Raw genomic sequence first — 57,671 nt, forward strand, 5'->3', positions numbered from 1 at the left:
AACCCATCCTCCCCTGCCAACCCCTTCTGCCCACAGATACTGCGAGCCTACGCAGCAACGGCTAGGGCGCCGTCGCCAGCTCGGGTGGCAGGGTACGCAGGATCTGCCGCTCTGCCAGGGTCGAGAGGATAAACATCACCATATAGCCAAGCCCCAGCGCCACGATAATCGCCACCACGTTGGCGGTGAACTCGGCCACCAGATAGTAGGCGGCGACCAGCGCCACTATGCCCGCCAGCCGGATCAGCAGGCTCTGGGTAAAGTAACCGTGGGCCTTGATGTAGGCGAGCTGATAGCCATTGAGCATCATAAAGATGAAGAAGATGGAGAAGTGGAACAGTACCGGCACAGCCCCCACGTAGTCGGCGGGGAAGAACAGCAGCACCAGCGGCTTGCCCGCCAACAGCATCAGGCCAAAGAAGGCCAGACTGACGATGGTGGAGAGACGGAAGATCCAGCTGCGGATCATCCTGATCTGGCGGTGATCGCCGTTGCGCAGATTGACCGCCAGCTCAGGCAGCACAAAGCGGTAGATAGGGAAGACAAACAGGGTGGTCATATAGGTGAAGATGGGGCGCACCACCACCTGAAAATCCCCCAGCTCGTCGAGGCTGAAGTGGCGGATGGTGAGCAGCACTGTGATGTAAATCATCAGGATGCTGGCCCCCGCCTCCAGGGATGCGGTAAAGCTCTTCTTCACATAGCTCACCATCTCGGGGCCGAGCGCCACCTTGGCGAGCGGCCTGGTGGCGATGGCCCGGCGCCGCGAAACATACATATAACCGGCGATGGCGAGCGACGAGAAGGTCAGCCCGTAGAAGAGCGAAGGGAGCGCATCCATCCCCAGCCCGAAATAACAGGCCATAAACAGCAGACCGTTGGCCAGCGGCTCCAGCCAGGTGACCCGGTTGGAGAGCTCATACATCCGGTACATGGCCACCAGATTGGTGAAGTAGACCTTGAGCCCCAGCCCGAAGATGACCCCCACCAGTTGCAGATACTCCACCCGGATATGGAGCCCGTGCTTGATATAGGGGATCACCGCCCCCCAGGTGAGCAGCACGATGCCAATCAGGAAGTAGCGAAAGATATTGATGATGTCCCGATCGTTTTTGGTCTGGGAGTAACTCACCACCATGGAGGAGCGAAAACCTGTCATCAGGATAAAAGAGAGGGAGATCAAATCCACCACGCTGTTGAACAGCGCCAGCTCCCCCTTGGCGACCCACTGCGCCAGCCACACCTTGAAGGCGAAGCCGATAACGATGCTGACCAACGAGGCCCACATCCCGGTGATAAAGGCCTGCTTGAGGCGCGCGAGAGAGGCGTATTGCATAACGAAAATGGATAACTTTCAGGGAAAAGAGAGAGGGCCATCTTATGAAAGCCCACCCCCCTTGAACAGCCTTAATCTCGGCGCACTCACAGCCACCAAAAAAAAACGCAAACGCAAAAGGCCCGCTTATTTCCTGCAAGCGGGCGTTTTGTGGTGTGCCGTTATGGCTGCTGATTGCAGCGATGGCACGGCTTGCTGCCAGTCTGTCGCGCAACCCTTATGACTGCGGCACTGCCTTGATCAGCTCTTCATAGTGATCAATCAACTCGGGGCCGTGCAGCGGCGAATCGTGGCCGCCAATCACCGTCTTGATCGGCAGCTTCATCGCCTTGAGCCGCTCGATGGTCTGCGGATAGGCCTTCACATTGGCAAAGCTCAGGTTGCCCAGCTTCTCCTTGAGGATGCAGTTGCCATAGAGCACCTGCTCGTCGGGGAAGTAGACAAAGATGCCGTCCGGCGTGTGGGCCGGGCCCGCATAGAAGGCGCGCAGCTTGCCCTCTTGCAGGGTGAAGTCGCCATCGTGCACCACGTTGGGCAGCACCAGCGGCAGATCCGGATACTCCGGCAGCCCCTTGCGGGTAAAGGCAACAATCTCGGCCCAGTCGCTCTTCATCAGATCCCGGGTCTGGCGGGTCGCCACCACCTTGGCCCCGATGGACTTCCAGTAGGCGTTACCGCCCGCACGGTCGGTGTGGTAGTTGGTGTTGATCACCTCCAGCACCGGCTTGCTGCTGACCCGTTTAATGAGCTTGTGCAGCTCGCGGGCGGTATCCGGCGTCCAGGTCGCCCCCACTACCGTCACCCCCTTGGCCCCGAAATAGACCATGGAGTTCTCTTTGACGTAGTAGTTATCCTCCACCACATAGACAGGGCCGCTCACCTGCTTGAGCTCGATCCCCGCCGCCCGCACGCTGCCCCCCCAGAAACTCGCCATCAGCACCACGGCCCCGGCCAACCCGCATTTCATCCAACCTTTCATCATCTTGCTCCCTCGAACCAACCGCCCCCTCGCCACCCCTGTGGCAAGCCGGGCCTTTTAAGCAGTGGGCAGAAGATACGGGGGATTTGTGAGGGGAAAATGCGGTTGTGTGAAGAGAAGGTGAAGTCAGGTGGAATTCAGAAAAAAATCAGGGGGAGATCGACTGCGAACCACGACAAAGATGGCGATTGGCGGTGCGCAGAGTGGAGAGTGGAGAGAGGTACAGGCTCAAAACGAACCGACAACACTGATAGCAGCCCCTCACCCTCACCCTCTCCCGATGGAGAGGGGATGGCCCGAGTCAATTCCAAACCCCCACCCGAACCTCGTACGTAAAGCACAATCAGCGGAGCCTATTTTCCCCCTTCTCCCCTTGCGGGAGAAGGGCTGGGGATGAGGGGGAGGTAACAATATGCCACATCATGTAGGGTCGATTAGCGCAGCGTAATCGTCCGTTTACCGCGAATAGCCTGATAGCAAGAGAAGCAGGAAACCCTGAACATCAGCGTCACCTCAACCCCCTTACTTTCGCGATCGTCAAAATATGCCTCGCTATTCTAACCTACAGCGCTTATAAATCATCATCAACTTCTTTTTCTGTTTTTAGCCTATGTAATCGCTCAACAAATTTAATGTTATTTACCATCACGGACAACATCGCTTTTATTTGATTTATACACAGAAATACTAACAACCAAACATTTAAAAATTTAATCTCAGGTATATAGTCAACAAAAAACGGATGATTTGAATAGAGCGCATATAAAAGACTATAAAATAAAGAACAAACAAGAACTGATGCCGAAGTAAAAATTATAATAACTAATGACTCAATTCTTCTGGTACTTTCCGTACCTTTTAATAAGGAAACCTTTGAAGGATTAGTAAATGATGTGATTGCCTCTGGGTAAATATAAGCGATCCATATACCTGCAATAGTAAATATTGCAGCAGATATATTCTGAAGAACCGACATAACTGATGATATACCTGAATATGACACATACTCAAAACAGCTGTATGCGACTAGTATACCCGCAATTAAATAGATAATTTGTGTCCTGAAAACTCTCAACATATCAGGCCACCACTGTTACCTTGTATTCATCTACTACATTTTCATTGTTTTTTTCAGTAAAACTAATTAATGACTTACGCTCTTTTAATAGTGAACCAAGAATTACTTTAGCTGGAAAGTAACTTTCATTAATTTTTTCATTTTTCTTGATCAGAATTTTCTTCCTTTCAACATATCGATCAAACCACTTTGTCGGCGCATCTCTACCATCCGTTTTAAACCCTACATTGTCCCACTTACTCCGAGGATCATGTTCCTCAGCATAGGTTTCCAGAATACCCTTTAATTCAGAAACAGTAAGAGACTCTTCTGATATAATCTCAACCTGCTTACTTCTGGATACCCTTTCATTATTTCCAGTTACTTTATCCCACATTTCAAACACCACATTTCTTTCTACTTTTTTAGTAGTTGAAATGGTTTCCCTAACAACAAGGTGTGATATATTTTTAGCAAGCTCAGCCAATGTTGCATCTCCAATTGATAATTCCTTCATATCAGCCTTTAATTTAAAGACCAAAGAAAAAGAACCATCATGTGATGTATACGATACATGTTTAGTAATTATTTCACGGCCTGCCTTAATATTTGGAATTGCGCTTTCTGTAGTCTTTTTCCTAGGGTGACTAACTCGTAAATCAATGCAGTTTTTTATAAATTTAACGACATCATCCGTATCAGATAATGAATGAGGGAATTTAATTGATGCGAGCAAATTAAGCGAAGGCATGAACCAATAATACATTGGCTGACCCAATATTAATTTTTTACCGCCAACACTAGCTTTTACAATATGTGAATCAGTGACTCCATCGCCGACCTTTGAATCTCCAATAACCCCATTAATGTTCCCATCATCTTTGCCAAACTTTTTCCAAAAAATAAATAGATAATCCCCCGTTACAGGATCATATTCCATAGATTTACAATATACTTTGGTACGATATGGATGAGTTTCTACATCCCACGGGATTGTTTGCTCTACCTCCCGTCCTTCTAACCACTTTGTCACCAGTGACAACGTATCAGCAAGAGATCCTTCTATTAATTCTTGAGCTTTCTCTTTCCTCTGTCGATAAAAGCCACATTGAGACACATCGAAAAATGTGATTAATCCTTGCTCCATGATTACCTCTATATAGAACTTTAATTTTCTAAGGCTAACACAACCCATATCGTTCTCATACAGATACCAATTAAAATTATCAATAAGTATGAATTTCAACCAGAGCTGTCACGCCCATTTTGTAACGTAGATGTAAGTATTAGTTTGAAAAATAAATAATCAGCTAAGCCGTTCACTAGATAGCAATAAGAAAACCACCCGCATCGTGCTGGTGGTTATTCATTATCTGAGAATGAACCCGAGATATTTAACTCATAACAGCATTCACCCCAACGGCGGCGTCCGCGGTGGCACCCTTCGCGTGCTGCCGGTGAACTCAACGCCGAGGCAACACAGCAAACTGTTCCCCTCTCACCCACGACCAGTACAGACACGCCCCAAACTAAAATAGTGCAACCATGGCTAATAAACGGCGTTTTCACTGACGGGTATGATGCAGGCCAGATGTATCGCTTGTTAGTGAGATAAGGAACCAAGGTCATGGCTATTCATGGAGCTACCCCGGTGATGCTGAAGGCTATCGACAGCCTGCAGCTCGCCAACGTCAATCCCGGCAGCAATCAGAAGCTTGCCCTTCATCTGGGTGAAGGCAAGGAGTACACCATTCATATCGGCAAGAGTGGGGATGTCTCCGTACAACGGGACCTGGCCCATTTAAGCACGCTGGGCCGAATCAAAAATGCGGTGGTCGATTTCTTTAGCCGCGCCGCCACCAAGGGGGAGAGTGCGCTCACCACCCGGGCCACTCAAATTCAGTCCGAGGTGCAGCGGCAGCTGACCGAACTTGGCCAGATCAAGAAGCTTGTACAGCAAGCCTTTAACCAGCCCGTCAACGAGTTCAAGAACGAGGCCCAATATCTGAAGCCGGGTAGCGATCCCAAAACGGCGACCATGGCCGACATCACAGATGCCAACAAGAAGCGCCTCGGTCTGGAGACGCTGGATAAGGACTCCCTGAGCTTTGTGCAGCAGCACTTCTCCAGCTTTATCAACGGTAAAGATGCCATCTTCAGCATGCTGAGCAGTCGGGTGATCGAGCGGACGATCGCCCTGCACGAGTCACTCTCGGGTGAGGCACTCAGTTCGGCGTTGAATACGCTGGGCCATGAATCGGAGGCGTTCAACGCCAAGGTCAATGCAGAGTTCAATCGCAGCTTCGTCCAGCTGTTTGAGCAAAGAGCCAACGCCGAGCTGGACGCCCTGACCGAGGCAAACACCCGCGCCAACAAGACCTCACCGCTGGTCGAAGAGCGCACTGGCTCATCGGACGGGGAGAACGTCGCCGCCAAGATGAAGAAAAGCGTGCGCTTTAACGACAATCCGGTGAGCGATGTCCGGGTGTTCGAGCTGGAAGAGGGCCGAGCACTCAATATCAAGGTGTAACCCTTGCCATGAATATGGATGACGGCCCGCTCGGTGGCGGGCCGTCTCTTTGTGATCGTGCCCTGCCCCTTCGAAGACGACCGGGCAACCGGACTGGAGTGTTGTGTTGGATATCTATCAGAAAATCGTGGCCGAGCTGTCGGTCGAACCGCTGGCCTTCGATGAAAACGGCGTCTGCACGTTCGAGATCCAGCGAACAGCAGAGGAATCGAGCGCCCCCTTTGTGGTCAATATCGTGGCTCAGCCCGACGAAATGGCGCTGGTGCTCTCGGTGACCACGGCGAGCGATCTTCCCGCGCGCCTGTCTCGCGAATTGTTCCTGCGTTTTGGCGAGCATGCCCTCGCCCCCTTGCGCCATGGCTACGGAGTCGGCATCTATCCCGGCACCGAGCGGGTATCGTTTTTCTCCCGGATAGCGCTGGGGAGCTATCGTCCGCAGCAGATCAGGGAAAGCCTCGCCGATCTGCTGGAGAAGGCCCACGAGTGGGAGGCCAGCTTGTTACAAGATGAGCAGACCCCGCCTGTGACAAAAAGCGAAATGGGTGCGGGCCAGAACATCCGGGTGTGATGGCCAAAGCCAGAAAATGGACGAAAAAAGAGGGAGGCATGATGCCTCCCTCTCTCTTTGTGCCTGACCTAACAACAATCAGGCCAGCTGTAGCGATCAAGCCAACGGCGGCGTCCGTGGCGGCACCATCCGCTTGCTGCCGGTGGACTCGAAGGCCGAGGCGAAGCGCAGCAGGTTGTTGTCGTCATAGGCGCGACCGGCGAAGGTCAGCCCCACCGGCATACCGATATCGGCCATCACCCCCATGGGGACGGTAACGGTCGGCACGCCGAGGTGGCGAATGGCGAGGTTGCCGTTGGCAACCCAGATGCCGTTACTCCAGGCGATATCGGCGGAGGCCGGATTCACATCAGCATCAGCCGGGGCGACGTCGGCGACGGTCGGGAACAGCACGGCGTCGAGCTTGAGCCCGTCCATCCAGTCTTCCAGATCCAGCTTGCGGGTCTTCTCCAGCCCACGCAGGCCATCCGGCACTGTGACGATCTCGTCCCAGGATTTCAGGCCGCGCTTGGCCATATTGACGTACTCGTCCATGCCCGCCGCCAGATCGCCCTCGCGGTTCGGCAGGGTGCCCGGATCGTGGGGGAAGATCTTCGGCCCATCGACATCCTCAAGCTTGTTCAACTTGGGATCGCCGTTGGCGCGCAGGAAGTCGTCGAACGCCCAGCCGGAGAGCTCCCACAGCTCGTCGTTGAGGAACTCCGGGCTCACGATGCCGCGGTTGAACACGGTCGGCGCGCCGGGTCTGTCCCCTTCGCAGTTGGAGACCAGCGGGAAGTCCACTTCGATAACTTCGGCGCCAGCGGTTTCCAGCGCCTGACGAGCCTGCTCCCACAGCGCGATCACGGTCTCGCGGGTATGGATGCGCTGACCGGTCGGGCCGCCGATACCGGGGTTTTCGCTGGTGCCGGCCAGTTCATCCTTGTTGATAAACATGCGCGGCACGCCGAGGCGCTTGCCCTTGAGGGCATCGGCCTTGGCTGCCAGCTCCAGATAGGAAGCCGGACGCACTTCGGAGGCCTTGGGCAGCTTCACCCAGGGCTGCAGGCGCCACAGATCGCCACGGGTGTCGGCATCGTCGGCCACTACCACGTCGAGCACTTCCAGAAGATCATTCATGGTGCGGGCATAGGGCACCACCACATCCATGGTCGGAGTCAGCGGCCAGTTGCCGCGCACCGAGATGACGCCACGGGACGGGGTGTAGGCACACAGACCGTTGTTGGAGGCAGGGCCTCGGCCGCTCGACCAGGTCTCTTCGGCGAGACCAAAGGCGGAGAAGCTGGCGGCGGTGGCGGTACCGGCACCGTTGGAGGAGCCGGAAGCAAACGGCGCGGTCAGGTAGTCGGCGTTGTAGGGGCTCTCGGCACGGCCATAGACGCCGCGCTGCATGCCGCCATTGGCCATCGGTGGCATATTGGTTTTGCCAAGGCAGATGGCACCGGCGGCGCGCAGCCGCTCAACGGTAAAGGCATCGCGCTGGGCCACCAAATCCTTGAAGGCCGGGCTGCCGGAGGCGGCAGTCAGCCCCTTGACCAGATAGCTGTCTTTGGCGGTGTAGGGGATGCCGTCGAGCGGCCCCAGGGTTTCGCCACGGGCGCGGCGGGCATCGGAAGCTTCGGCTTCTTTCAGCGCATCGGGATTGGCGACCACCACGGCATTGAGTTTGGTGGCAGTCTCTGGGCCGTTGTAGGCCTCGATACGGGCCAGATAGGCCTTGACCAGTTCGACCGCTGTGGTGCGGCCTGATTCGAGCGCGGCACGCAGCTCGGCAATGGAAACCTCGGTCACTTCGATCATTTAGGATCTCCTGTAAAAGGGTGACTGTTTGTCATGATGATCGCCGCATCTGCGCCTGCGACCATCACACCATCAAGAGATAAAACCCCACGGCGTGGGGTTTTGAATACCAACCTCAGCTGGCTTGGAACAGGTTCTTACTTGCCAGAAGGAATTTGCTGAGTAATGCAGTGAATATTGCCACCGCCCAGCAGGATCTCGCGGGCCGGTACGCCGATCACGGTGTGGTCGGGGAAGATCTCTTCCAGAATGCGCTGGGCTTCGCCATCGGTGGCAGCATCCAGCAGCGGGTAGACGATGCGATCGTTGGTGATAAGGAAGTTCACATAGGAACCGGCCAGACGGCCTTCTGCCTCGCGCGGTACACCGCTGCCGCTCTCGACACCGGCAGACTCCTCTTCAGTGCAGAACAGCGGGCCCGGCTGGGGCAGCTTCCACACTTTCAGCTTGCGACCTTTGGCATCGACCGCCGCTTCCAGCACCTTGAGGGCGGCCACGGAGCGGGCGTACTGGGGATCGTTCTGGTCGTCAGTCCAGTGCAGGGCCACTTCACCCGGACGCACGAAGCAGCACATGTTGTCGATGTGGCCGTCGGTTTCGTCCATATAGACGCCTTCGTCCAGCCAGATAAAGCTGGTGACGCCCAGATAGTCGCGCAGGTGAGCTTCGATCTGCTCTTTGGTCAGGTGCGGGTTGCGGTTTTCGTTGAGCAGGCACTCGGCGGTGGTCAGGCAGGTGCCTTCGCCATCGACATGGATGGAGCCCCCTTCCAGGATCAGCGGCGCGTCGTAGCGAGCCATGCCGTGCTGGGCCAGCATCTGGGCAGCGACCTCTTCATCCTGATTCCACGGGTAGTAGAGACCACCCTTGTGGCCGCCCCAAGCGTTGAAGCCCCAATCCACCCCACGGCACTCGCCGGCCGCGTTGGTAACGATGGTGGGGCCGGTATCGCGGGCCCAGCAGTCATCGCTGTTCATTTCGACCAGGGTCACATGGGCGGGCATGGTGGCGCGGGCCTGCTCCATAAACTGGGCCGGTACCCCCATAAAGACCGGAGTCGCACCACCGATGGCATCGGCCACCTTGGCGAAGGTCTCTTGCGCGAAGCGACCGGCTACGCGCCAGTTGTCCGGGCGAAACGGCCAGATCATCCAGACGGCCTGCTGGTGCGCCCACTCGGCGGGCATGGTGAAGCCGTCGGCGGCCGGCGTGGAGTTAATGGTCTTGATGCTCATCGCAAGGCTCCTTGCATGGATTGAGGCCCCCGTTTACGCCCGATGCGGCGCGGGAACCCGGAAAAATAAGAGTGGGTCGCAGATTAAGACGTTGCGCCCCCATCCATCAAATGAATAGGATGGATTGTCCCATAAACACGGCGAATAATCCCCCCATGAAACTGCACCAGCTCGACCTCAATCTGCTGCTCGCGTTTGACGCCCTGATGACGCAAGGGAGCGTCACCCGCGCCGCCGAGGCGCTCTTTATCAGCCAGCCCGCCATGAGCCACTCCCTAAACCGGCTGCGCACCTTTCTCGGCGACCCGCTTTTGGTACGCACCCCGCAGGGGATGCTGCCGACCCCGCGCGCCCAGCGGCTGCATCTCGGGGTGCAACAGGCGCTGCGGCTGCTGGAGCAGCAGCTCACCGAGGAAGAGGAGTTCGAGCCGAGCCAGTCGAAGCGGCGCTTCGTGCTCTGCACCACAGATTACGTGGAGTGCGTGCTGATCCCGCCGCTTATTCAGCGGCTCAGACGGCTAGCGCCGGGTGTCACCATCGAGATCCGCATCCTGCGCGACACCCTGCCGGAGGTGGAGCTGGCAAGTGGCGAGATCGATCTGGTGCTGGGCTTTGACGAGTACATGCAGGTGCCGGGGTATCTCGGCAAGGAGACCTGGCTCACCGAGCCGCTGGCCGGACTGGTACGCGCCGATCTGCCGATTGCCAAATCGGCCCCCGCCAGCACCGAGGATGACCCTTCCCAATGGATGGAGCGCATCACCCTGCAGCAGCTTATCGCCATGCCCCATGTGTTCCACTCGCCCCTTGGCACCTCGGAGGCGAGCATCGACCGCTATCTGAAGAGTCAGGGCTTTAGCCGCACCATCTCGGTCAACAGCCAGAGCTATATGTCCGCCGCCGCCATCGTCAGCCAGAGCGATCACCTCTTGGTGCTGCCCAGCATGGTGGCCGAGCTGCTCGCCACCCACTGGCCGCTGAAAAGTCTGCCGCTGCCCGAAGATGTGCCGGATTATCACCTCAACTGCGTCTGGCATCCCGTGCACGCGCAGCAACCGGCGCTGGTATGGCTGAAAGATTTGATGAAGGAGCTGGTGGGGCCGAGGTGAGGCCGCAGCGTCTGGCATCAAAGGTTGATGGAAAAGCCGAGGAAGGGCTGAGACCAGAAACAACAGTGGCTCCCAAGGGAGCCACTGTTGTTGCTGCGGTATCGCGTTACGCCCGCAGGGCCCGCATCAGCTGGGCAACCACGTCGTCGAGCAGGGGGCGATCGGGGCGGCACTGGGCGAAAGTGACCAGCCCTTGCAGGTTGATCAGCAGCAGTGCAGTGAGGGTGTGGATATTGCTATCCGGGGCCAGTTCACCCTTGGCCTGCGCCTGTGTCAGCAACTCGGCCAGATCCTGCTCCAGCTCGCCATAGATCCCCTTGACCCGCTGGGTCAGCTCCTCATCCTGCTCGCTCAGCTCCATCATGGTGCGGGTCACCAGACAGGAGCCGCAGAGCGCCTCCCCCACAATCCGGTCGAGATAGGCCGCAAGGCCCGCCAGCGGGCTCGGGTTGTCGAGCAGGGAGCGGCGCAGGGTGCGTTTACCCTCGACATAGTGATCCACCGCCGCCAGCAGCAGGCCGCGCTTGTTGCCAAAGGCGCCGTAGATGCTGCCCGGGTGCAGGCCGGTGGCGGCCACCAGCTCCTGCATGGTGGTCTTGGCATATCCCTTGGCGCGAAACGCTTCCATGGCATTTCGCAGTACCTCTTCCCGATCAAACTCGGCTATGCGCATGGTTCCTCCCGTGGGAAATGGTTCACCGGCAAGGGGCAACAGGGCCCGCCGATAAAGAGTGGCTGGAAAGGGCGGCAAGTTTACCCCAGCCGCCCGCTCGGGCCAACCTTCTTGAATGCGCATTCAAAAAAAGCTTGCGCCCGACGCAAAAAACGTCTTGAATGCACGTTCAAGAATAACCCGTTCAGGACAACCTATCATGAATACCCTGTTTCAGCCGTATCGACTCAATGACACTCTGACCCTGGCCAACCGTTTCATGATGGCCCCGCTCACCCGCTGCATGGCAGGCCCAGGTCTGGTGCCGACCGAGCAGATGGCTGCCTATTACGGCCGCCGCGCCGACATCGGCCTGATTGTTTCCGAGGCCGTCATCATCCGCCCCGATGCGCAGGGCTACCCCAATACCCCGGGCCTCTTCACCCAGGCGCAGATCGATGGCTGGAAGAAAGTGACCAGCGCCGTGCATGCCAAAGGCGGCAAGATCTTCGCCCAGCTGTGGCACGTCGGCCGCCTCTCCCACCCCTTCTTCCATCAGGCTGAAGTGTTGGCCCCCTCTGCCGTGGCGCACGAGGGCACTGTGCCCCGCATGCGCGAGCTGACCTATCAGGTGCCGCGCGCCCTGACCGAGGCGGAAATCGCCCAGCTGGTGCTGGATTACGCCCAGGCCGCTGCCAACGCCATCGAGGCGGGCTTTGACGGGGTGGAGATCCACGGTGCCAACGGCTACCTGATCGACCAGTTCCTGCACCACTCCACCAACCTGCGCACCGACAACTACGGTGGCAGCCCGGAAAAGATGAGCCGCTTCGCGCTGGAAGTGGTTGATGCCATCAGCGCCCGCATCGGCGGTGATCGGGTTGGCATTCGTCTCTCCCCGGGTGCCTATGTCCATCTGGCTGGCAGCCCGGAAGATCGCGCCGTGTTTGACTACCTGCTGGGCAAGCTCAACGATCGCCCGCTGGCCTATATCCACCTCGGCATCTTCGATGACAACCTCACCTTCGATTATCTGGGTGGCCGCGCCTCCGACTATCTGCGCGTCCACTACAAGGGCAATCTGGTCGGGGTGGGCAACTACGACGCCGAGCGCGCCGCTGCGGCCATCGAGGCCAACCGCTTCGATCTGGTGGCCATCGGTCGTCCGCTTATCGCCAACCCGGACTATCTGGCCAAGGTGAAAAATGGCGAAGCGCTGGTGCCCTACGCCGACACCATGCTGGCCGAGCTGGTATAACCGCGAAGCCATCGCCAGACGACAGGCAATAAAAAACGAGGGGAGCTGTTGCTCCCCTCGTGCTATCTGGCTGATGCCGCATTCCGTTGGTGCGGGCTTAATTGGTGCGGATGCTTAATTGGTACGAAATAGCGCCTCGATGGAGAGCCCCTGGCTCAGCAGGATCTCCCGCAGACGGCGCAGCCCCTCCACCTGGATCTGGCGTACCCGCTCGCGGGTCAGGCCAATCTCGGCTCCCACATCCTCGAGGGTGGCCGGCTCATAACCCAGCAGACCGAAACGACGGGCCAGCACTTCCCGCTGCTTGGGATTGAGCTCCTCCAGCCAGTGGACAATGCTGCTGCGCATATCATCTTCCTGAGACTCCAGCTCAGGCCCCATGCCGCGTTCATCTGAAAGCACATCCAGCAATGCCTTGTCGCGATCGCCACCGATGGGGGTGTCCACTGAGGTGATCTTCTCGTTGAGCTTGAGCATGCGGTTCACGTCATCCACCGAACGATCCAGCGCGAAGGCGATATCCTCGGCGGTCGGTTCATGATCTAGACGGTGAGAGAGTTCGCGCGCGGTGCGCAGGTAAACGTTTAACTCTTTGACCACATGAATGGGCAGACGGATGGTGCGGGTCTGGTTCATGATGGCCCGCTCTATGGTCTGGCGGATCCACCAGGTAGCATAGGTAGAGAAACGGAAGCCGCGCTCGGGGTCAAACTTCTCGACCGCACGGATAAGACCGAGGTTGCCCTCTTCGATAAGATCCAGCAGCACCAGGCCGCGGTTGTTGTAACGACGGGCGATTTTCACCACCAGTCGCAGGTTGGACTCGATCATGCGCTTGCGGGCGGCTTTGTCCCCCCGCAAGGCACGACGGGCGTAGTAGACTTCCTCTTCGGCAGTGAGCAGCGGGGAGAAACCTATCTCCCCCAGATAGAGTTGCGTGGCATCCATCACCTTGTTCAGTTCCGGTGCCAGCAACTCATCGGAGATAGTCTCGTCCGCCTCGGCGGCTACCTCCTGCAACTCTTCTACCTCGTGAGATTCGGGTTCAGCGTCAAACTCTAACTCTGCATCCTGCATTACCAGTTGTTCTTGGCTCATGGTGTGTCTCCCTGACGTTACCAGAGTAAGACGGTCTCTCTGGGGTTAACGCTTTGGCAAATAGCTCATCGGATTGATCGACTTGCCTCTGTACCGGATCTCGAAATGCAATCGCACATCCGGCGCGTCCGTGCTACCCATGTTGGCAATGACCGAGCCCCCCTTGACGCTGTCCCCTTCCTTCACCCGCAACTCGTCGTTGTGTGCGTAAGCGGAGAGATAGTCATCATCATGCTTGAGGATAATCAGCTTGCCGTACCCCCTTAAAGCACTGCCAGCGTATACCACTTTACCGCTGCTGGCGGCGTAGACGGGTTGCCCCTTCTGGCCGGCTATGTCGATCCCCTTGTTACCCTGTTCTGCAACAGAGAACCCCTCGACAATCCGGCCTTTTGCGGGCCAGTGCCAAGCAAGTCTCGACTGGGAGTTGTTTGTTTTTTGTTCTTTTACCTGAGCGTATTCCTTCGGTGCTGCCGGAGCAACGGATTTCTGAGAGATGAACGGCGTGGTCTGACCAGATCCACTCGGCTCGGCCAACGGACGCGGACCGCTGCTCGGACGGCTCACGGCCACCGGCGTTACGGTTGCCGGACGAGTCGCAGCCACCATCTGGGTCGAACTACCGCCTGCGGTCTGGACATTGAGCACCTGACCCGGTTGCAGCGCATAGGGGGCGCTCAGGTTATTGCTCTGGGCCAGCGCCTGCGGTGTCATGCCGAACTGGCGGCCGATGCTGCTCAGGGTATCGCCGCGACGCACCTCATAGGTACCGGCACTGCGGCTGCTGCTCATGCTGGCGCTGGAACCATCGAGTCGCAGTCGCTGCCCCGGATAGATGTTGTAGGGCGGACTGATGTTGTTGAGGCTGGCCAGCGACGGCACGTCGTTGCCGGAGTTGAAGGCGATAGAGTAGAGGGTATCGCCCCGCTTCACCACATAGCTGCCGCCCTGAATGGGGGCGCTGACCTGGGCACCGCTTTGGCGAGCCGGAATGGTCGAGACAAACTGCCCCTCATCAACACCATCTACCGGAGCTGCATTTTTACTGGAGGAGCAGGCAAGCAGCAGCCATGACAACACCACGACACTGCTTCCTTGCCAAATACGCGAACGCATAATGGATCCTTAACGACTAAACCAGAAATAGGCCACCACGGCCAGACCAATACAGAGCCAACCGAGCACATCTACGTAGTGCATCAGTTTGCGTTCCATCTTCTCGCCACCCCAGCGCATCAGGCCCGCAACCAGGAAAAAGCGCATGCCACGACCGATGAGGGAGGTGATGATGAAGGGCAGCAGAGCCATTTGCAACAACCCTGCCGTCACGGTAAACACCTTGTAGGGGATAGGGGTGAAGCTGGCAATGAAAATGACCCAGATCCCCCACTGCTCAAACCAGTTGCGAGCGATCTCGATCTTGTCCTGATAGCCCACAGACTCCACCAGTGGCAGCACGACCGGATCCCACAGGGCATAGCCAAGGGCATAGCCAAACAGGGCGCCCAGCACAGAGAAGAGGGTAGCCAGCGTAGCGTAGTGCCACGCCTTATGGGGCTTGGCGAGCGCCATCGGTGCCAGCATCACGTCCACCGGGATCGGCCAGAATACCGACTCGATGAAAGCGGTGATGGAGAGATACCAGGGGGCATGCTTGTGGCGAGCCCACTGCATCACCAGTACGTACAAACGGGAAAACAACTTCACTCAACATCTCCGTCAATCAGGGGAACAAAACGTACCGGCTCCAGAATACGGCTGGTCAGCTGGGATCCGGATCGTTCGATCAGTTGCAGGGTCTGCTGGCTGTCACCCACGGGCAACACCAGTCGGCCCCCTTCGGCCAGCTGATCGGTGAGCGCCGTCGGGATCTCGCTCGCCGCGGCCGTCACCAGAATGGCGTCATAAGGCCCCTTGTTGGGCCACCCCAGCCAGCCGTTGCCGTGCTTGGCCGAGACATTGTGCAGATCGAGCTGGCGCAGTCGGCGTCTGGCCTGGAACTGCAGCGACTTGATCCGCTCCACGGTATACACATGCTCCACCAGATGGGCGAGGATCGCCGTCTGGTAACCGGAGCCAGTGCCAATCTCCAGCACATGGGCCGGATTGTTTTGCATCAGCAACTCGGTCATTCGCGCCACCATATAGGGCTGCGAAATGGTCTGGCCGTGGCCAATGGGCAGGGCTGTGTTATCCCACGCCTTGTGCGCCATGGCCTCGTCCACAAACAGCTGGCGCGGCACTTTCGCGATGGTCGCCAACACGCGAAAATCGCGAATATCCTGCGCGATGAGCTGATTTAACAGGCGCTGTACTATCACACCACCCTCATCCCTGCAGATCTAACCAGGCCCCCAGACCGGCGAGACTGTCATAGGCAGTCATGTCGATGGTCAGAGGGGTAATCGAGACATAGCCCTGCTCGATGGCAGCAAAATCGGTGCCTTCACCGGCATCCTGCTGGCTACCGGGGGGGCCGATCCAGTAGATGGGCTGGCCACGGGGATCCTCGGTGCAGATCACCGACTCCGCCCGGTGGCGGTTGCCAAGGCGGGTGGTCTTGATCCCCTTGATCTGCTCGAGGGGCAAGTCCGGCACGTTGACGTTGAGGATCTGATCGGCAGGCAGGGGGTGTTTCATCAGCCCCTTCACCAGCAGGGCCGCATAGTGGGCCGCCGTGGCGAAGTGGGTCTTGCCTACCAGCGAGATGGCGATGGAGGGGTAGCCAAGATGGCGCCCCTCGGTGGCCGCGGCGACCGTGCCCGAGTAGATGACATCATCCCCCAGGTTGGCGCCGTGGTTGATGCCGGCCACCACCATGTCGGGTTCAGGACGCACCAGCTCGTTGACCGCCAGATGCACGCAGTCGGTCGGCGTCCCCTTCACCGCATAGCTCTCGCACCCATTAAAGCCGTTTTCTGCAATGCGGGTAACCCGCAGCGGTACTTCCAGCGTCAGGGAGTGACTCGCGCCGCTGCGGTTGCGATCCGGCGCCACCACAATGACCTCGCCGCAGGCGCGCAGCGCCTCGCTGAGGGCACGAATCCCCTCGGCATGCACACCATCATCATTACTGACCAGAATTCGCATCGGTCTGATTCCTGAAACCGTGATCGGCCTCTTCGGCCTGCATTAACTCGCGCACCACGCTGGTGGCAAACGCGCCCGCCGGCAGGAAGAAGGAGAGGGTCAGCGCCTCACCGTCCAACTGCCAGCTCATCAGCTCCGGCTTGAGCAGCAGGGGGCGCCTGTCCTGATCCAGCCCGGCTTTCTCCAGCCCGTCACACCAATCGCTGTAAGGGGCCAGCACGCCCTGCTCGAACTCGGCAGCGGCACCCTGACTGGCCAAACGGCCACGGCCCCACTGGGGCGCGGTAAGCTGCACGTCGCCGGAGGCAAGACGCGCTTCCAGCTCGGGGGTCACGTTCTCTTCGCTGAAGATGGAGTGGCTGCCCTTGAGCATCACGCAATCACCGGCCAGCAGCTGATGGGCCAGCCCCTGTTCGATACGGGCGCTGACGATGGCGTTGAACAGCATGCTGCGGGCCGCAGAGAGGTAGAGTGAGCGCTTGTTGCGATCCTTGATCCGCTTGCCGGCAAACATCGCCTTGGCCGCTTCCAGGTTGTTGCCATCGCGGCCAAAACGCTGCTCACCATAGTAATTGGGCACGCCCTGAGTGGCGATGGCCTGCAGGCGGGCTTCCAGCCCGTCGGCCTGTTCCAGACCGGTGAGACGCAGGGTGAAGTGGTTGCCCTTGAGGTAGCCAACCCGCAATTTGCGGTTGTGACGCCTGGCTTGCAGGATCTGGATGCTGTCGCTCTCGATAACCGACAAGTCCGGCTCGGCCTTGCCCGGCAGATGAATGCCAAACCACTGCTCGGTCACCGCGTGGCGATCTTTCAGGCCCGCCCAGGTCACCGCATTGCGGTTGACCCCGGCCGCATCGGCCAGCAGACCCGCCACCCAGGCGGTGTTCTCGCCGGTTTTGCGCACCCGGACGAAGATGTGCTCCCCTTCACCGCAAGGCTCAAACCCGAGATCTTCATTGACCACGAAGTCGGCGGCCTCGGCCTTGAGGATACCGCGGGCAGTGGGCGCCCCGTGCAGATAGGCAAGTTGTTCCAGCATTATTGTTTCACCAGTAGGACGACGGCTTCGGTGGCGATCCCTTCCTTGCGCCCCGTAAACCCAAGCTGTTCGGTGGTGGTCGCCTTGACGTTCACCCGGTTCAAATCACATTGCAGATCGGCGGCCAGCACGGCGCACATGGCGTCGATATGGGGGGCCATTTTGGGGGCCTGGGCGATGATGGTCACATCCAGGTTGCCGATGGCATACCCCGCCTGCTGTACCCGGGCAAAGACATCACGCAGCAGAATGCGACTGTCGATCCCCTTGAACTCGGCAGCGGTATCGGGGAAGTGGCGACCGATGTCACCGGCACCAATAGCCCCCAGCAGGGCATCGCTCACCGCGTGCAGCACCACATCGCCGTCAGAGTGGGCAACCAGCCCCTGCTCGTAGGGAACCGGCACGCCACCCAGCATGCAGGGGCCAACACCACCAAATTTATGAACATCAAAACCATGACCAATGCGCATCATCAGCGGCAACCTCCCAACATGCTGAAACCAACCCCATCAATTTTGTGTACGTCCACACCATGTCCAATCCGGATCATGCTAACTCCTTGTTCGGGCCTGTTTGTTCGAGACACTCTGCTCTGAACGGTCTGTTCTGACTGAGGGGCTTATGCCTGCTTGCTTAAAAACAGCCCCGCCAGCGACAAGTCTTCCGGCCGGGTCACTTTGATATTGTCGGCGCGCCCCTCCACCATCCGCACCGTGAATCCGGCCCGCTCCATGGCGGAGGCCTCGTCGGTGATGGTGGCGCCCAGCAGCAGCCCCTCTTCCAGCGCCCGCTTCAGGGTACGGGTCGGGAACATCTGCGGCGTCAGGGCATGCCAGAGCTGCTCGCGCTCGACGGTGGCGATGATATTGCCCTCCCCATCGGAGCGTTTCATGGTATCGCGCACCCGACTGCCGAGAATGGCACCGCCACAGTTCATGGCCGCGGCAATCAGCGCATCGAGATCGCCGTGAGTCAGGCAGGGGCGGGCCGCATCGTGCACCAGCACCCACTCCCCTTGCGCCACATGGAGACCATTGAGGACGGAAAAGGCGCGCTCGGCGCCTCCCTCTACCCGCACAATCCGCGGGTCGGCCGCCACGGACAGGGCCTCGAACCAGCGATCATGGGGCGCCAGCGCCACGATCACCTGGGCGATGGCCGGGTGGGAGAGCAGCCGCTCCAGGGTATGTTCGAGAATGGTTTTACCCGCCAGTTGCAGGTACTGCTTGGGGCAATCGGCCCCCATCCGGCTGCCGATACCGGCGGCAGGGACGATCGCCGTCAGGCCGGATACCCGGCAGGCATCAGTCATCGTAGGGCTCATCGTCCGGCGCTGTCTCTTTGTCTTTCTCTTTGGGGATGATCCGGTAGAAGGTCTCCCCCTGCTTGATGTAACCCAGATCGTTGCGCGACAACTCCTCGATGGCCTCGAGGCCAGAGGTGAGATCATCTATCTCGCGGTAAATGAGGTCGTTACGATCCTTGAGAGTCTGGTTGTCCCGCTGTTGCTGCGAGATGGCCTCCGACAGGTTCTGATAATCGGATAGCCCGTTCTTCCCCAGCCAGAGGTCATATTGCAGTCCCCCCAGCAGGAGGATCAGGATCAGGGTGAATAGCCGCATGCACTAGGTCTCCTTCAGGCGGCCTAGTGTCCCATATTCGGTGCCAAGACAAAAGAAAGCGAGCACCCGGGAGCCACCGGCCGAACATAAAAAAGTGCCCAAGAGTGAATCAGATAGCACAAAGCCCCGCCAAACCGGCGCAAGGATGGCCAACCAGGGCGCTCCTTGTCCGGGGGCGGGGCTCTCAATCAGAAAGCGGTAAGGGGGATCAGTTCACCGCGACCGGCTCTCCCGCGCTCTCGGCCGGAGTGTTGTACTCCTCCTCGGCATCGCGGAAACGCTCCAGCATCGCTTTTGAGGGCGCTTCGCCAAGCAGACTGCCCACCACGATGGCCAGCAGTGCGAACAGGAAGCCCGGAATGATCTCATACAGTCCCAGCCAGCCGAACTGCTTCCAGACGATGACGGTGATGGCACCGACCAGCATGCCCGCCAGCGCGCCGTTGCGGGTCATTCGCGGCCACAGCACCGAGAGCAGCACCACGGGGCCAAAGGCGGCACCGAAACCGGCCCAGGCGTAGCTCACCAGCCCCAGCACCCGATTTTCCGGATTCATGGCGACGGCGATGGCAATCACCGCGATCAGCAGCACCATCAGGCGACCCACCCACACCAGCTCACGCTGGGAGGCGTTCTTGCGCAGGAACGGCTTGTAGAGATCCTCGGTGATGGCGCTGGAGCAGACCAGTAATTGACAACTTAGAGTGCTCATCACCGCCGCCAGAATGGCGGAGAGCAGCACACCGGCGATCCAGGGGTTGAACAGGATTTTGGAGAGCTCGATAAAGACCCGCTCCGGGTTGCCGGTCACTCCAGCCGCTACTTCCGGGAAGCGGGCAAAGTAGGCCAGACCGAAGAAACCGATGGCCACCGCACCAGCGAGGCAGAACACCATCCAAGTCATGCTGATGCGACGGGCATTGGCCATGGAGTGGTGGGAATCCGCCGCCATGAAACGGGCCAGAATGTGGGGCTGACCGAAGTAACCAAGGCCCCAGGCCATCAGCGAGACAATGGCGATCACATCCAGATTCTTGAACATGTCGAGGTTGGTGGCGCTCTTGGCGGCCACCTCGATCATGGCGCTGTCCACCCCGCCGACTGCGATGATGACGAAGACCGGGGTCAGGATCAGGGCGAAGATCATCAGGGTCGCCTGCACCGTGTCGGTCCAGCTCACCGCGAGGAAGCCGCCGAAGAAGGTGTAGGTGATAGTGGCGGCGGCACCGACCCAGAGGGCGGTGTTGTAATCCATGCCGAAGGTGCTCTCGAACAGACGGGCACCGGCCACCACGCCGGAGGCGCAATAGATGGTGAAGAAGAGCAGGATCACCAGCGCCGAGAGAATGCGCAGCACCTTGCTGTGATCTTCAAAGCGGTAGGTGAAGTAGTCCGGCAGGGTCAGGGCGTTGCGGTTCTTCTCGGTATGTACCCGCAGGCGGCCCGCTACCCAGCGCCAGTTGAGGTAGGCGCCGATCACCAGACCGATGGCGATCCAGCTCTCGGAGATGCCGCTGACGAAGACGGCGCCGGGCAGGCCCATCAGCAGCCAGCCGCTCATGTCGGAGGCGCCGGCAGAGAGAGCGGTAACCCAGCTCCCCATCCGGCGACCGCCCAGAATGTAGTCATCAAAGTTGCGGGTGGCGCGATAGGCGACGAAGCCGATCAACACCATTCCGAGGATATACACCAGGAAGGTGATTAACATGGGTGTGCTAGCTGTCATGCAAAACTCCGTTTTGTGTCATTTTCTGCCCGCTCTGGTGACGGGCTCATCCCTAAAAAACCGGCCTAGCTTAATCAGCCGCTCGCGCCAGCTCAACCACTTTTAACAAATACAAAACACAATAAAAACCTTTGCGCATCAAATCATCTGCCGCATCAAGAGGATGGCGCCAGATTTCCTGCCGTGGCCGTGGTGGTCATCTCGCAGCGCCAGCCGCTACTGAGCGTTATGTTTTCACATTTTGTTACTATCCATTTTTTACAAGCCAGCGCCCCGCTCCTACACTCCCCGCCCTGTCTCATCACACCAGCCAGAGGTCGGCACCATGTCATCTCATCTGTCACACCTGCGAACCCTCGCCCGCCGCCTTCACCCGGTGGAGGAGTCGGGTCATCTCATCCGACGGGCCAAGTATGTGGGGCGTCTCTGGCTCAATCCCGGCGCCCGCGCCCTCTATCGTCAGCAGCAGGAGCAACCGCTGCTGGCGCAGGCGATCAGCCGCTTCCCCGATATTCTGGAAAAGCCGATCCACCCCTATCGCCACAAGGGGCTCCGCAAGCGCCTGCGAGCCGGGCTTATCAGCGGCCACTACCAGCAGTTGGCACGTCAGCTGCCCAAGGCGCAACAACTGGCGATCTACAGCGGGCGCGGCCTGCTGCTGGCCCAGTGGCAGAGCGACAAGCTGACGGCCCCCCTCACCCTGCAACTGGATTACCAAACCCACATGGGCAAAGAGGGGGAGATGAGCCTGACCCTCAAGCTGGGTGACGCGGCGCTCTATTACATGGCCCTCAATCTGCGCCCCGCACCGAACCCGACCCTCGAGATCTGCTCGCTGCAGGGAGGCAAGGGCCAGAGCGAGGAGATCAAGCAGGTCACCAAGGCGTGCGGCGGGCTGCGCCCCATGTCGCTGCTGGTCTATATGGCTGCCGAGCTGGCCCGGGGGCTGGCGTGCAAGAGCTTGCTCGGGATCCGCACCCAAAGCCACGTCTATCAGAGCAGCAAGCGCACTGCCGATCGGGTCAAGTTCGATCTCGACGGCTTGTGGCAGGAGCATCAGGGCTGCGTGCAAGATGAACTCTGGATGAGCCTGCCGCTGGAGGTGCCCCGCAAGACGCTGGAGGAGATCCCCTCCCGCAAGCGGGCCAGCTACAAGGCGCGCTATCAGCTGCTCGATCAGCTCGGCAGCGAGCTGCAGACAAATCTGCTGCGAAGCTGAGTCAACCTAGCAGAAACAAAAAGGGCGAACAGCATGCTGTTCGCCCTTTGTCGTGACGGGGATTTGCCGTTAGCGGTTGATCGCCATCGGCATGCCGTTGCGCTGCTCCAGCGCCTGCTTCACCAGTTGGGAGTCGCTGTCGGCGTGGGCAATGAAGCGGGTCACCGCCGGGGTCATCGGCAGCGGTGCCGGCAGCTTGGAGTTGAACTCCTCTTCGCTGCGCGACAGCGGCTGATGCACTTCCAGATAGCGGACACCGTTGGGCTCGAGAGAGGCCTTGATCGGCTGGTTGACGAACTGGACGCGAGTACCGACCGGTACCTGCTTGAACAGGTAGGCGATGTCGTCGTTGCGCAGACGCACGCAACCGTGGCTCACCCGCAGGCCGATGCCGAAGTTGGCGTTGGTGCCGTGGATGGCGTACATCTTGCCGATGTAGAGGGCAAACAGACCCATGGGGTTGTCCGGGCCAGCTGGCCATACCGCAGGCAGGCTCTCGCCACGGGCGGCATATTCGGCATGCATCTTGGCGGTCGGGGTCCAGGTCGGGCCCGCTTTCTTGCGCTGCACGCTGGTCACCCAGTTTTCCGGAGTATCGGTACCGAGCTGGCCGATGCCAATGGGCAGCACTTCCACCACTTTTTTACCCTTGGGGTAGTAGTAGAGGCGCATCTCGGCCACGTTCAGCACGATCCCTTCACGGGGTGCATCCGGCAGGATCAGTTGCTGGGGGATCACCAGCTTCTCGCCGGTCTGTACCAGCAGGGGATCCGCATCGGGGTTGGCTTCGGTCATGTTGGTGAGCCCCAGCTGGAATTTGGCCGCAATGGCCTCCAGCGGCTGGCCGTTCTCTTCGGCCGGAACCACATATTCCAGATTTTCCCCTACCAGACGGCTGTTGGCCGCAGGCAGAGCATATTCAACAGCGAAAACCGGCGCAGCGGTCAGCAGCAGGCTGTAGCAGAGTGTTGCCACACTATTGCGAAGGAGCTTCATAACTTTCCCATGATGATGACTTGAAGTGACGTCTCTGGGCTGGCAGCTGATCAAGAGGGGATCAGGGGCGCGAAGAGAAGGCCGCCATTTTTCTCCTCTGCACGGCAAATTTCAACTGACAAGTGGCGACGGGTCGATGATTAATATACGGTTTTTTCCGCGTCCCCGACCCGCCCCATTTCCCTGTTTATCCCCGTTGCCAGGCACGCATGTCGTAACCTGTGGGAGATTGATGCAACCGCAGATGAAATTGCTCAATGATGGCGAATATATGGTCGAAAATATCGGCCTGGATCCCTTCGTAGTCGGCCCATGCGGTAGTCGCGGTAAAGCAGTAAATTTCCAGCGGCAGACCGTCTGACGTGGGTGCCAGCTGGCGCACCATCAGGGTCATGTCCTTGCGAATGCCGGGGTGGGCGCGCAGGTAGGCATCCAGATAGGCGCGCAGGGTGCCGAGGTTGGTGAGGTGACGACCGTTGATGGGGCAGCTCAGGGCATCGCTCAGCTGCTGATTGTAGGCACTCAGCTCCTGCTCCTTGCGGCTCAGATAGGGTGCCAACAGTTGGGCCTGCTTGAGCTGCAACTGCTCCTCGGCCGTCAGAAAACGCACGCTGGTCATGTCGATATTGACGCTGCGCTTGATGCGGCGGCCCCCCGACTCAGTCATCCCCTGCCAGTTTTTGAAAGAGTCGGAGATCAGGGCATAGGTGGGAATGGTGGTAATGGTCTTGTCCCAGTTTGATACCTTGACCGTAGTAAGGCCGATGTCGGTCACCTCACCATCGGCGCCGTACTTGTCCATCTGCAGCCAGTCACCGACGCTCAGCATCCGGTTGGCGGAGAGCTGGATCCCCGCCACCAGCCCGAGGATGGGGTCCTTGAACACCAGCATCAGCACTGCGGTCATGGCACCCAGACCGCTGAACAGGAACAGCGGCGACTTGCCGAGCAGCAGGGCGATCATCAGGATCCCCACCAGAATGCTGCCTACCAGCTTGGCCCCCTGGAAGATGCCGCGCAGGGGTAAATCCCGACCAAGACGGGTGTAACGGCTCACCGACAAAACGCAGTCGAGCAGGGCGAAGAAGGCCAGCAGCAGGAACAGCAAAATCCAGAGCTGGGCCACCATCTCGATAAGCTTGAGGCTATCCGATTGACGGGGCAGCCAGATCTCCGCCTGACCGAGCAGCACGGCCCCCTGCAGCACGAAGGCGAGCCGGTTGAAGAGGCGCTGTTGCAGCTGGGGCGGCAGCCATACCTGCTTGGCCTTGCCGAGGATCCCCACCAGCCGGACCAGCAGCACCCGGTGCAGCGCCATGTGCAGCAGCAACGAGGTGATGACGATAAAGCCCAGCGCGATCACCAGCGCCATCATGCTGGTCACTTCCACCCCAAGGCCCGACAACCAGTTAAAAAACGCCTCTTTCATTGCTCTCTCCCGAACCGGGCAGCCCGCTGGCTGCAAAAACAGTGGTGGTCAGGGTAGCGCTCCCCTCCCCCATGTCAAATCGGCGTACGCCAGAAATGACAACGCCCGGCACAGGCCGGGCGTTGTTTCAAAGCGAGGTTGACTTAGCAGACCAGGCTCAGGGCATCGCGGGCGATGACCAGCTCTTCGTTGGTCGGGATCACCATGGCGCAACGGCTGTCGGCGGTGGTGATGCGACCTTCGCCACCCAGTACTGCGGCGTTGTTGGCCTCTTTGTCCACCTTGAAGCCGAACAGAGCCAGACGGTTCAGCACCATCTCGCGCACCATGGCGGCGTTCTCACCGATACCGCCGGTGAAGACCACGGCGTCCAGACGACCGTCCATCGCAGCGGCGTAGGCACCGACATACTTGGCCACACGGTAGGTGAAGACATCCAGCGCGCGCTTGGCACCGGCGTCGGTGGCGTAGTTGGTGGTGACGTAGCGGCAGTCGCTGCTCGCTTCGGTCATCCCCAGCAGACCGGACTCACGGGTCAGGGTGTGGTTGATCTGCTCAACGCTGTAACCGAGCTGGTCGTGCATGAAGAAGACCACGGCCGGATCGATATCACCGGAGCGGGTACCCATCGCCAGACCTTCCAGCGGAGTCAGACCCATGGAGGTGTCTACGGATTCGCCGTTCTTGATGGCACAGACAGAGGCACCGTTACCCAGGTGGCAGTTGATGATGTTCAGCTCATTCAACGGCTTGCCCAGCTCTTTCGCGGCTTCTTCCGCGATGTAGCGGTGAGAAGTACCGTGAGCACCGTAACGACGGATGCCGTGTTCGCGGTAGAGCTTGTGCGGCAGCGCATAGAGGTAGGCCTCTTGCGGCAGGGTCTGGTGGAAGGCGGTGTCGAAGACGGCCACGTTCTTCTCGGACAGCTGCGGGAACACTTTCAGCGCGGCGCGAATACCGATGAGGTGCGCCGGGTTGTGCAGCGGGGCGAACGGAATGGCGGCTTCGATACCGGCGATCACGCCGTCATCAATGCGCACGGAGCGGGAGAACTGCTCGCCACCGTGTACGATTCGGTGACCGATGGCCACCAGTTGCTCGGCAAGAGTCGGATCCTGCGGCAGGATGTGACCCACGATATGGTCGAGGGCCTCCTGGTGAGCGGCACCCGCTCCCAGCATGGCTTCGCCCTTGACCCCGTGGAGTTTCCATTTGATACGTGCATCATCCAGATTGAAGCATTCGGCCAGGCCGGACAGCATGTCCTCACCTGTTTCGGCGTCCATTACGGCAAATTTCAGGGAAGAGCTACCGCAGTTAAGGATCAATACCAACTTGCTCATTTTCTACATCTTCCTGTGCTTCGGCTTTATGCCGACAGTGTCGTGTCATCCAAAAGAGGATGGGATTCCCCTGCCGGGGGCTTATGGTCGCAGGAGGGTGCGTCCAATTTTTCAATTCTTGCTCTTGAAAGAGTCATCGCAACTTGTGGTGCATATCACTGGTTTCAATGCTTGCGAGCCTCAACGCATCAGCTGCGCAGGGCTCGCCTCAATGGGAATGCTCAGGCGATAGCCAGCAGATCCTTGTGTACCTTGACCACCAGCTTCTTCACCCTGGCGGGCTGGTTGAAGGTACAGAGCGGGCGGTGCAGTTCGCCCGGCCAGAAGATGGCAAAATCACCCGGTTGCAGCGCCAGATAGCTGGTCTGCTCGTCATCGACAAACCAGAGGTCAGGATGGGGATGGTCGGCGCCGTCGCTCACGTAGTCGTGGGGGCCCACACCTATCCACTCTTCACCGCGCAGCAGCAACTGGATATCAAGATACTGCTGATGGAATTCGCCACGGCGATCCGCGGCTGGCTCGGTCAGATCTTCGCTCACCAGACAGAACAGATTGAGGCCATCGATCTCGGTCTTGCCGAGCGGAGCGTCACCCCAGTGCGCCACGCTCTTCACCACCTCGGCCATGATGCGGGCCAGCGGGGCGGGCAGCGGCGTCCGCTGCAGGGTGTTCAGGCTACCGGTGATCATGGCGTCTGTTTCCTGTTAGGTATATCTGGGCGGCATCTTTGCCAGCCAATGAAAAAGGACCTGTGACAGGTCCTTCAATAATGCCGTCTGCAATCCGTGCAAACCGGTTTAGAGCTTTTGCTCATGTTCAGCTATATGGGCACTGTTACACACTCGTCAGCACCTTGCCAAGAGACATAATCCCATTTTCATAGTGATCGTACCAGCTGAAACCATATTATTCACCACCCTTTCCCCCTCGACTTTGACCAGACGCAAAAACGGGCGCATCAGCGCCCGTTTTTTTCGCAAAACCGTTTAGCTACCGGTTTCATTCAAGCCTTTTTGGCGTTTTCCACCGGTTTGGCGTACATGGCACGCCAGATCGCCTTGTGCTCTTCCGGCACCTCTGACTGACGAGTCAGGAAGGCCGCCTGTTCGATGGTATTGGCCTTGCCGGAGACATCGGCCGCCAGATAGTTGCTGGGGAAGAGGTGGTAACTGCTCCAGATCGCCTTGTCGATCAGCGCGGCCAGTTCGTCCGGATCGCTGAAGCCCTCGGTGATCGGCGCGCCGAAGGAGACGTGTACCCGCCCCTTCATGCCGACGATACCGGCGACGATACTCTCGATATCCTCGAACTCGCCCTTCTCATAGCTGCCGTTGACCGACTTCTCGTAGAGCTCGCGCGCCTTCGCCTTGTCGGTCGGATCCAGCTCGTAGCTGATGCTGACCGGCACGATATTGAGGCTGCGCATGTAGTCGACGAAGTCGATCTTCTGCTTCTTGCCGTCGACGTAGAACATCTTGAGGATGGCCGGATCTGTCTTGTCATCGCCGTTCTTGGCGCGCCCCTCTTTCTGAGCAATCCAGATGGAGTGCCCCTCGTGAACCGAATTGCCGATATAGGCAGACAGCTCGCCGAGCGCCTTCATCATCTCCCGCGGCCCCTTGGCGGAGCGTTTGACGATAAAGCTCTTGTTGAGCTTCATCAGCTCGGTGGCACAGGGTTTGCGCAGCAGGTTGTCACCGATGGCGATGCGCACGGTATCGAAACCGTGGGTGTGCAGCCCCCAGTTGACGAACGCCGGATCCATGGCGATGTCTCTGTGGTTGGAGACAAACAGATAGCCCTGCTCTTTCTTCAGATGCTCGATCCCGGAGAAGGTCACCCCCTTGGTGGAGGTGGCGATCATGCGGGACATGTACCGGGTGACCCCCATCTGGACCTGATGCACAGTGGTCACTTTTGACCATTTGCGGCGCAGGAACAGGCGGATCATCGGGCGGATGGCCCAACCCAGCCAGCTCATCAGGGAACCGAAACGATACTTGGCGATGGCGCCGATAAATTCATCATCCTGGATCAGCCGTTCGATGGCTGCCGGCACTTCTTCATCGCGGTAGGGGCGAATATCCGCGAATCTATCTACTTCAGTCACAATGTCAGCCTTGCATGCTAGGAAACCGCAGCCAACCCGCGTTGGCCGGGGAAAATTCAGGGCGCAATTTTACACGCTTTTATGGCAAGGGGTATGAGACAAGCATGAATAGTGAGATCTGACCAGTTTATTAATCAGCTGCCAGTGCCAGCGCGACCGCCGCTTCGGCATGGATGGCAGTGGTGTCGTAGAGCGGCACCGCCGCCCGGGCATCCCCCACCAGCAGGGCAATCTCGGTGCAGCCGAGGATCACCGCCTCGGCACCCGCGGCCGCCAGCGCCTCGATAATGGCCAGATACTCGGCCCGCGACGATGCACGGATCTCCCCCAGACAGAGCTCGTCATAGATGATCCTGTGTACCCGCTCCCGCCCGGCCTCATCGGGTACCAGCACCGCCAACCCGAAGCGCTCCTGCAAGCGCCCCTTGTAAAAATCCTGCTCCATGGTGAAGCGGGTGCCGAGCAGGCCGACCCGGGTTATCCCGTCAGCCCGCAATTTGGCCGCGGTGGCATCGGCGATATGGAGCAGCGGGATATCGATAGCCGCCTCAATCTCGGGCGCCACCTTGTGCATGGTGTTGGTGCCGATCAGCAAGAAATCGGCGCCGCCATCCTGCAACTTGCGCGCCTCCGCCGCCAGCAGGCGGGCGGTAGCGGGCCAGTCACCGGCATGCTGCAACCGCTCGATACCGGCAAAGTCGACGCTATTGAGCAGCACCCGCGCCGAGTGCAAACCGCCGAGCTGTGCGCGCACCCCGCGGTTGAGCGCCTGATAGTAACTGACGGTGGACTCCCAGCTCATGCCACCTAACAGACCGATACATTTCATAGGAACTCCTTTCATCCCAAGGGAGGGCAGAACCACGCTACCTTGCAGGCAAGGTCACGCGGGCGAGATAAAAAAGGCCCCGCAGGGCCAACAAGACAGCCGGTAAAGGCCCGGGCCAACCCCGGGCTAAATCCAGATCATCCCGACACAGGCGGCCGTCGCCAGCCCCATGCCGAGGTTGAAACGCCGCCAGCCCCGGGCAGTGCGAATGATTTGCCGCACCTGGGCACCAAAAAGCACCCAGAACGCCCCGGTGTAGAGGCCGGTAATAAAGAAGATCACCAACACCCAGAGCGCAGAGGGCCAGTAAGCCTCCCCCGCCAGAGTGAAACCGCTGATGGCGGAGAGCGCCATCATCCATGCCTTGGGATTGAGCAGTTGCAGCATGGCCCCCTGATGAGCGGGAATGAGCGGCCGGTTGCCCTCGGCCGGGCCGCTGGCAGTCGCCACCTTCCACGCCAGCCAGAGCAGATAGGCCGAACCGATAATCTTGAGGCCGTCGTGCAGCAGCGGCACCTTCTCGAACACCACGCCAAGCCCCAGCGCGGTAGCGAGGATCATCAGATTGATCCCCCCTACCACCCCCACCAGCAGGGGAATCGTGCGGCGAAAACCCTGCGCCGCCCCGGCGCTGGTGAGCAACATATTGTTGGGCCCTGGCGTGCCGCAGGTAACCAGAGCAAACCCCGCCAGGGGCAGTAACCAGTTCAGATCCATCTCAACCTCTTGTCGATGCAACGCCCCCGTTATGGGGAAAGCCTTCTAATATGCAGAGCCAACCCCGTGGCGACAAGTCAGAAATGCCTCTTTCTCGGCCACCTCCCCTATCAGCGCAACACGACTCAATACCAGAGCATCACCACGCAGAGCGCCGTCAGCAGACCGAGGGAGCCGTTGAGTCGCCGCCAGCCCCGATCCGAGCTGATCCAGTTGCTCAGCTGATGGCCGAACAGTACCCAGACAAAGCAGACCGGCAGGGCCACCAGCACAAACATGACCATCACCGCCAGCTGACTCGACCAGTAACTGGCGCCGGGCAGGCTGAACAGACTGATGGCGGAGATCCCCATCATCCACGCCTTGGGATTGAGGAACTGAAAGCCCAGCCCCTCCAGCATGGTTAGCGGACGGGCGCGCCGGGCCGGATCCCCCGGCGCACCAGCCACCGCGATACGCCACGCCAGCCAGAGCAGATAGAGGCTGCCGAAGATCTGCAAACCGAGGCGTAATAAAGGCCAGCGCTCGAACAGCGGATAGAGCCCCAGCGCCAGCACCAGTTGCAACACCGGCTGCCCCAGCCCCACCCCAAGCAGATGTGGCAGGGTGCGACGCACCCCGAAGTTGGCACCGGAAGCCGTCAGCATCAGGTTGTTGGGCCCCGGCGTACCGCAGGTGAGTACGGCAAAACCGAACAGGGTGACATACCACTCCATCGTCATATTGTGACTCCTTGCCTGCCACATTGTATCGATACAATGTGTACTATCTGGTTGTTATCAGGTTGAAATTCACGCTATATTGACAAAAAATTTTGATCAATGGATTTATTGTCACCATGACAATCTGGACGCCCGACCTTGCGGCCTTCGATGGCCCCCTCTACCTCAAGCTGGTCAAAGCGATCGAACAGGGGATCGTGAATGGCGAGCTGCCACCGCAGACCCGGTTGCCTACCCACAGATCCCTGGCGGATCGTCTGGGTGTCACCGTCGGCACCGTCACCCGCGCCTACAGCGAGGCGGAGCGGCGCGGCCTGCTGGCCGCCCGGGTGGGCCACGGCACCTGGGTCAAGGGAGCGAACACAGATCCCGCCAATGAGTGGGTTATCCGCCAGGAGGAGGGGCACCGCATCGAGCTGTGGCAGAACCTGCCGGTACAGCTGGATCGAGCGGCCATCATTCGCCCTATGTTGGAGGAAGTGGCGGACGGGGATCTCAACGCCCTGCTCGGCTACGACAAGGAGGCGGGACGGCCGGATCAGCGCCAGCAGTTTGTCGACTGGCTGGCTGAACAAGGGGTGGCCTGCAGTGAGGATCGCCTGATGTTCAGCCACGGCGCCCAGCACGGCATCATGCTGGCGCTGCTGGCTACCAATTGCGTGGGGGAGACCATCCTGTGCGAGGGGCTGAGCTACCCCGGTATGCTGGGCAATGCCCGCCAGCTGAAGAATCAGGTGGTAGGACTCGCGATGGATGAGGAGGGGCTGCTGCCCGAGGCGCTGGACGCCGCCTGCCGCACCCGCCGGGCCAAGCTGCTCTACCTCACCCCGACCCTGCAAAACCCCACCACCGCCATCATGAGTCTGGCGCGGCGGGAGGCCATCGTCGCCATCGCCCGTCGCCACGATCTGCTGATCATCGAGGATGACGTCAACGGTCTGCTGCCCCAGCAACCTGTGATCCCTCTGGTCAATCTGGCGCCGGAGCGGGTCATCTATCTGGGCAGTCTGGCCAAGATCGCTTGCGGCGGCCTGCGGGTGGGCTTCGTGCTGACGCCCCCTGCCCTGCGCAGCGCCTTCGCCCAGACCATGCGGCTGTCGAGCTGGATGGTGAGCCCGCTGCTGATCGAGCTCGCCTGCAAAATGGTCAGTCAGCGCCAGATCATGCCGCTGGTCGAGCAGCAGCGGGAGATCCTCAAGCGCCGTGGCGAACTGCTGCGCCACCTGCTGCCTGCCGCCCGCTGGCAGCCGGGCAGCATGCACGCCTGGCTGCCGCTGCCGGAGCCCTGGCGCAGCCAGCAGTTTGCTGCCGCCGCCGACGCCCTTGACGTTGGCGTGGCAAGCGGGGAACACTTCGCCGCCGGTCAGTTTGCCGCTCCGCAGGGGGTGCGCCTGAGCCTGAGCCAGCCCGCCACCGACGCCCGGGTCGGCGAAGGACTGGCCCGTCTGGCCCAACTGCTGCAGGGGACGCCCCCCAGCAATCCCCTGCTATAGTCAGGGCCAGCCGACCTGACCTTCACGCTTCATCGTCATAGCCAAGGAGATGCCGTGCCCCCCATCAGAGCCGCCCTGCTGCTTGCCACCCTGTTGCTGGGTGGCTGCGCCTCGTCAACGACCCACCAGCAGCTGGGGGCCGCGCTCAATGGACTGGAAGGGGAGTTGCAACGACTGGAAGAGGAGCTGGCGGCGATGAACGGCCTGCACTATCAAAAGGCGATCGATGCGCCGCTCAGTTTGCGCCGCGCACTCGGGGCACCGCAGCCCACCCCAGAGGGGCTGGTGCCGGTGGCCAGCAAGCTGGAGGATGGGCCAATCCTGCGCTATCAATATCGTCTGCCTGCAGGGATGGCGAGTCTGCCCCAGGACAACCTCTGCCAGCGCTACGAGTTCGAGCTGCGCCATCTGGGCCGCCTCGGCAAACTGGAATTAAGCTGGCTGGGGGAACAGGGTAAGGGGTCGCGGATGATCCGCCAGAGCGACTGCCCCTTCGGGACGCAGGTCCGCCCTCGGCAATAACAGGTTGCCGCCCTGATAGATGGCATAACCGATTGAAATAACAGCCCATAGTGCGCCCTCCAGCACACTGCTGGCTACTGTCAGCTTTTCACTCAGCGAGTGCTGTGCCTATGTTCCTCTTGGGTCTACCATAATCAACCTAATGGTTTGCTCACAGGAAGTACCTGCATGACGATACTGCTGCTCGAAGAGGATCCCCTGCTCCGTAGCGCCATCACCCGGGAACTGACCGAACAGGGGGTGCCCGCCGACCGGATCCACTACCACAGCCATCCAAACCACGAGCGCAGCGGCCTGCTGGCCCTGATGCAACAGCACGCCTTCGACGCCATCATCTGTCAGCAGGACAAGCAGCAGGATCTTGACGGAGCCCGGCTGCTGCACGAAGCGCACTATCTCGGCCTGCTGCAACCCGGTTGCGTATTGCTGCTGCTCGATGCCGATCAGAGCGAGCAGGAGTTTCTCCCCTCGGATCTCTACTTCTCCCTCTATCTGGCTCTCCCCTTCATGACCCAGCAGCTCACCGCAGTGCTCGGCCAGCTGGTGAAGTTAAGCAACCTGACCCGTACGCTGGCCGCCCCCACTCTGCTGCGGGAGTGGCAACTGGCTACCGCCCTCTGTGAAGACCTGCTGTTTCAACGGGAGAATCGCTCGCTGACCCCCTGGCTGGATCGACTCAAGGGCTACCTTCTGCTGCAATCGACCGAGCGGATCACCGCCGCCCAACACTATGCCCTCTGTGCCAACGAGTATCAGGCGAGCTGGCCAAGGGCCGGGCTCTTCTACGCCATGCTGGGGCTCGGCAAATTGCAAAGCGCCCGGACCGACTTGCAGCGCCATCAGGCCAACCTCTCTGCCGCCACCCGGCTGGAGCTGCAACTCGCCAGCCAGCTGCATCAGCATCACTGGCTGGCGGCGTGGGAGACCATGGGAGAGCTGCTGCAGATCCGCCCCCATCAGCCGCGCTGGCATCAGCTGGCGATGTTGCTCGGGCTGGTGCTGCAAGATGAGGAGAAGGTGCTGGAGCAGGCCAACAGCCTGACCCTGCGCCACTTCGGCGAACAGCGCGTCCGGCTCGCCATCGACAGCTTCATGCTCAATGCCAGTCTGGCTGTACTGTGGCACGCCCCCTCCAGCAACCGGATCCGCTCCCTGCAACAGGAATGGGAGCACCTCAAACGCACCGTCCACCTGCAACCCCACGAATATGAGCTGCTGCAGGCGTTGATGCTGGGGCTGGATTACCGATTTGACGAGGCGCTGATCCTGATTGCCCACCACCAGCCGGATGAGGGGAGCGACAACCACCTCACCCTGCTGCTCGGCTTTGCGGTCAGCCAGTTCTGCGGTTTGCCCCACCACGCCCAGCGCTACCTGACCCAACTGACCCAATACCGCGTCAGGGTGGCGCCCCACCCGCTCACCCGCCAGCTGTTCCACCATCTGGTGGCCGAGCTGGGCCAGCGCCTGACGGCGAGAGAACAACGGCTGAGCGAACTGCGCCAGCTGCGCCACAAGGCGATGCAGGCCAGCCAATATCAGACAGCCCTGCAAGCGGGCTTGCAGCTGCTGGAGGAGTTCCCCGCCCTGCCGGGCGATGCCTGGCAACTGCTGGAGCTGCTGCAACACTGCTGGCCAGCGGGTATGGCCGCCCCCAGGGTGGCACTGCTGGTCGATACCCTGGAGCGGCGCCTCAAGCACAGCCCCGCGTTTCTCGATCAACATGCCCAGCAGTACCAGCGCACCCTGCAGGAGATCCGCACCCATCTTCAGCCGCACCTCTCCGGTAGCGGCCCCTCCTGTCTTGTCGCGGGGCAGCCCGAGCCGTGAGGATGCTGGCGGCGTGCAAACCGGCCTTGTCGGCAAAGCCAACATGCAAAGAGGGGAGCCTTGGCTCCCCTCTTTGCATGTTGGTTCTCTGTCAGCTGATGGCGATGAGCGTTGGCTCAAACCAGCGCGTCACTCTCCAGCGCCGCCTTGAGAAAATCTTTCCAGCTGATGATGCCGACCAGGGCGCCATTCTCCAGCACCGGCAGGCAGGAGACCCCCTTCTCCAGCATCAGCTTGACGCCGTCGCGCACGGTGAGATGGGGAGCGATGGTGACGAGCTGACGACTCATGATCTGGTGGGCCCGCTTGTTGAGGGTTTCGGTATCGCGGCTCATCTCGGCTTCGGAGTCGAGATAGGGGCTGATGGCGCGGAACAGATCCCGATCCGAGATGACCCCCACCAGCTCCTCCTCTTCCAGCACCAGCAGGTGGCGAAAGTGTGCCTGCTCGAAGATATCCCTGATGACTCGGAGTCGATCATCCATTGAAACGGTGGCGACCCGGGTCGTCATAATATCCCTGATATGCATGCTAACCTCCCGTAACCAAACTGGTTTCTCTGTTATGGCATGTTTTTGCAGCGCCAGCCAGTGGCCAGCCCTTAGCTACAGTGCAAATCAGCGTCATTTCACGTAAGATCCGCGCCAGTTTTTCTCCTCCATTTTGAGCAAGCAGATCCCACCCATGATAGTTGCCAGTCAAATCGAACTGATCCGCGGCGGCCGCAAGCTGCTGGACAACGCCTCCGCCACCATTCACCCCGGCCACAAAGTGGGTCTGGTGGGCAAAAACGGCTGTGGCAAGTCCACCTTTTTTGCACTGGTACGGGGCGAGCTGGCCATCGACAGCGGCACCTTCAGCCTGCCCGCTGGCTGGCAGATTGCAGGCGTCGCGCAGGAGACCCCGGCGCTCGACTGCTCCGCGCTCGAGTATGTGATCGACGGCGACAAGGAGTTCCGCTCGCTGGAAGCCCAGCTGGTGCAAGCCGAGCAGGATGACAATGGTCTGCTGGTGGCCGAGCTGCACGGTCGCCTCGATACCATCGGCGCCTACAGCATTCGCGCCCGCGCCGCCGAGCTGCTGCACGGCCTCGGTTTCAGCGATGAGCAGTTGAGCTCGCAGGTGCGCAGCTTCTCCGGTGGCTGGCGCATGCGCCTCAACCTCGCCCAGGCGCTGCTCTGCCGCTCCGATCTGCTGCTGCTCGATGAACCGACCAACCACCTGGATCTCGATGCGGTGATCTGGCTGGAGAAGTGGCTCAAGGGCTATCAGGGCACGCTGGTGCTCATCTCTCACGACCGCGATTTCCTCGATTCGGTCATCAGCCGCATCATCCATATCGAGAATGGCAAGCTCAACGAATACACCGGCGGCTACTCCGACTTCGAACTGCAGCGCGCCGAACAGCTGGCCCAGCAGCAGTCGATGTACGAGAAGCAGCAGCGGGAGATGTCCCACATGCAGGCGTATGTGGATCGCTTCCGCTACAAGGCCTCCAAGGCCCGCCAGGCCCAGAGCCGCCTGAAAGCCATGGAGCGGATGGAGAAGATCCTGCCCGCCCACGCCGACTCCGAGTTCAGCTTCGAGTTTCGCGAGCCGTCGGCCCTGCCGACCCCGCTCATTGCCATGGAGAACCTCTCTGCCGGTTACGGCGACAAGGTGATCCTGGAGAAGATCAAACTCAATCTGGTACCGGGTTCGCGCATCGGTCTGCTCGGTCGCAACGGCGCCGGTAAATCCACCTTTATCAAGATGCTGTCGGGCTCCAACCCGCCGCTGTCGGGCAAACTCGAAGTGAGCGCCGGGGTGAGCATCGGCTACTTCGCCCAGCATCAGCTGGAGACCCTGCGTCTCGATGATTCCCCGCTCGATCATCTGGCCCGCCTCGCGCCGGACAAGACCGAGCAGGAGCTGCGCAACTATCTGGGCAGCTTCGGTTTTCACGGTGACAAGGCGCTCGACAAGGTGGCCCCCTTCTCCGGCGGCGAAAAGGCGCGGCTGGTGCTGGCGCTGATCACCTGGCAAAAGCCGAACCTCCTGCTGCTCGATGAACCGACCAACCACCTGGATCTGGAGATGCGCCACGCCCTCACCATGGCGCTGCAAGGCTTCGAAGGGGCCATGGTAGTGGTCTCCCACGACCGTCACCTGCTGCGCACCACCACTGATGACTTCTATCTGGTGCACGGTGGCCGGGTCGAGCCGTTCGACGGCGATCTGGACGACTACCACAAGTGGCTCGGCGAGCAGGAGAAAGAAGCCAACGCCAAACCGGCCGATGGCCCCGTCTCTGCCAACTCGGCGGTGGCGCGCAAGGATCAGAAGCGGCGCGAGGCGGAGTTTCGCCAGCAAACCCGTCCCCTGCGCCAGAAGCTGGAAAAGCTCGAAGCGAGCATGGAGAAGCTGCAAGGCAAGCTTGGCGACATCGAAAGCCAGCTGGCCGATCCGGCCATCTACGAGGAGAGCGCTAAGACCAAGCTCTCCGAGCTGCTCAAATCCCAGGGCCCCCTCAAGGAGCAGCTGGAAGAGGTGGAGCTGGAGTGGATGAGCCTCTCCGAAGAGCTGGAAACCATGGAGCAAGCCTTCTTTGCGTGACGAACAGCTGATGGCCAGCGAGCGAATCGCGGTCCACGAATTGCCGACGCCGATCGGCTTCTGGCACTGGAGCGGCAAGGTCTATGGTGAGCGCAGCCAGGATTGGCTCACCGTGCAGGAGCAGGGGGGCAACGTCAATCTGGCGCTGCTGCTGCACCGGCTCGATCAACTCGGCATCGTGGTCGATCTGACCGACCTGCAACCGGCGCTGGTGCAGACCGAGGCGGTGCTGACCCCGTGGCGGGCCCTGCGCCAGAGCGCCAAGACGCGACTCGACGAGCAGCAGTATCAGTCGATGCTGGCCCACGAGCTGGAGCTGGAGCGGCTGCAACAGGGCGTCCTGTTGCAGACCCTGCGCAGCCTCTCCCTGTTTCGCGGCAACAGCCGCAATTTGTTGAACTATCTATCGTTACTGGGTGCCCAGCAGGGCCCCCTCAGAGATCTAATATGCTGAGCTACCGCCACGCCTTTCACGCCGGCAACCATGCCGACGTGCTGAAACACGCCGTTCAGGCCCTGATCATCGAGTCCCTCAAGAAGAAGGAGAAACCCTTCATCGTGCTGGACACCCATGCCGGTGGCGGTCTCTACGACCTGCGCGGCGACTGGTCCCAGAAGAAGGCCGAGTATGCCGATGGCATCGGCCGCCTGTGGGACGAGCGGGCCCAGTGGTCTGCCATGGCCCCCTATCTCAGCGTCATCGAAGAGATGAACCAGAACGGCGAGCTGCACTACTACCCCGGCTCGCCGGAGCTCTCCCGTCGCCTCACCCGCGAGCAGGACAAGCTGGCGCTGATGGAGCTGCACAACAACGAGGTCGAAGACCTGCGCGCCAACATGGGTTATGACCCTCGCGTCGCCGTACACCACCGTGACGGCTTCGAGGGGCTGATCGCCCTGCTGCCGCCCACCCCGCGCCGCGGGCTGGTGCTGATCGACCCGCCCTATGAGCTCAAGGAAGATTACTTCGCCGTGGTCGATACCCTGAAAAAGGCGCAAAAACGCTGGGCGACCGGCATTTACGCCCTCTGGTATCCGATCCTCGGGCAGGAGGCGGACAAATCCCGCGATATGCTACGCGCCATCAAGCGCGAAAACTTCGGCAACGTCCTGGTGGCCGAGCTGGAAGTGGCCGGTCAGACTGCCGACTGGGGCATGAACGGTTCAGGCATGCTGATCATCAGCCCACCCTGGATGCTGGACGAGCAGATCGAAGCCTTCCTCAAACCGCTGTGTGCCAAGCTGGCGCAGGGCGCCGGCGCCCAGTACAAGGTCGAGTGGCTCAACAAGGTCGAAGAGTAGGCCCGCACCAGCTCGCTCTGGCGCCCGGCCAACGCACCAGCAAGTCGCTCACCCAAGCCGTTCACAGTGGCGGCATGGCCAGCAAAGAGAAGCCCCGTTCAGGGGCTTCTTGTTTTTTACCTGCCAGCGCTTTTACCCACTAACTGTTTTCCTCACCAATGGCAGCACCCGCTCCATCTGCACACCAGATCAGTCGTTATTGACTAATTAGCCGATCCAGATCAGAAATCGGCCATCTGGTCCTTTCCCTCCGCCTGCCCGCCACTAATATACCCGATTGGCAACAAAGCCTCGTAGGAGTCACCCCATGAGCCATGCCAACCCCATCCCGTTGGTGAAACGCAGCAGACTGGAGGCCGAAATTCAGGGGCGGTAGCCATGCCAGATGGAATGGATAAGCGAGAGTTGCCTACGACTACCCAGTCAACATGGTGACAACCTTATGCTGATTTCTGACCCGCTCACGCAGGCGTGCTTTGGCGGCGCTTGCCAAGAGTGCGCTGAGTACTGATTTTTCATACAGTAGTAACGATGGCGCAAAAAAGGAAGTCAAGCGAATACGCTCAGCACGAGAACAAGTTTGTAACATTATGATTTAATGATTGTTTTTACTTGGCGGCAGTGAAAATGTTACGGAGTTATATGGAATGCTCTGCTAACGGATTAGTGCCGCCTTCCATCTAATCACTGTTATATTACAGGAGAAAGTTTGTGCAAATAAGGCTCGTAATCCTAGTGTATTTGCTTTTACTAGTTTTGTTTCATCTTGTCGGATTACCAGAGATTGACATTTTGGTAGTCTTAGGTGGCTTTTTATTGAATGTCGCTATCGACCTTATTGTTAAAAATTCTGCGGCGAGAGACGTTAGACCTCACATTGAATTAAAATGTTCTAATGCTAAATGCAATCCTATTCTACTTCTTATTTCTCCTGGGTACTATTTAGCGAGACTGTTCAAAAATAGCATAATTTTTAAAGGTGACAACTCATATAAAAATAAGAAAATACAACGAGCCATCTTCATTGAAAATAGCAATTTGTATAACTGTTATGCTTCGTTAACAATTTTAATCATATTGATGTTGGTCGATCTCTCGGTGTCTAGCGGCAATAACCCGAGCTCGGCATTCTTAGATATCCTTAAAGCTATAGCTATTTTTCGTGTCATTTCACGCTGTTTTGAAATAATTTATGCATTTTCAAAAGATGTCTTAAGTGCCCCAAGTCGTAGCCGGTCTGCTTTGACAAAATATAAGCGTATAAAACTAGCGATTAGTAGTTATTTTGAAAATGTGACAAATTTTGCATGTGTATATTTTTTCTTTGGTAGTTCTGGATTTGTTTCTTCAGTTCTTGATTCTGTAGGGCGAAGTACTATATCAAATGTTGGTATTGACAGATGTACTTCTGACCTCACACAGTTGTTCATATATTCACAAGTAGTCACATCGCTAACATTAGTGGTGTTATCTCTTGCGTTGTACGTTGGTCGTGAGCAGTAATTTAACAAACTGTTCAAGAGGGATTCGCAACGCGTGGCATTTTCACTATGCGTTGGTTTTAGTGTTTAAAGGTGGCATGCGGCAGCTTTGGTATTGCGTTGCTCACCCCTTAACAGGGCGTTATAACACAGTAAAATTTCAACATCTTGAGGTATTAATGTTTAAGAATGAAGCAGAGATGCAACAACGTATCGCAGAATATGCACATCGATTTGGTGGTCTGAGTGAGTTAATCGAAGAGCATGATTATGAGGCAGGTAACTCGTTAGAAGAGGACTTGATCATTGAGTCTTATAATTATTGTTTAGAGTCATTGTATGAGACTGAATTAATTACTGAAAATGAAAATATATCTTTATTTGATAAACAAATTCTCAAACCAGACTTCCTGTTGTTTGACCCAGGGTACGAAAAGTTCATAATTGTTGAACTTAAAAATTCTAAAGGGGCTACTCGTGAAGCTGGTACTGAGTTAGGTGCTTACTCAAACGTAATCAAAACTCATTTTCCGATGATCGCCGATAGTGATATTGCATTTGTTGTAATTTCCTCAGATTGGCCAACATTACTCAAAAACTATCTATTCAATGAAATTTTTTGGCATAAGAGAAAGATACTATGTCTTGAGCCTGTGGCTCAAGAAGGCTCATCATTTAGACTACAGTGTTTAAACCCTAAAGCGCTTTTTGAGCAAAATGTAAAGACAACATTTAGCAACAAGAGCTTTTCTGGGATGCAGTATTGTATATATGGGAGTGGTATATATAGCGGTGACCCTATTGAAAAATTGGATGATAATATTTTTCAGATTAAGGCTTCATTTGAGAGAATAATTAGAAAGTCTCAGCAACACAATTCTCATGGTTTTGCATTTCTTTGGAAAGATTTTCGTAAAGGCTCCTTGGCTAGGTATAGCATAACGCTTGTCGATATTAATCCTTTTGAAAAGTATCAAGGTTCAATAATTAATCTAGAAAATCGATTTACAGAAAAATTATTTAATTGTCTAAGTGAGCATGAAGTTTCAGGTATGACTGGAACCACTATAGACTCTATGAGGAATGGTGGTTATTTTCTAGAAAATATAGCATCTCCAATTCCTGAAGGTTCTTTACCATGGGGCGAGTTAAAAAAAATTATGCTACAAAATTGTGAATTGATATCTTTCAAATCATGGGGTGTTGTAGCTGATCTTTATGATGAATTTTTATGTGATTTGTATTTAACTTCAAATGTAGATTATGAGTACGATAATCCAGATTTGGGTATCAGGTTTACTGAGTCGATAATACGATAGTTGTGTTATAACAAACTGTTCAAGAGGGATTCGCAACGCGTGGCATTTTCACTATGCGTTGGTTTTAGTGTTTAAGGTGGTGTGCGGTTGCTTCGATATTGCGTTGCTCACCCCTTAACAGGGCGTTAGGCATTACAACCAACAAATCTGGGAAACAAATCTGGGACACCCACCTTTCTGAGCAAGGCGCAGCATAGCCAGAACCCAAAGGATGGGTGTCCAAGGTCTTCTGTACAGGGTCGAGTGGCTCAACAAGGTCTCAGAGTAGTAATAGCGGCCCTGTGCCCCGGTAGACAGAAAAGCGAAGCCCCGTCACGGGGCTTCCTGTTTTTATCCGGCCTGCCCGAAATGCTGGCACACCGCGAGCCTGCCTCACGGCAATGCGGAGGCACTGTTACTTTGATAGGTTCTCTCTATTTTGGCAATAGATGAGAATAGTTTTCATTTAATCTCATTTCGGCGGATACTCACATCATCAACAGAGGGAGCCGCCATCATGAAAAAGACCATCAGCTTTGCCATCCTGCACTTCGGTGTTGCCTTTACCGTGGCCTACCTGCTGACCGGTGAACTGCTGACCGCCAGCCTGATCGCCCTGATCGAGCCCGCCGTCAACACGGTCGCCTTCTACTTTCATGACCTTGGCTGGCACAAGCTCAAGCCAAAGCACAGCCTGCAGGCCAAGACCAGCAGCTTCGCGGTGGTCCACTTCTCGGTGGCCTTCGGTGTGGCCTTCCTGCTGAGCGGCGAGCTGCTCACCGGCGGCGTGATGGCGATGATCGAACCGGCCATCAACACAGTGGTGTTCTTCTTCCACGAGCGGCTGTGGCGCGCTCACAGTCAGCAACTGGCGCTGGCCTGATCGACCGGGCAACCCGCCTCCCCCCTTTATCGCGGCCACAAAAAACCCGACATTCCGGCAAGGAGTGTCGGGTTTTTCACATCAGCAAAGATCTGTATCTGGATGCATCACCCGATGCCCCATCCATAACGATCAGGCTTTCTTGCAGATGGGGTCAACGATAAAGGCATTCTGATCAAACTTCTGCCAGGCGCCGGTGCCGACCCCATCGACCACCAGAATGGAGACCACGCCGAAATCGACAAAGATCCCGAGCAGAGTAGTGGCATCGAACGACTTGGAAACCGGCACTGTCACCGAGTAGCAATCTGCACGCTTGACCGTGATGGTGTAATTCTCTTTCTTCTTGAACGAGGTGATCACATTGCCGTGGCCCAGCAACATATCGTTGACGTAGATCTCCGCATCGGGATCCTGACTGCGAATGGAAACCTGCTGACTTGTGCCGTTAAACATGGCCGCACAACCGGACAGCATGATGGCCAGCAAGGCCCCCGTCATCAACCTGAACATAGCTAACCTTCTTGTTATTAAGAAAAGGCTGCAAATCTAGCACGCCTCTCGAACAGGAGTGAAAGCGCAATGCTGCAGGCCTGTCTGAATGCTCAAAATAGCGACCACTGCTGACCAGTTTTCAAACAAGCCGGCCTTATCCAGCAACAGTTCCCTTCCCCACTGGAGTAGCGCGGCAAAACCGGTCGCCAACACATGCTGCAGAGCAAAATGCGCTCGGCTCCCCTGCTGCATTGCCCTGTAGAGTGTGCTGTAGTAGGCAGATATCCCCTCCTCATTGCTGGAATCTATCGATGAACAAGACCTTGCTTGCCGCCCTGCTGTTTGCCCCTCTGCTCGCCAGTGCCGCAACCCCTTCCTTTGACTGCACCAAAGCGTCCGGGTCGGTCGAAACCCTGATCTGCAAGGATGCCGGACTGGCCGCCCTTGATCACGAACTGGCGGCCCTCTACCCCAAGGCGATTGCAGCGCTCTCTCCCGAGCAGCTCAAGACCGAGCGCGCCATGCAGCGCGGCTGGATCAAAGGTCGCAACGACTGCTGGAAGGGGCAGGATCTGCGCCAGTGTGTGGAGGATAACTACCTGCTGCGGATCACCGAACTGCAGATCAGCGGCGGCCAGCTGATGGTGCCGGCACCGGTCAACTACAAGTGCGGCAAGAGCGTCACTCTCTCTACCTACTTCTATAACGATGCCAAGCTGCCCGCCGCGGTAATCAACCTGAGCGAGGGCGACAAACAGCAACAAGTGCTCGCCTATGAAGCCCCCAGCGCTAGCGGCGCCCGTTATGAAGGGCAAAACCTCACCTTCTTCACCAAGGGGGACGACGCCACGCTGGAGCGTTACGGCCAGCCAACCCTCACCTGCATGGAAAATCCAACCAAGGGCTGAGGCTCATAGGGGCGGCTCGTCTTGCCGCCCCACCTTGACTAGATGGCGATATCCAGCGGTTTTCCTTCCCGCACAATCCGCAACTTGAGCGACCCCGGCTTGCCGGTGCTGAGCAGTTCACGCACCTTGTCGATATCGAGGGGACGATAAGCCACCCCGTTGATCTGTTCCAGAATGTCGCCGTTGGCCAGACCATAGGGGGCAAGATCCCGTTCATCGCTGTAGTAGACCTGCAGATGCTCGCCATCAAAACGCACCCCGATATTGCGCAGGATTGGCGGCACTTTGCGCGCCAGGCTGTCAGCGTCGTAGCAGAGCATCATCCGCCCGGGCATGATCGCAAAGCGATTGAAGCGGTTAACAAAATCCAGCCCCAGACCATACTGCTCATTGCTGTTTTCCGACACGCGCAGTTCACCGAGCTGGCGCTCATCAAAGTGCAGGCCGGTGAGGATATGGTCACGCCCCTCCACCATACCGCTGGCGTCCACCCCTTTGCGTGGCATCGCATCTTCGCCAGAGATCGCCTTCTGGCTCGCCATAAAGTCGATAAAGGCATGGTCGGCATAGCTCTGATCGGCCCCGGTATCCAGATACATGCGCACGCTGCTCTCGCCATGGGTCAGATACACTGCCGGGGAGCGGTTGTAGCTGTCTTCATAGCCGATGCAACGCTCGAAAGTCGCTGCCGACGGTGCCGTCAGCGAAGCCGTGAGCTGATGCCTGTCGCGATCAAACACCCAGTTGAAACGGCGGATGGTGTCGATCCCGAGGATGCCATCGATACGGCTGCCAAGAGACTGGGAGAAAAGATCGAAATCAACGGTTGCCCACAAATCGCTGTCATCAATGGTGACCGACCCCACCGAGAAGGGCTGCGGCTCAACAAAGCCAAGCTGCTCGCTGCCCAGTTGGCTCGAAACGCTGCTCACAGTGGCAAAATCAGCCTGATAGGCCCTGGGCAATTCGCTTAAGGTCAGCGCCTTGAAGCGGCTGGCCAGACGACGATCGATAAAGGTGATACTGGCCCCGGTATCGAGCAAAAACTGGTACTGCTCACCGGCGATGGTGACGGGGATCAGGGGGGCACTTTCGTAATGCACTGTCAGCACCGGGCCGGGTGCATTGCGTTTGGCGGATGAATCCGGGGCTGTGCAGCCTTGGACGACGAACAGGGCCAACATGGCCAGCGCCACTTTGAACTGCGACTTCATAACTCTCCTTCCCGATAGCAGATGCCCCCGCGACGCCAACGCATAATGCTATCTTGTTGATTTATAGATAAATAAGCTATTTCAGCGGGGAATGCGGACAATAACAAAGAGTTTTATGCTGGTTCAAGCCAGATATGACCATGAATATTCTATGGCGATAGCTCAAGAAGGGTTGTTCACGCTATCTCGGCGCGTCATCAATCGTTGGCAATATTTGATTAATTTATTGATCTTGCACAGAAATCCTCAATATTGAGCTTTCTCTCCACAGCGCCATAGTTAATATTGCCATTTGGCGACACTTGCCTCGTCGGAGTCTCCCATGAGCCATGCCAACCCCATCCCGTTGGTGAACAGCAGCAGACTGGAGGCTGAAATTCAGGGGCGGTAGCCATGCCGGATGGAATGGATAAGTGAACGCAGCCCACAATGACCCACCCAACATGGCAACGGCCTCATCTTTATTTCTGACCTGTTCACGCAAGCGTGATTTGGCGACGATGGAGGTGTTACGGAGTTATATGGAATGCCCTGATAACGGATTAGTACCGCCTTCCATCTAATCACTGCTAGGTTAAAAGAGGAGTTAAACATTGAGTGAAGGTAATTCTGTGGTTAATTTAGGTGATATCTCTAAGCCAGCAACGGTTTTGATTGAGAAAATATCTAATGCAGTTGGAGTTCTATATTAGCCGAGAAAAATCAAAAAGCTGGCTAAAGCCAATCCCGAAGCTGATAAGATAAAGCTTTTAGCTCAGTTAGAACTGTCAGAAATAGAACAAATAGCAATGCAGAGAGTGTTAGTTCAAGAATCTAAAAAGCAACAAAATATAGAAAAAATAACCGCACAAGCTATTAAAGAGCTTCCCGATGACTCCAATACCGATGCTCTAGACGAAGATTGGGTAGCTCATTTTTTCTCTAAATGTGAAAATGTATCTGACTTGGAAATGCAGTCACTATGGTCTAAGTTGTTGTCCAACGAGGCTAATCAACCTGGAACTTTCTCCAAACGAACTGTTGATTTTGTAGCATCGATGGATAAGAAGGATGCAAAAATGTTCACAGATTTCTGCCAATTTGTCTGGTTTCATGGTAACTGCATCCCGATGATATTTGACGTAAATGATGATATTTATAATGATGCTGGAGTGAACTTTTCTAACCTAACACACCTTGATGCAATAGGATTAATTTCGTTTGAGCCAACAGCGGGTTATGTTAGAAGAAGGCTCGGTCAATACGAACGATTTCATTACTATGGTAAGCCTACCGACCTTTATTTTAACCAGCAGAAAGACAATCAAATTAGTTTAGGAGCTGCTCTTTTAACTCAGACTGGTCATGAACTTGTAAATGTTTGTGGTTCAAAACCAAACGATGCATTTTACGATTACGTAATAAAGAAATGGTTTGAAACTGGTATTGTCACCTCAAGCCCTATAACCTAACAAACTGTTCAAGAGGGATTCGCAACGCATGGCACATTCACTATGCGTTGTTTTAGCCCGTAGGTTCGAATAGCGAAGCGTATTCGGACAATTGCGAATAAATCGGCCCCAAAAAATTTGGACAATCCACTATGTCTATAGCAAGCTTTCCTGACAAGGTGTAGATCCTCTGCCATTCACTGATTAAGCGGACGTTATTTTCATCCAACTGGAATACACCATGAAATATTCATTAAATTGGAAACCACCATTACTCTCCATGAGCAAGCGGTTCTTTATATTTATCACATTGATTTTTTCCGGGTTTGTTGCACTCCGTACATACAAAACCCAACTCGACATGGAGTTGGGCTCTTGGCTCTTTTACCAATATTTAAAAATCCTGCTAGCATCCTTCGTTGTATTGTTCGCAATGGCTCAAGCCTCCAGATTGTTTTCTGTCGAAGTAAGAAGTGAGGGTGTTGTAGGTAGAAACCGCTTCTTTCGGAAAGTATCCATACCATATGCAGAGATGGTCGGCGTGAGCATGGAAATGTTACTAATAGTAAATTGCCTGGTTATTCGCACCAACGGTCGCAAGAAAATTTATGCCCCATTTGACTTGGGTAATTTCTCCGATTTTTCAAACAAAATAGATACAGAGCTAATGAATAACAAAGCGCATTCGGAAAAACGCAAATAACCCACCACGAAATAAGCAAGGTTCGGAAGCTCCTCTTGCTGGATTGAGATTAGCCGCCTTGATGCGGCACTTTTGAAGTGCTGGCTAAGTATTTAATGATTCTGGCAGTACACTCCCTAATCATTTTGATTTTATTTTGCTATAAAAAAGATCGGAAACAAACATATGATGCCACCACAAGAAACCATATTGTACGAAAGTAACTCAACCATAATAAGCTGGCTTGGCGCAGTAGTCAGCATTGCTTGTACAATATTTTCATTGCTACTGATCGCTGGCGAACTAACCTCTTCGAAACCAATTTTTGGCATCTGGGGTTGGCTGATACTAGTGCTTACTTTTCTGGTTATGGCTATGTTCTCTACAATATTTGTCTACTCAATTCCGAGAAGTAAATATAAGGTCGTCTGGAATAAAAATGAACGTCTTCTAAAAAAGATAGGGAAAAATGTAAGTCAAGAGCTATGTGCAGCAACAGCTCCCATCAGATTACGCGCAATAAGAATAAATACTGGGAAAGCATATGTTGAATGCTTGGTAGCGACAGACGATCACAGAGAGATAACAATTGCATCATCAGGTTATACTGGAGATATTGAAAAACTGATTGATAAGATATTATTGTCAACTAATGGTGCTTGTATTAAAGAGGAAGGCTAGCCCGTAGGTTCGAATAGCGCAGCGTATTCGGACAATCGCGAATATCCCCGCCAATACATCACCAGTAATCGGAAGATCCCCTTGCGGGGTTTATATCAAACGCTTTGGCGCGATCCAAGGCGCGTCAGCCCGTAGGTTCGATTAGCGAAGCGTAATCGGACGCTCGCGATAGAAATATTTCGTGATAGTGCCAGTTGCCTTCAGAGACCGACTTTCACGCTGTCTCATTTTTTACCTGTATCTCTGCTGGCGTAACACTCCCCAAGGAGATTTATGAAGCCCGACTTAACCGGCACACGGATTGTACTGCGCACCATTGGCCCGCAGGATGCTGCCGATCTGTTCGAGATTTATGGCAATCCGCTGACCATGGAGTTTGCCTCTGATCCCTGTTTTACCTCTCCCGCCATGGTGGCGCAGTTGATGGCGAGCGTGGTGCGGCTGGAGCAAATGGGGGAGTCGCTGGAGTGGGCGATTGTCGAGCGGGAGGGCAACAAGGTGATCGGCACCTGCGGCATGCACAGTTTCAGTGAGGCGGGCCACAGCTGCGAGGTGGGCTGCCTGCTCAATGCGGCCTATTGGCGAAGAGGGTTTATGTCGGAAGCGCTGGGATTGCTGTTCGCCCACGCCAGCACGTTGGGAGTCACCCGCCTCACCGCAGATATCGATGCAGATAACGTCCGCTCTATCGCCCTGTTTGAAAAGCTGGGCTTCAAGGCGCATGCAGGGCGCTATCAGCGCATGCTCCCCATTATCTGACCCGAAACCAGAGGCATAACCCCCTCGCCTCTCAGGGCGTTGTGGCAAGGCTCAGGCATAAAAAAACCGGAACCCAGGGGTTCCGGTTTTTTTCATTCCAGCCGAGGCTGGCAAACCAGCAAATTAAGCCTGGTTTTTAACTTCTTTCAGACCGCGGAAAGGAGCTTTGGCACCCAGAGCTTCTTCGATACGGATCAGCTGGTTGTACTTGGCAACACGGTCAGAACGGCTCATGGAACCGGTCTTGATCTGGCCAGCAGCGGTACCAACAGCCAGGTCGGCGATGGTCGCGTCTTCGGTCTCACCGGAGCGGTGGGAGATGACGGCAGTGTAGCCAGCGTCTTTGGCCATCTTGATGGCAGCCAGAGTTTCGGTCAGGGAACCGATCTGGTTGAACTTGATCAGGATGGAGTTGGCGATGCCGTTGTCGATACCGCGCTTCAGGATCTTGGTGTTGGTTACGAACAGGTCGTCACCAACGATCTGGATTTTCTTGCCCAGTTCAGCAGTCTGGTAGGCGAAACCTTCCCAGTCAGATTCGTCCAGGCCATCTTCGATGGAGACGATCGGGAACTTGGTGGTCAGGTCAGCCAGGAAGTCGGAGAAACCGTTGGAGGTGAAGACACGACCTTCGCCTTTCAGGTTGTACTCTTTCTTCTCTGCGTCGTAGAACTCGGAAGCAGCGCAGTCCATAGCCAGGGTGATGTCGGTGCCCAGTTTGTAACCGGCAGCGGCAACGGCTTCAGCGATAACTTCCAGCGCTTCGGCGTTGGATTTCAGGTTCGGAGCGAAACCACCTTCGTCACCAACTGCAGTGTTGTAGCCCTTGGACTTCAGCACTTTGGCCAGGTTGTGGAACACTTCTGCGCCCATGCGAACGGCTTCTTTCAGGGTCTTGGCGCCAACCGGCTGGATCATGAACTCCTGGATGTCGACGTTGTTGTCGGCGTGCTCACCACCGTTGATGATGTTCATCATCGGCAGCGGCATGGAGTAAACACCCGGGGTGCCGTTCAGCTCGGCGATGTGGGCGTACAGCGGCATGCCTTTGGCAGCAGCGGCAGCTTTGGCGTTAGCCAGGGAAACAGCCAGGATGGCGTTGGCGCCGAACTTGGATTTGTTCTCGGTACCGTCGAGGTCGATCATGATCTGGTCAACGGTGGCCTGGTCCTTGGCATCTTTACCCAGCAGAGCTTGAGCGATCGGGCCGTTTACGGCTTCGATGGCTTTCAGCACGCCTTTACCCAGGAAACGGCTCTTGTCGCCGTCACGCAGTTCCAGCGCTTCGCGGGAACCGGTGGACGCGCCAGACGGAGCGGCTGCCATACCAACAAAACCACCTTCCAGGTGAACTTCGGCCTCAACGGTCGGGTTACCACGGGAGTCGATGATTTCACGACCGATCACTTTAACGATCTTGGACATGTGTATTTCCTCAGGTTTCGTAAAAAAACAACAAAAATATGCCAAAAAAAGCGGCTGTGGCACAGTGCCCCAACCGCATTTATTTTCAATTACTTCAAATTACGCTTCTGATACTCGCCTGCCGCCTTCACAAAACCGGCGAACAGAGCGTGGCCATCACGAGGAGTAGAGGTGAACTCCGGGTGGAACTGCGCAGCCACGAACCAGGGGTGATCCGGGATCTCGATGATTTCCACCAACTTCTTGTCGGCGGAGAGACCGGTCACTTTCAGACCTGCCGCTTCAATCTGCGGCAGCAGCTTGTTGTTTACTTCGTAACGGTGACGGTGACGCTCGTAAATGGTCGGGCTGCCGTACATCTGACGCACCTTGGAATCTTCGACCAGGTGGCAGAGCTGGGAACCCAGACGCATGGTACCGCCCAAATCAGACTTCTCGGTACGGGTCTCGACATTACCTTCTTCATCCACCCACTCGGTGATGAGGCCGACGACCGGATACGCGCAATCTTTCTTGAATTCGGAGGAGTGAGCCCCTTCCATGCCCGCCACGTTGCGAGCGAATTCGATCATGGCAACCTGCATGCCGAGGCAGATACCCAGGTAGGGGATCTTGTTCTCGCGGGCATACTGGGCAGCCAGAATTTTTCCTTCCACACCGCGCTCACCGAAGCCACCCGGCACCAGGATCGCGTCCAGACCTTCCAGCAGCTCGGCGCCACGGGTCTCGATATCCTGAGAGTCGATGTACTTGATGTTGACGGAGTGACGGGTCTTGAGACCTCCGTGCTTGAGCGCCTCGTTGACGGACTTGTAAGCGTCCGGCAGGGAGACGTACTTGCCGACCATACCGATGGTCACTTCACCAGTCGGGTTGGCCTCTTCGTAGATAACCTGTTCCCACTCGGACAAATCAGCTTCTTTGCACTCCAGACCGAAACGCTCGGTGAAGTAGGAGTCCAGATTCTGGGATTTCAGCAGTGCCGGGATCTTGTAGATGGAGTCGACGTCTTTCATGGAGATGACGGCGCGCTCGGGCACGTTGCAGAACAGGGCAATCTTGGCGCGCTCGTTGGCCGGAATGGCACGGTCGGAGCGGCAGATCAGCACATCCGGCTGGATACCGATGGAGAGCAGCTCTTTGACGGAGTGCTGGGTCGGCTTGGTCTTCACTTCACCGGCAGCAGCCAGGTAAGGAACCAGCGTCAGGTGCATGAACATGGCGTTGTTGCGGCCCACTTCGGCAGCCAGCTGACGAATGGCTTCGAGGAACGGCAGGGACTCGATGTCACCCACGGTACCGCCCACTTCGACGATGGCAACCTGATGGCCTTCGGCACCGGCAATCACCCGCTCTTTGATGGCGTTGGTGATGTGCGGGATAACCTGAATGGTGGCGCCCAGATAGTCACCACGACGCTCTTTACGCAGTACGTCGGCGTAGATACGGCCGGTGGTAAAGTTGTTGCGACGGGTCATCTTGGTGCGGATGAAACGCTCGTAGTGGCCCAAATCCAGATCGGTTTCGGCCCCGTCCTCGGTTACGAACACTTCACCATGCTGGGTCGGGCTCATGGTGCCCGGATCCACGTTGATGTACGGGTCCAGTTTCATGATGGTCACATCCAGACCACGGGCTTCCAGAATGGCTGCCAGAGAAGCTGCGGCAATGCCTTTGCCGAGGGATGAAACAACGCCACCAGTAACAAAAATATATTTGGTCGTCATGCTGAACCTGAAAGAAGTTTAGGGAATTTTAAGGGGTGCTTCGGGGATGAAGCAGGACGGGGAAACAGTATACCAAAAACCCCTCTCCCAAACAATGAGCAAAAATCTATCAGGCTCACCGCCCCCCCATCTTGCGCCAAATCAACTTTGCTCGGTTTCCTTCGCCTTATCCCAGGCGGCATCGAGCTTTTCGAGGGTGCAATCGGTCATTTTCAAGCCTTCTGCGGCGATTATCTGCTCAACCTGACGAAAACGACGTTCGAACTTGGCGTTGGCGCCTCGCAGTACCTGCTCCGGATCCTTGCCCAGATGACGCACCAGATTGACGGTGGCAAACAACAAGTCGCCGAGCTCGTCGCTCACCCGCGCCTCGTCCACATCGGCCATCAATGCCTCTTCCATCACCTCATCGATCTCTTCGTGGATCTTGTCCACCACAGGCCCCAGCGTCTTCCAGTCAAAACCGACGGTGGCGCAGCGTTTCTGGATCTTGGCGGCGCGAGTCAAGGCAGGCAGCGCCTGCGGGATATCGTCCAACACGCTCTCTTTGTCGAGGGCCGCCCGCTCTTTGGCTTTTTCCGCCTCCCAGTTCGCTTTTACCGCCTGCTCGTTGGCAAGGTCTGCATCGGAAAAAACGTGTGGGTGACGACGAATGAGCTTTTCACTCACCGTATCCACGATATCGGCGAAGTCGAACAAGCCCCGCTCTTTACCCAGCTGGGCGTAGAACACCACCTGAAACAGCAGGTCGCCCAACTCCCCTTTCAGCCCCTGCCAATCTTCGGTCTCTATGGCATCGGCCACTTCGTAGGCCTCTTCCAGAGTGTGCGGCACTATGGTCTGGAAGTCCTGTTTCAGATCCCAGGGGCAGCCGTTTTGCGGATCACGCAGACGAGCCATGATGTCGAGCAGTTGAGGCAGATCGTAACGTTGAGACATGAGATATTCGCTTTCAATTCGTTCAAAAAGGGTCGTAAATGCAGACCGGCCACTGGGGCCGGTCGGTTCGATATCAAAGCCGCTTGGCGCTGATCACATCGTTGAGCTGACTGAGCTTGGCCAACGCCCGGTTGAAGGCGTTGATGTTGTAAATCTCCAGCTCCATATCGATCTCGGCGGTCTGCTCGCGCACATTGGAGCGCGAGCGCACCCCCATCACATTGATCTTCTCGTTGGCCAGCACAGTAGTGATATCGCGCAGCAGGCCGGAGCGATCGTTGGAGATGATCCGGATGGTGAGGCCGTAGCCGCCGGAGTAGTTCTCCCCCCACACCGCATCGATCAGCCGCTCGGGGTTGCGCCGTGACAGCTCCTTGAGCTGCTCGCAATCTTCCCGGTGGATCGAGACGCCGCGCCCCATGGTGATGAAGCCCTGAATGGAGTCCCCCGGAATCGGCTGACAGCAGCGGGCAATATGGGTCATCAGGTTGCCAACCCCTTCCACCACGATATGGTCTTTGGGCTTGTGGCGCATCGGCGCATTGGCCTTCTGCTCCAGCTTCTCCAACAGGCGGCGATCTTCCTCTTCCGCCGTCGGCTTGTTGTAGCAGGTGTCGAGATAGTTGAGCACCTGGTTGATGCGGATATCGCCGCTGCCGATACCGGCCAGCAGATCGTCGGTGCTCTCCAGATTGAAGCGGCGCAGCATGTTGCCCTTGTCGATCTTGGACATGCTGAGGTTGTGGCGATCCAGCTCCTTCTCGAACAGCTCGCGACCGGCCACGATATTTTTGTCCCGATCCAGTTTTCTGAACCAGGTCGCCACCTTGGCCCGCGCCCGACTGGAGCGCAGGAAGCCGGCGTTGGGGTTCATCCAGTCGCGGCTCGGGTTCGGCTCCTTCTGGGTGATCACCTCCACCTGATCGCCGGTCTGCAGCGCGTAGGTGAACGGCACGATGCGGCCGTCAATCTTGGCGCCGATGCAGCGGTGACCGATCATGCTGTGGACGTGATAGGCAAAATCGAGCGGGGTGGCGCCAGCCGGCAGGTCGATGACATCCCCTTTCGGGGTGAAGACGTAGACCCGGTCCTCGAACACCTGACTGCGCAGATCTTCCAGCAGGGAGCCGCTCTCGGAGAGATCCTCCTGCCAGGCGAGCAGCTTGCGCAGCCACTCGATCTTGTCTTCGAAGGTGTTGGCCTTGCCGCCAGCCTGCGCCCCTTCCTTGTAGCGCCAGTGCGCCGCGACGCCGAGCTCGGCATCCTGATGCATCTGGTCGGTACGGATCTGGATCTCGACAGTCTTGCCCTCCGGCCCCACCACTACGGTGTGGATCGACTGATAGCCGTTGGGTTTGGGGTTGGCGACATAGTCGTCAAACTCGCGAGGAATGTGGTGGAACTGGGTATGGACGATGCCGAGCGCCGCATAGCAATCCTGCAGCCGCTTGGTCACTACCCGCACCGCGCGCACGTCGAACAACTCGTTGAACTCGAGGTGCTTCTTCTGCATTTTGCGCCAGATGCTGTAGATATGTTTCGGCCGACCGTACACCTCAGCGTCAACTCCCGCCTCTTTCAGGCCATTACGCAGGGATTGCACAAACTCGCGGATGTAGCGCTCGCGGTCGAGCCGCTTCTCGTCGAGCTGCTTGGCGATCTGCTTGTAGGTATCCGGGTGCAGGTAACGGAAGGCGAGATCTTCCAGCTCCCACTTGAGCTGGCCGATGCCCAGACGGTTGGCGAGCGGCGCATAGATGTTGGTGATCTCCTGGGCCATCAGCACCCGGGTCTCTTCATCTGCCGTCTTCGCTTCCCGCAGGCAGGCGATCCGCTCCGCCAGCTTGATCACCACGGCGCGCACATCCTCGACCATGGCAAGCAACATGCGACGCACGTTGTCGACCTGCTCCGGCGAGGTTTCGCTGCGATGGAGGGTCTGCAGGGAGCGGATGGCCTCCATCTCCAGCACCCCTTCCACCAGCTTGGCGATCTTGGAGCCGAAGTCCTCGTCCATCCGCTCCTGGCTGATGAGACCGGCTTCGACGAAGGGGTAGATGATGGCGGCCTTGAGGGTACCGATATCCATGCTGAGCATCTGCAGGATGCCCACCATTTCGATGCCGCGCACCAGCAGCTTACTGGTCAGCGCCTCGTCACCGAGCGTCAAACAATACTGGTAGACGGTTCGCAGCTGATCCTTTTCACTGTCACTCAAGGAGAGCGAGCTGACCCACTCTTCCAGGGTGAAGTTGTCTTTCAAATGAATATCGCGAACCGCAACCATGGTATCAATCCTTTAAATTATCGGGCCGAAAGCTGTCACTTTCTCCCCTCATGAGATTGCCTCAAATGGGGATATCCAGCGCACTTTTCAAGGCATATTGTCCAGAAAGACAATAGAGCGCACCAACAGGCCCTGCCGAACGACGAGGGTCTAGATTACCCCAATCACATCAGCTCAAACAGACGCAGACATGCCAGATTACATATCCGCATCGCCGTGCCGATGAGCAGGATTACTTCATATACACACCAGCTCAAACAGCCGCAGACATGCCAGATTACACATCCGCATCGCCGTACCGATGAGCAGGATTACTTCATATACACACCTGCTCAAACAGTAACAAACATGCCGGATGACCTATCCGGCATCGCCGAACTGATGAGTCATTTACTCCCGTTCAAACAGCGCCATGGACTCCAGATGACCGGTGTGAGGGAACATGTCGAGCATGCCGAGGCGCACCAGACGATAACCCCCTTTCACCAGCACCTGACTGTCCCGCGCCAGGGTGACCGGGTTACAGGAGACGTAGACCACCCGCTTGGGTGAAAGTTTCACGACGTGTCCCATCACTTCCAGTGCGCCGGGGCGAGCCGGATCCAGCAGCACCAGATCAAACCCTTCCCGCGCCCAGGACATGCCGACGATGTCATCGCTCAGGTCGGCTTTGTAGAAACGGGCATTGGTGATGCCGTTGCGACGGGCGTTCTCTTCGGCCCGCTGCACCATGGCCAGTTCACCTTCCACACCCACCACTTCGCGAGCCTGACGGGCCAGCGGCAGGGTGAAGTTGCCGATACCGCAGAAGAGATCGAGCACCTTGTCATCCTTGCTCGCCCCGAGCCATGTCAGCGCCTGCTCAACCATGCTCTGGTTGATGGGGCCGTTGACCTGAATGAAGTCACCCGGAGCAAATGCAAGAGACAGGCCATCCAGCGAATAGGATGGGGAAAATTGTTGCTGCAGCGCTTCGATGCGATCATCGGCCGCTTGCAGATAGAGGTCGATCCCCTGCGCTTTTGCAAACTCCACCAGCAGGGCGCGATCCGCCTCATTGGGGCGGCCGGTGTGGCGCAGCAGCATCATGATCCCCTGCTCCGCCTGGATAAGCTCCACATGGCCCAGCTCACGCTGGCTCTTCAAGCGATTGAGGCACTCACGCAGCGGGGCAATCAGCGCAGAGAGCGGCTCGGCCAATACCGGGCAACCGTCGATCTCCACCAGATCGTTGCTGTTGCGACGGCGGAAACCGACCCGGGTGCAGCGACCGTTCTTGTCAAATTTGATGGCCAGACGACAGACCCGGCGGTAGGCACGATCTTCACCGGTCAGTACCGGCTCCAGCGCCGGCGCCTTGATGTTGCCCAACCGCTCGAACAGGCTGACCAGTCCGGCCGCCTTGGCGGCTTGCTGATCGGCAACCGACATGTGCTGGGCACTGCAACCGCCGCACTCGCGATAGTGGCTGCAGAAGGGGGCGATACGGTTGGCTGCCGGGGTAACCACCTGTTGCAAGGCGGCGTGACCATACTGCTTTTTCTCTTCGGTGATGCGTGCCTTGACGGTCTCGCCGGGCAGTGCCCCTTCGACGAAGATCGCCTTGCCCTGATGGCGACCGATACCGACGCAGTGGTGATCGAGGGTGTCTATCGTAAATTCAATGCGTTGGAGCTGGGTGGACTTCTTTTGGGGCTTGAAAAACTGGGCCATAAAACTTGGTGCCTATAGGTGGCTATGTCATGATTGTGAAATCTGCTGCCGGGTATTGTCCCACAAGAATAATAGTATGACCAAATACGGCCACAGAGCCCGTGTATTGCCATCAACCCTATCGCCAACCCTGTTCACTGGTGGCCTGTTCGTATGACCAAATATGGCCTGAGAGCACGCGTTCTCGCCTTCACCATCCTGCCGACCCTGATCATCGGTGGCCTGATGGCCGGTTACTTCACCTTCCACCGCTACCAGCAGCTGGAAAACAACCTCATTGATCAGGGGATCAACATCATCGAACCGCTGGCGATAGCCAGTGAATACGGGATGACCCAGCACAGTCGCGAATCCCTCAAGCGGCTGATTGGCCTGACCCACCGCAAGAACTCCCCCTTCATCAAGTCCATCGCTGTCTTCACCCAGGACAACCAGCTGTTCGTCACCTCGAACTATCACCGGGATTTCACCCGACTCAGGCTGCCCGATGGCGAGCCTATTCCGGATTTGACCAGCGTGACGTTTCAGGGGGACGACATCATTTTGCGCACCCCGATCCAGGCTGAAACCAGTCTGGATGGCTTCCCGCTGCCCAGCGATGTAGAGCCGCCGATGATCGGCTACATCTCGATGCAGATGGCGACCGATCGGGCCATGCTGCTGCAGTACCGCGACACCTTCTTTGCGGTGATCATGGTGCTCATCGGGGTGGCCTTCAGTACCCTGTTTGGCTTCCGTCTGGTCAAGAGCGTGACCCAGCCCATCACCAACATGGTGCAGGCGGTGCACAAGATCAGGGAGGGACGGCTCGATACCCGGGTCAGCGGCCAGCTCACCGGCGAGCTGGATATGCTGAAAAACGGCATCAACGCCATGGCCAAGGCGCTCTCCGAATATCACGAAGAGATGCAGCAGAATATCGATCAGGCCACCTCTGACCTGCGCGAAACGCTGGAGCAGATCGAGATCCAGAACGTCGAACTCGACATGGCCAAGAAGCGGGCGCAGGAGGCGGCGCGGGTCAAGTCGGAGTTTCTGGCCAACATGTCCCACGAGCTGCGCACTCCGCTCAACGGGGTCATCGGTTTTACCCGCCAGCTGCTGAAAACCAGCCTGACCCCGAGCCAGACCGACTACATGCAGACCATCGAGAAGTCGGCACGCAACCTGCTTGGCATCATCAACGACATCCTCGACTTCTCGAAGCTGGAAGCGGGCAAGCTGCAGCTGGAGCATATCCCGTTTAGCCTGCGCGACACCCTCAACGAGACCATGCACCTGCTCGGCCCCAGCGCCCACGACAAGCAGCTGGAGCTCTCCCTGCGGGTGGATGCCGATGTGCCGGACTACCTCACCGGCGACCCCATGCGTCTGCAACAGGTGCTGACCAACCTCACCGGCAACGCCATCAAGTTCACCGAACAGGGCAACGTCGATGTCCATATCGAGCAGACCGGCAGTGGCAACCACAAGGTGAGGCTCAACGTCCAGATCCGTGATACCGGCATCGGCATCTCCCAAGAGCAGCAACATCAGC

53 protein-coding genes (1 of these 53 running past the window's edge) are annotated in these 57,671 nt (G+C 57.4%); 20 read left to right on the plus strand and 33 right to left on the minus strand.

The annotated features are described in order from the left end of the window. Positions 1-61: 61 nt before the first annotated feature. The 4 genes from AB5Y82_RS01880 to AB5Y82_RS01895 all read right to left on the minus strand — a co-directional run bounded on the left by AB5Y82_RS01880 (position 62) and on the right by AB5Y82_RS01895 (position 4,519). Positions 62-1,336: a lipopolysaccharide biosynthesis protein gene (locus AB5Y82_RS01880; protein WP_368173578.1), complete on the minus strand. Its 1,275-nt coding sequence runs from the start codon at positions 1,334-1,336 to the stop codon at positions 62-64. 217 nt (positions 1,337-1,553) lie between these two features. Continuing rightward, entirely contained in the window at positions 1,554-2,318 is a 765-nt protein-coding gene (locus AB5Y82_RS01885; protein WP_368173579.1) for a CphA family subclass B2 metallo-beta-lactamase, read from the minus strand. A gap of 568 nt (positions 2,319-2,886) precedes the next feature. Then, entirely contained in the window at positions 2,887-3,291 is a 405-nt protein-coding gene (locus AB5Y82_RS01890; protein ID WP_150389583.1) for a hypothetical protein, read from the minus strand. Between the two features lie 103 nt (positions 3,292-3,394). Continuing rightward, the gene (locus tag AB5Y82_RS01895) at positions 3,395-4,519 is read right to left on the minus strand and encodes a hypothetical protein (RefSeq protein WP_368173580.1); all 1,125 of its coding nucleotides are present in this window, start codon (positions 4,517-4,519) and stop codon (positions 3,395-3,397) included. A gap of 480 nt (positions 4,520-4,999) precedes the next feature. Here AB5Y82_RS01895 and AB5Y82_RS01900 point away from each other — a divergent pair, with 480 nt between their 5' ends. Together AB5Y82_RS01900 and AB5Y82_RS01905 are read left to right on the plus strand one after the other, a co-directional pair. Continuing rightward, positions 5,000-5,902, plus strand: coding sequence for a hypothetical protein (locus tag AB5Y82_RS01900; protein WP_368173581.1), 903 nt, complete (start codon positions 5,000-5,002; stop codon positions 5,900-5,902). Between the two features lie 103 nt (positions 5,903-6,005). Continuing rightward, positions 6,006-6,470: a CesT family type III secretion system chaperone gene (locus AB5Y82_RS01905; protein WP_368173582.1), complete on the plus strand. Its 465-nt coding sequence runs from the start codon at positions 6,006-6,008 to the stop codon at positions 6,468-6,470. 96 nt (positions 6,471-6,566) lie between these two features. Here AB5Y82_RS01905 and AB5Y82_RS01910 read toward each other — a convergent pair whose 3' ends face one another. Continuing rightward, positions 6,567-8,270 (minus strand): amidase, encoded by a 1,704-nt coding sequence (locus AB5Y82_RS01910; RefSeq protein ID WP_368173583.1) that lies wholly within the window; start codon positions 8,268-8,270, stop codon positions 6,567-6,569. 137 nt (positions 8,271-8,407) lie between these two features. Next, positions 8,408-9,505, minus strand: coding sequence for an agmatine deiminase (gene aguA, locus AB5Y82_RS01915; RefSeq protein ID WP_368173584.1), 1,098 nt, complete (start codon positions 9,503-9,505; stop codon positions 8,408-8,410). A gap of 155 nt (positions 9,506-9,660) precedes the next feature. Here aguA and AB5Y82_RS01920 point away from each other — a divergent pair, with 155 nt between their 5' ends. Continuing rightward, positions 9,661-10,614: a LysR family transcriptional regulator gene (locus AB5Y82_RS01920; RefSeq protein ID WP_368173585.1), complete on the plus strand. Its 954-nt coding sequence runs from the start codon at positions 9,661-9,663 to the stop codon at positions 10,612-10,614. Positions 10,615-10,720: 106 nt separating this feature from the next. On the opposite strand, the gene AB5Y82_RS01925 is transcribed toward AB5Y82_RS01920, so the two are convergent. Next, positions 10,721-11,287: a TetR/AcrR family transcriptional regulator gene (locus AB5Y82_RS01925; RefSeq protein WP_368173586.1), complete on the minus strand. Its 567-nt coding sequence runs from the start codon at positions 11,285-11,287 to the stop codon at positions 10,721-10,723. Between the two features lie 199 nt (positions 11,288-11,486). Here AB5Y82_RS01925 and AB5Y82_RS01930 point away from each other — a divergent pair, with 199 nt between their 5' ends. Continuing rightward, complete coding sequence (locus AB5Y82_RS01930; protein WP_368173587.1) at positions 11,487-12,524, plus strand: alkene reductase; 1,038 nt, start codon at positions 11,487-11,489, stop codon at positions 12,522-12,524. 114 nt (positions 12,525-12,638) lie between these two features. Here the strand turns inward: AB5Y82_RS01930 and rpoS are convergent, their stop codons facing one another. The 10 genes from rpoS to putP form a co-directional block, all read right to left on the minus strand. Continuing rightward, the gene (gene rpoS / locus AB5Y82_RS01935) at positions 12,639-13,622 is read right to left on the minus strand and encodes an RNA polymerase sigma factor RpoS (RefSeq protein WP_005335504.1); all 984 of its coding nucleotides are present in this window, start codon (positions 13,620-13,622) and stop codon (positions 12,639-12,641) included. A 45-nt stretch (positions 13,623-13,667) separates the two neighbouring features. Beyond that, positions 13,668-14,738, minus strand: coding sequence for a peptidoglycan DD-metalloendopeptidase family protein (locus AB5Y82_RS01940; RefSeq protein WP_111901390.1), 1,071 nt, complete (start codon positions 14,736-14,738; stop codon positions 13,668-13,670). Positions 14,739-14,747: 9 nt separating this feature from the next. Next, the gene (locus AB5Y82_RS01945) at positions 14,748-15,329 is read right to left on the minus strand and encodes a YqaA family protein (RefSeq protein ID WP_021229508.1); all 582 of its coding nucleotides are present in this window, start codon (positions 15,327-15,329) and stop codon (positions 14,748-14,750) included. Next, positions 15,326-15,943, minus strand: coding sequence for a protein-L-isoaspartate(D-aspartate) O-methyltransferase (locus AB5Y82_RS01950; protein ID WP_005335507.1), 618 nt, complete (start codon positions 15,941-15,943; stop codon positions 15,326-15,328). The genes AB5Y82_RS01945 and AB5Y82_RS01950 overlap by 4 nt, the downstream gene beginning before the upstream one ends. 7 nt (positions 15,944-15,950) lie before the next feature. Continuing rightward, the gene (surE, locus tag AB5Y82_RS01955; RefSeq protein WP_005335515.1) at positions 15,951-16,712 is read right to left on the minus strand and encodes a 5'/3'-nucleotidase SurE; all 762 of its coding nucleotides are present in this window, start codon (positions 16,710-16,712) and stop codon (positions 15,951-15,953) included. Further along, positions 16,693-17,751 carry a tRNA pseudouridine(13) synthase TruD gene (gene truD / locus AB5Y82_RS01960; RefSeq protein ID WP_159144306.1) on the minus strand — a complete coding sequence of 353 codons (1,059 nt, stop codon included), beginning with the start codon at positions 17,749-17,751 and terminating at the stop codon, positions 16,693-16,695. The genes surE and truD overlap by 20 nt, the downstream gene beginning before the upstream one ends. Further along, positions 17,751-18,227 (minus strand): 2-C-methyl-D-erythritol 2,4-cyclodiphosphate synthase, encoded by a 477-nt coding sequence (gene ispF, locus AB5Y82_RS01965; RefSeq protein WP_040097825.1) that lies wholly within the window; start codon positions 18,225-18,227, stop codon positions 17,751-17,753. The genes truD and ispF overlap by 1 nt, the downstream gene beginning before the upstream one ends. A gap of 146 nt (positions 18,228-18,373) precedes the next feature. After that, a complete protein-coding gene (gene ispD, locus AB5Y82_RS01970) occupies positions 18,374-19,066 on the minus strand; it encodes a 2-C-methyl-D-erythritol 4-phosphate cytidylyltransferase (RefSeq protein ID WP_111901392.1) in 693 nt (230 codons plus the stop codon). Continuing rightward, entirely contained in the window at positions 19,059-19,376 is a 318-nt protein-coding gene (gene ftsB, locus AB5Y82_RS01975) for a cell division protein FtsB (RefSeq protein WP_005335520.1), read from the minus strand. The genes ispD and ftsB overlap by 8 nt, the downstream gene beginning before the upstream one ends. Before the next feature lie 208 nt (positions 19,377-19,584). Then, positions 19,585-21,102: a sodium/proline symporter PutP gene (gene putP / locus AB5Y82_RS01980; RefSeq protein WP_005354514.1), complete on the minus strand. Its 1,518-nt coding sequence runs from the start codon at positions 21,100-21,102 to the stop codon at positions 19,585-19,587. Between the two features lie 325 nt (positions 21,103-21,427). On the opposite strand from putP, the gene AB5Y82_RS01985 reads away from it, so the two are divergent. After that, positions 21,428-22,321: a DUF535 family protein gene (locus AB5Y82_RS01985; protein WP_111901393.1), complete on the plus strand. Its 894-nt coding sequence runs from the start codon at positions 21,428-21,430 to the stop codon at positions 22,319-22,321. Between the two features lie 69 nt (positions 22,322-22,390). On the opposite strand, the gene AB5Y82_RS01990 is transcribed toward AB5Y82_RS01985, so the two are convergent. The 8 genes from AB5Y82_RS01990 to AB5Y82_RS02025 all read right to left on the minus strand — a co-directional run bounded on the left by AB5Y82_RS01990 (position 22,391) and on the right by AB5Y82_RS02025 (position 30,470). Next, entirely contained in the window at positions 22,391-23,317 is a 927-nt protein-coding gene (locus tag AB5Y82_RS01990) for a L,D-transpeptidase family protein (protein WP_005354531.1), read from the minus strand. Between the two features lie 187 nt (positions 23,318-23,504). Continuing rightward, positions 23,505-24,746 (minus strand): mechanosensitive ion channel family protein, encoded by a 1,242-nt coding sequence (locus AB5Y82_RS01995; protein WP_076492576.1) that lies wholly within the window; start codon positions 24,744-24,746, stop codon positions 23,505-23,507. Between the two features lie 143 nt (positions 24,747-24,889). Continuing rightward, positions 24,890-26,089, minus strand: a complete 1,200-nt coding sequence (locus AB5Y82_RS02000) for an acetate kinase (RefSeq protein WP_005354534.1) — start codon at positions 26,087-26,089, stop codon at positions 24,890-24,892. Between the two features lie 221 nt (positions 26,090-26,310). Further along, entirely contained in the window at positions 26,311-26,781 is a 471-nt protein-coding gene (locus AB5Y82_RS02005) for a YhcH/YjgK/YiaL family protein (RefSeq protein ID WP_111901396.1), read from the minus strand. A gap of 314 nt (positions 26,782-27,095) precedes the next feature. After that, a complete protein-coding gene (locus tag AB5Y82_RS02010) occupies positions 27,096-28,202 on the minus strand; it encodes a 1-acyl-sn-glycerol-3-phosphate acyltransferase (protein ID WP_005362790.1) in 1,107 nt (368 codons plus the stop codon). Positions 28,203-28,332: 130 nt separating this feature from the next. Continuing rightward, positions 28,333-29,031: an aspartate/glutamate racemase family protein gene (locus tag AB5Y82_RS02015; protein ID WP_368173588.1), complete on the minus strand. Its 699-nt coding sequence runs from the start codon at positions 29,029-29,031 to the stop codon at positions 28,333-28,335. Between the two features lie 126 nt (positions 29,032-29,157). Further along, positions 29,158-29,748, minus strand: coding sequence for a LysE family translocator (locus tag AB5Y82_RS02020; protein ID WP_040068358.1), 591 nt, complete (start codon positions 29,746-29,748; stop codon positions 29,158-29,160). Between the two features lie 125 nt (positions 29,749-29,873). Further along, on the minus strand, positions 29,874-30,470 hold the full coding sequence (locus AB5Y82_RS02025; protein WP_005335536.1) for a LysE family translocator: 597 nt from the start codon (positions 30,468-30,470) through the stop codon (positions 29,874-29,876). 116 nt (positions 30,471-30,586) lie between these two features. On the opposite strand from AB5Y82_RS02025, the gene AB5Y82_RS02030 reads away from it, so the two are divergent. The 3 genes from AB5Y82_RS02030 to AB5Y82_RS02040 all read left to right on the plus strand — a co-directional run bounded on the left by AB5Y82_RS02030 (position 30,587) and on the right by AB5Y82_RS02040 (position 34,315). After that, on the plus strand, positions 30,587-31,963 hold the full coding sequence (locus tag AB5Y82_RS02030; protein ID WP_204382626.1) for a PLP-dependent aminotransferase family protein: 1,377 nt from the start codon (positions 30,587-30,589) through the stop codon (positions 31,961-31,963). Positions 31,964-32,017: 54 nt separating this feature from the next. Beyond that, positions 32,018-32,485 carry a hypothetical protein gene (locus AB5Y82_RS02035; RefSeq protein ID WP_368173589.1) on the plus strand — a complete coding sequence of 156 codons (468 nt, stop codon included), beginning with the start codon at positions 32,018-32,020 and terminating at the stop codon, positions 32,483-32,485. A 168-nt stretch (positions 32,486-32,653) separates the two neighbouring features. After that, entirely contained in the window at positions 32,654-34,315 is a 1,662-nt protein-coding gene (locus AB5Y82_RS02040; protein WP_368173590.1) for a hypothetical protein, read from the plus strand. Positions 34,316-34,431: 116 nt separating this feature from the next. Here the strand turns inward: AB5Y82_RS02040 and AB5Y82_RS02045 are convergent, their stop codons facing one another. After that, a complete protein-coding gene (locus AB5Y82_RS02045; protein ID WP_040068349.1) occupies positions 34,432-34,845 on the minus strand; it encodes a CBS domain-containing protein in 414 nt (137 codons plus the stop codon). Between the two features lie 154 nt (positions 34,846-34,999). On the opposite strand from AB5Y82_RS02045, the gene AB5Y82_RS02050 reads away from it, so the two are divergent. The 6 genes from AB5Y82_RS02050 (at position 35,000) to AB5Y82_RS02075 (ending at position 41,874) form a co-directional block, all read left to right on the plus strand. After that, the gene (locus tag AB5Y82_RS02050) at positions 35,000-36,910 is read left to right on the plus strand and encodes an ABC transporter ATP-binding protein (RefSeq protein ID WP_368173591.1); all 1,911 of its coding nucleotides are present in this window, start codon (positions 35,000-35,002) and stop codon (positions 36,908-36,910) included. Next, positions 36,903-37,364 (plus strand): DUF2390 domain-containing protein, encoded by a 462-nt coding sequence (locus tag AB5Y82_RS02055; RefSeq protein ID WP_069528894.1) that lies wholly within the window; start codon positions 36,903-36,905, stop codon positions 37,362-37,364. The genes AB5Y82_RS02050 and AB5Y82_RS02055 overlap by 8 nt, the downstream gene beginning before the upstream one ends. Further along, a complete protein-coding gene (locus AB5Y82_RS02060) occupies positions 37,358-38,212 on the plus strand; it encodes a 23S rRNA (adenine(2030)-N(6))-methyltransferase RlmJ (protein WP_201954290.1) in 855 nt (284 codons plus the stop codon). The genes AB5Y82_RS02055 and AB5Y82_RS02060 overlap by 7 nt, the downstream gene beginning before the upstream one ends. A 711-nt stretch (positions 38,213-38,923) precedes the next feature. After that, a complete protein-coding gene (locus AB5Y82_RS02065) occupies positions 38,924-39,715 on the plus strand; it encodes a hypothetical protein (protein WP_368173592.1) in 792 nt (263 codons plus the stop codon). Between the two features lie 178 nt (positions 39,716-39,893). Then, positions 39,894-41,012: a hypothetical protein gene (locus AB5Y82_RS02070; protein ID WP_236322989.1), complete on the plus strand. Its 1,119-nt coding sequence runs from the start codon at positions 39,894-39,896 to the stop codon at positions 41,010-41,012. A gap of 496 nt (positions 41,013-41,508) precedes the next feature. Next, positions 41,509-41,874: a DUF2061 domain-containing protein gene (locus AB5Y82_RS02075; RefSeq protein ID WP_236322988.1), complete on the plus strand. Its 366-nt coding sequence runs from the start codon at positions 41,509-41,511 to the stop codon at positions 41,872-41,874. Positions 41,875-42,006: 132 nt separating this feature from the next. On the opposite strand, the gene AB5Y82_RS02080 is transcribed toward AB5Y82_RS02075, so the two are convergent. Continuing rightward, positions 42,007-42,387 (minus strand): hypothetical protein, encoded by a 381-nt coding sequence (locus AB5Y82_RS02080; RefSeq protein WP_005335561.1) that lies wholly within the window; start codon positions 42,385-42,387, stop codon positions 42,007-42,009. A gap of 293 nt (positions 42,388-42,680) precedes the next feature. On the opposite strand from AB5Y82_RS02080, the gene AB5Y82_RS02085 reads away from it, so the two are divergent. Further along, a complete protein-coding gene (locus tag AB5Y82_RS02085; RefSeq protein ID WP_368173593.1) occupies positions 42,681-43,277 on the plus strand; it encodes an MliC family protein in 597 nt (198 codons plus the stop codon). 38 nt (positions 43,278-43,315) lie between these two features. Here AB5Y82_RS02085 and AB5Y82_RS02090 read toward each other — a convergent pair whose 3' ends face one another. After that, positions 43,316-44,491 carry an aspartyl protease family protein gene (locus tag AB5Y82_RS02090; RefSeq protein WP_368173594.1) on the minus strand — a complete coding sequence of 392 codons (1,176 nt, stop codon included), beginning with the start codon at positions 44,489-44,491 and terminating at the stop codon, positions 43,316-43,318. A 797-nt stretch (positions 44,492-45,288) separates the two neighbouring features. On the opposite strand from AB5Y82_RS02090, the gene AB5Y82_RS02095 reads away from it, so the two are divergent. The 4 genes from AB5Y82_RS02095 (at position 45,289) to AB5Y82_RS02110 (ending at position 48,043) form a co-directional block, all read left to right on the plus strand. Continuing rightward, positions 45,289-45,942 (plus strand): DUF2806 domain-containing protein, encoded by a 654-nt coding sequence (locus tag AB5Y82_RS02095; RefSeq protein WP_368173595.1) that lies wholly within the window; start codon positions 45,289-45,291, stop codon positions 45,940-45,942. Positions 45,943-46,162: 220 nt separating this feature from the next. Further along, a complete protein-coding gene (locus AB5Y82_RS02100) occupies positions 46,163-46,624 on the plus strand; it encodes a hypothetical protein (RefSeq protein ID WP_201296118.1) in 462 nt (153 codons plus the stop codon). A gap of 165 nt (positions 46,625-46,789) precedes the next feature. After that, complete coding sequence (locus tag AB5Y82_RS02105) at positions 46,790-47,284, plus strand: hypothetical protein (protein ID WP_159144319.1); 495 nt, start codon at positions 46,790-46,792, stop codon at positions 47,282-47,284. Between the two features lie 273 nt (positions 47,285-47,557). Continuing rightward, complete coding sequence (locus AB5Y82_RS02110; protein ID WP_144714126.1) at positions 47,558-48,043, plus strand: GNAT family N-acetyltransferase; 486 nt, start codon at positions 47,558-47,560, stop codon at positions 48,041-48,043. A 123-nt stretch (positions 48,044-48,166) separates the two neighbouring features. Here AB5Y82_RS02110 and eno read toward each other — a convergent pair whose 3' ends face one another. The 5 genes from eno to rlmD all read right to left on the minus strand — a co-directional run bounded on the left by eno (position 48,167) and on the right by rlmD (position 56,134). Next, a complete protein-coding gene (gene eno / locus AB5Y82_RS02115) occupies positions 48,167-49,468 on the minus strand; it encodes a phosphopyruvate hydratase (protein ID WP_005335583.1) in 1,302 nt (433 codons plus the stop codon). Positions 49,469-49,557: 89 nt separating this feature from the next. Next, a complete protein-coding gene (pyrG, locus tag AB5Y82_RS02120; protein WP_005335584.1) occupies positions 49,558-51,195 on the minus strand; it encodes a glutamine hydrolyzing CTP synthase in 1,638 nt (545 codons plus the stop codon). Between the two features lie 141 nt (positions 51,196-51,336). Next, on the minus strand, positions 51,337-52,134 hold the full coding sequence (gene mazG / locus AB5Y82_RS02125; RefSeq protein WP_042079921.1) for a nucleoside triphosphate pyrophosphohydrolase: 798 nt from the start codon (positions 52,132-52,134) through the stop codon (positions 51,337-51,339). Between the two features lie 73 nt (positions 52,135-52,207). Then, the gene (gene relA, locus AB5Y82_RS02130) at positions 52,208-54,421 is read right to left on the minus strand and encodes a GTP diphosphokinase (protein ID WP_005335588.1); all 2,214 of its coding nucleotides are present in this window, start codon (positions 54,419-54,421) and stop codon (positions 52,208-52,210) included. Positions 54,422-54,811: 390 nt separating this feature from the next. Next, complete coding sequence (gene rlmD / locus AB5Y82_RS02135) at positions 54,812-56,134, minus strand: 23S rRNA (uracil(1939)-C(5))-methyltransferase RlmD (RefSeq protein WP_159144320.1); 1,323 nt, start codon at positions 56,132-56,134, stop codon at positions 54,812-54,814. A gap of 153 nt (positions 56,135-56,287) precedes the next feature. On the opposite strand from rlmD, the gene barA reads away from it, so the two are divergent. Continuing rightward, positions 56,288-57,671, plus strand: the 5' portion of a protein-coding gene (gene barA / locus AB5Y82_RS02140) for a two-component sensor histidine kinase BarA (protein ID WP_159144321.1). Its footprint extends 1,334 nt past the window's final position; 1,384 of the gene's 2,718 nt are visible here — the first part of the coding sequence; the start codon lies at positions 56,288-56,290; its stop codon lies off the right edge, out of view.

The sequence above is a fragment of the Aeromonas sp. s13 genome (assembly GCF_040907905.1).
GTDB classification, from domain to species: domain Bacteria; phylum Pseudomonadota; class Gammaproteobacteria; order Enterobacterales; family Aeromonadaceae; genus Aeromonas; species Aeromonas veronii.

Bases quoted from the DNA above. Each gene is read 5' to 3' on its own strand.
- AB5Y82_RS02015 (WP_368173588.1), bottom strand. From the start codon at position 29,031: ATGAAATGTATCGGTCTGTTAGGTGGCATGAGCTGGGAGTCCACCGTC.
- ispD (WP_111901392.1), bottom strand. From the start codon at position 19,066: ATGACTGATGCCTGCCGGGTATCCGGCCTGACGGCGATCGTCCCTGCC.
- rlmD (WP_159144320.1), bottom strand. From the start codon at position 56,134: ATGGCCCAGTTTTTCAAGCCCCAAAAGAAGTCCACCCAGCTCCAACGC.
- AB5Y82_RS01920 (WP_368173585.1), top strand. From the start codon at position 9,661: ATGAAACTGCACCAGCTCGACCTCAATCTGCTGCTCGCGTTTGACGCC.
- AB5Y82_RS01930 (WP_368173587.1), top strand. From the start codon at position 11,487: ATGAATACCCTGTTTCAGCCGTATCGACTCAATGACACTCTGACCCTG.
- AB5Y82_RS02085 (WP_368173593.1), top strand. From the start codon at position 42,681: ATGAACAAGACCTTGCTTGCCGCCCTGCTGTTTGCCCCTCTGCTCGCC.
- AB5Y82_RS02075 (WP_236322988.1), top strand. From the start codon at position 41,509: ATGAAAAAGACCATCAGCTTTGCCATCCTGCACTTCGGTGTTGCCTTT.
- pyrG (WP_005335584.1), bottom strand. From the start codon at position 51,195: ATGACGACCAAATATATTTTTGTTACTGGTGGCGTTGTTTCATCCCTC.
- truD (WP_159144306.1), bottom strand. From the start codon at position 17,751: ATGCTGGAACAACTTGCCTATCTGCACGGGGCGCCCACTGCCCGCGGT.
- AB5Y82_RS01925 (WP_368173586.1), bottom strand. From the start codon at position 11,287: ATGCGCATAGCCGAGTTTGATCGGGAAGAGGTACTGCGAAATGCCATG.
- AB5Y82_RS01995 (WP_076492576.1), bottom strand. From the start codon at position 24,746: ATGAAAGAGGCGTTTTTTAACTGGTTGTCGGGCCTTGGGGTGGAAGTG.
- AB5Y82_RS02080 (WP_005335561.1), bottom strand. From the start codon at position 42,387: ATGTTCAGGTTGATGACGGGGGCCTTGCTGGCCATCATGCTGTCCGGT.
- ispF (WP_040097825.1), bottom strand. From the start codon at position 18,227: ATGATGCGCATTGGTCATGGTTTTGATGTTCATAAATTTGGTGGTGTT.
- AB5Y82_RS02070 (WP_236322989.1), top strand. From the start codon at position 39,894: ATGCAACAACGTATCGCAGAATATGCACATCGATTTGGTGGTCTGAGT.
- AB5Y82_RS02020 (WP_040068358.1), bottom strand. From the start codon at position 29,748: ATGGATCTGAACTGGTTACTGCCCCTGGCGGGGTTTGCTCTGGTTACC.
- mazG (WP_042079921.1), bottom strand. From the start codon at position 52,134: ATGTCTCAACGTTACGATCTGCCTCAACTGCTCGACATCATGGCTCGT.
- AB5Y82_RS02090 (WP_368173594.1), bottom strand. From the start codon at position 44,491: ATGAAGTCGCAGTTCAAAGTGGCGCTGGCCATGTTGGCCCTGTTCGTC.
- AB5Y82_RS02045 (WP_040068349.1), bottom strand. From the start codon at position 34,845: ATGCATATCAGGGATATTATGACGACCCGGGTCGCCACCGTTTCAATG.
- AB5Y82_RS01910 (WP_368173583.1), bottom strand. From the start codon at position 8,270: ATGATCGAAGTGACCGAGGTTTCCATTGCCGAGCTGCGTGCCGCGCTC.
- AB5Y82_RS02000 (WP_005354534.1), bottom strand. From the start codon at position 26,089: ATGAGCAAGTTGGTATTGATCCTTAACTGCGGTAGCTCTTCCCTGAAA.
- putP (WP_005354514.1), bottom strand. From the start codon at position 21,102: ATGACAGCTAGCACACCCATGTTAATCACCTTCCTGGTGTATATCCTC.
- AB5Y82_RS01900 (WP_368173581.1), top strand. From the start codon at position 5,000: ATGGCTATTCATGGAGCTACCCCGGTGATGCTGAAGGCTATCGACAGC.
- AB5Y82_RS02040 (WP_368173590.1), top strand. From the start codon at position 32,654: ATGACGATACTGCTGCTCGAAGAGGATCCCCTGCTCCGTAGCGCCATC.
- surE (WP_005335515.1), bottom strand. From the start codon at position 16,712: ATGCGAATTCTGGTCAGTAATGATGATGGTGTGCATGCCGAGGGGATT.
- AB5Y82_RS01895 (WP_368173580.1), bottom strand. From the start codon at position 4,519: ATGGAGCAAGGATTAATCACATTTTTCGATGTGTCTCAATGTGGCTTT.
- AB5Y82_RS01940 (WP_111901390.1), bottom strand. From the start codon at position 14,738: ATGCGTTCGCGTATTTGGCAAGGAAGCAGTGTCGTGGTGTTGTCATGG.
- AB5Y82_RS02025 (WP_005335536.1), bottom strand. From the start codon at position 30,470: ATGACGATGGAGTGGTATGTCACCCTGTTCGGTTTTGCCGTACTCACC.
- eno (WP_005335583.1), bottom strand. From the start codon at position 49,468: ATGTCCAAGATCGTTAAAGTGATCGGTCGTGAAATCATCGACTCCCGT.
- AB5Y82_RS01985 (WP_111901393.1), top strand. From the start codon at position 21,428: ATGTCATCTCATCTGTCACACCTGCGAACCCTCGCCCGCCGCCTTCAC.
- AB5Y82_RS02100 (WP_201296118.1), top strand. From the start codon at position 46,163: ATGAAATATTCATTAAATTGGAAACCACCATTACTCTCCATGAGCAAG.
- AB5Y82_RS01880 (WP_368173578.1), bottom strand. From the start codon at position 1,336: ATGCAATACGCCTCTCTCGCGCGCCTCAAGCAGGCCTTTATCACCGGG.
- AB5Y82_RS02105 (WP_159144319.1), top strand. From the start codon at position 46,790: ATGATGCCACCACAAGAAACCATATTGTACGAAAGTAACTCAACCATA.
- aguA (WP_368173584.1), bottom strand. From the start codon at position 9,505: ATGAGCATCAAGACCATTAACTCCACGCCGGCCGCCGACGGCTTCACC.
- AB5Y82_RS01885 (WP_368173579.1), bottom strand. From the start codon at position 2,318: ATGATGAAAGGTTGGATGAAATGCGGGTTGGCCGGGGCCGTGGTGCTG.
- AB5Y82_RS02030 (WP_204382626.1), top strand. From the start codon at position 30,587: ATGACAATCTGGACGCCCGACCTTGCGGCCTTCGATGGCCCCCTCTAC.
- AB5Y82_RS02005 (WP_111901396.1), bottom strand. From the start codon at position 26,781: ATGATCACCGGTAGCCTGAACACCCTGCAGCGGACGCCGCTGCCCGCC.
- AB5Y82_RS02050 (WP_368173591.1), top strand. From the start codon at position 35,000: ATGATAGTTGCCAGTCAAATCGAACTGATCCGCGGCGGCCGCAAGCTG.
- AB5Y82_RS02060 (WP_201954290.1), top strand. From the start codon at position 37,358: ATGCTGAGCTACCGCCACGCCTTTCACGCCGGCAACCATGCCGACGTG.
- ftsB (WP_005335520.1), bottom strand. From the start codon at position 19,376: ATGCGGCTATTCACCCTGATCCTGATCCTCCTGCTGGGGGGACTGCAA.
- AB5Y82_RS01990 (WP_005354531.1), bottom strand. From the start codon at position 23,317: ATGAAGCTCCTTCGCAATAGTGTGGCAACACTCTGCTACAGCCTGCTG.
- AB5Y82_RS01890 (WP_150389583.1), bottom strand. From the start codon at position 3,291: ATGTCGGTTCTTCAGAATATATCTGCTGCAATATTTACTATTGCAGGT.
- relA (WP_005335588.1), bottom strand. From the start codon at position 54,421: ATGGTTGCGGTTCGCGATATTCATTTGAAAGACAACTTCACCCTGGAA.
- rpoS (WP_005335504.1), bottom strand. From the start codon at position 13,622: ATGAGCCAAGAACAACTGGTAATGCAGGATGCAGAGTTAGAGTTTGAC.
- AB5Y82_RS02110 (WP_144714126.1), top strand. From the start codon at position 47,558: ATGAAGCCCGACTTAACCGGCACACGGATTGTACTGCGCACCATTGGC.